Genomic DNA, 53,398 nt, shown 5'->3' with positions numbered 1-53,398 from the left:
CAGGCCGTAGATCGAGCGGATCTGCGGGCTGTTGTAGCCGCACAGGTAGTTCGACTGGCTGCCGGCGGCGTACTTCTGCGGCACCGAGGAGTTGTTCGTCTCGCCCCAGTACCGTGCGCAGCTGGCCGGGTCGCCCGCCGCGGGCGTGACGCCCGGCCGGGAGCCGTCGGCCTTGCGCGGGGTGACCTGCGCGGTGGTGATGGTCTTGCTCGAGTCGTCCAGGCCGAGCACCGCGCTCACCGCGCCGCGCACCTCGCGCGGCACCGACACCGCCGTCTCCGGCGCGGTCAGCGTGAACGACCGGCCGTTCTGGGTCGTGTGGCGGTAGGTGGCCAGCGAGGTCCCGAACGCCGTTTGCAGCTGCGCGACGTCGCCGGAGACGTCCACGAAGTGGCGGTTCGAGGCGACGCCGTCGACCTTCAGGCCCTGATCGCTCAGCCACGAGGTGACCTGGTCGACCGTCTGCTGTGTCGGGCCGAAGCGGTCGAGGAATTGCTTGCTGGACAAGAACTTGCCGCGTTGCGGCGAGTCCGGCGAGCTGACCGCCTTGGCCAGCGCCTCCGCACCCTGCGGGTCACGCAACGTCAGCGCGATCTGGACGTGCCGCTGCTGGTGCAGGTCGGCGTGCCCGGTCCGGGCCGATGGCGTCGCCCAGTTCGGCGTGTTGCCGTCGACCGTGACGCGGTCGGCGCCGGGCGAGGTGGTCGATCCCTGGGCGAACGCGGCTGGCGCGGCCGCGATCCCCGCGAGTACCGCGCACCCGGCAATCAGCCCGGCCGCACGGGATGGTCGTACTGCCATTAATGCCCCCGATTCCGTTTGCTCTACCGACACACCGAGACCCCTTGCGATGGTGGGCGCCATCGGCAATTAGGGCGGATGTGGAGAAATACGAAACCGGCATGGCAATGACGCCGGACGATTCCCCCTACGTGGCGACGAGTCCCCCTCGGTGCCCGGCCAGCTTCTCCCTTGCTGGCCTGTGAACAGCGCGTATGCGCTGACCTTGGCCTACTGTGCATCTCGATGATCGAGCCTGTCAACGGTTTCCACGCAATTATTTATGCCGGTTTTTCCGCCCTATTTTCGGGCATGAAAACCGCCCCGGTTCCAATGGGTAAACCGGGTTCGCGAAAGCGTCTATTTAAATTGTTTCGGTGACTATCGGTCCATGGTTGTCACCTTTTCCGCGACGAAAGCGCGTTGCGCGCCGCACACCGACGCGCCGACCCTGGGCACGTAGCCGGTGATCCGCACCCGCTGCTGCTCCGGGGACGTCCCGGAGCGGACCTCGCCGAGGCGCTGTTCGGTCGCCGGGCCGACGAGGGTGAACTCCTGGCCGCTGTCGGTGCGCAGCACCGCGCATCCCGGGTGCCCGGTCGTCCAGCTCGCCTGGCCCTGCACCGTGAGCACCGGGCCGTCCGCCGACGGCGCGGGCAACGGCACCGTGGCCACCGGAGAGCCCGGCGTCGTCGGTGCCGGCGCGGGCGGCGCCGGTGAGCCCGAACAGCCCGCGGCGACCGCGGCCAGCACGCCCACCGCGCCGATCAGCAGTCCCGCGCGGGCGCTCCGCTCGCCGCGCCGCACCGGGCCCGGCGAGCTGTGTTCGGGTCGTGTCCGCGAAATCATGTTTCCCCCTTTGGCTTTCCCGTCGTCGCACCGTCGCGTGTGGACGGTGCGATAACGGGGGCGGACCGTCGTGCCGGTCAGGTCGTCCTCAGCAGCGGGTGATGACCGGGTTGTCGTCCGCGCCGGCGCGGAACATGTCGATGCGCATGTAGCCGGTCCGCCCGCCCCACAAGGTCCCGTGGAACCAGATGTAGCCGCCGTTGGAGAAGTTCTCCTGGGTCCAGCAGTCGGTGGTGAAGCCGTTGCCGGCGTTCGCGCTGTCGATGACGTTGCGGCGCCCGGTCGTCGGGGCGCTGCGCAGCTGCGCACCGTTGGTGCCAACCCAGATCGTCTTGCTGGGCACGCAGTAGTCGCACGGCTGCCCCGCCGGGTGCGCCGCGGCGGTGGCGGCGGCCGGGCTGGCCAGCTCCCGGTTGTCCGGGCTGGCCTCGGCCGCGGACACGTCCAGGGCGAGCGCGCTGATCGCGAACGCCCCGGCGAGCGCGGCCCCGGCCAGGGTGCGCTTCGACGGTCCGCTGCGGGCCCTCGTCAAGATCTTCACTGGTTTCCCCTCTCGTTGCGGTGGTGCAGGATCTGGGCACACGTCACCCGTGTGCGGAATGCGGAATGCGGAAAGCGTTGGCGTGTAGTCGGTTACGCGGTTTTTCTCGGCGCAGGAGTCAATTTCGGCGTGAGCCGTTCCTGCTCGAATTCGACCCGGTCGACGACGATGAACGCGAGCGTCGCCCGGCCGACGGCCTCGTGGCCGTCGTGCACGTCGACCTCCCACTCGCTGTAGGGGTGGGCGGCCACGGTGCACCGTGCGGTGATCGTGAGTTCGGCCCCGATGGCGATCGGAGCGTGATGGTCCAGGCGCTGGCGGGCGCCGAGGCTGCACTCGGCTGGCTCGATGACGTCGCGCACGGCGTCCATGCACGGCCACTCGCACAGCTCCAGCAGCCGGGCCGAGGCCACGATGTCGGGCTTGCGCGCGAACTCCGCGCTCCGCCCGGCCAGCTGCCGCACGGAGTCCGCGGCGCTGGCCTGGTAGCGCACGGTGCGGACCGCGCCGTGCAGCCGGTCGGCGGCCGCGGCAGGGTCAGGCGACCAGCTGCGCGTCGGCGCTGGCACCGTCGGCCTCCTCGAGGTCGTGCCCGGCCGCGCGCGCGTCGACGGCGGCCCGGATGGCCGTGGTCGAGGTGAAGTAGACGCGCAGGTGGCGGGCGGTGATCCCGGCGGTGGCGGCGATCTCGTCGAAGCCGACGTTGTCGGTGCCGTGGTCGGCGAACAGGTCGGCCGCGACGGCGATGATGGTGTCTCGCATGAGGTTCACCCGCTCCGTTCACGGCCAGTCGGGCTGTCCGGCCCGGCAGATCCACCGGCCGTCGACGTTCTGCATCAACGCCGGTGCCTTGGGCACGTAGTAGGCGTTGACCTGGCGGTGCGGCCCGTCGTGCCACAGCGTCGTCTCGTCCCACGGCCCGAGGCAGGTCGTGTAGTGGTTGCCGTTGTCCCAGTCGGCGCGGATGAGGATGAAGGTGTTCGCGCAGTGCCGGTAGTGCGCGTCCATCCCCTGCGAGCTGTACCCGCACGGAAACGCGGCGGCCGACGCGGCGGCGGTCCCGGCGCCGGCGACGCCGAGCCCGGCGGCGGCCAGGCCGAGGGCGGCGGCCGCGGCCGCGGTGCGGCCGGTCCTGCTCAGCGTGCTGTTCACGGGCCCTCCACCGGACCCGGGAACGAGCAGGTGTGCCCGTCGTACTCGGCGCCGATGATCCGCCACTGGCTGTCGCCCTGGGGCAGCTCGTGCACGCCCGGCGCGACGCAGGCGTAGGTGGTCTGCCAGAAGAAGTGGTCGACCTGCACGACGACGTCGCCGTTGCCGCAGTGGTTGTACAGCGGCTGCTGGCCGTTGCTGCCCTCGTAGCCGACGTAACCGCACGGCGCGTTCGCCGCCGCGGTGTTCGCGGCCGCCGCCGAGGCCACCCCGGGAAGCAGCGCCAGCGCCAGCGCGCTGGCCGTGACTCCCGCGGCTCCCCAGAGGGTGCGGCGAAGTGGTGTTGACATGGCTCGTCCCTCCCGTAACGCACGAGCCAGCCCGTCACAACGCACGCTTGCGCCGCCGACCGTGTGGTCGGCTCCCCTGGCGAACCGGCTCAACCGGACCGACCCCCACAGCCGGTCCACGGGCCGTCAACCTGGACAAACTCCCCTGACGTCCACATCAGTTGACGGCTTCGGAAGTTGATACTAGGGCTTACCGAGACGATGTCAACTGATGTGGACGTTTTTCTGTGCGGGCGTCGCGCCCCGCGACGACGACGGCCCCGGCACCACCGCGCGGGGTGCCGGGGCCGGAGGGTCGTGTTCCGGCAAGGGTCAGGCCGGGGCGTCGGGCCCGTCGTCCTCGGCGGGGTCGAGCAGGTCGCGTACGACGCTGAAGCCGCCGCGCAGCACGGTCTCGACCTGGTAGTAGTCCTGGTCGGGGGCGAGGATGGCGAGCCAGTCGAGCAGCTCCAGCGAGGCGAGCACGTGCCACGGGCTGCGCTGCCCCGGCCGCTCGGCGCGCTGGGTGAGCAGGGCGACGACGTAGCCGACGGCGGCGGGCCAGAACCGCTCGAAGACGTCCTCGGGCACCCGCGGCCCCTCGTCGGCGTCGTCGTAGTCGTCGTCCAGCTGCTCGTCGAGCTCGGCGAGGTAGGCGGCGAAGCGCTCGCGCGCGTCCGGGTGCGCCGTGTGTACCGCGGCGAGCACGCGTTCCAGCGACGCGCCGCAGCCGAGCTCGGCCAGGGCCGGCGGGCGGCTATCGGCCGGGGGCAGCCAGATCCACGTCTGTCCGGCCGCGCTCCACGATTCGCTTGGCAGATAAGAGGTTCCGTGGCTGTGCCAGTCCTCGTGCAGCCAGTCCGCCAGCCCGGTCCCGCCGAGGCAGCACAGCAGCGCCTGGACCCCGGCCCACCCGGCCGGCGCGGCCAGGTTCGTCGAGGCCGCGCGGTCGAGGTCGAACGCCAGCTGGCCGGGTTCGGGGTCGAGCAGGTCACCGTCGAACGCGCAGCACGGACACACCGCGACCTGCGGGCGCGCCGGCCGCGCGAACCCGCCCGCGGCGTAGCGGTCGCCGCAGATCCCGCACGCGGTGTCCAGCGGGGCCTCGGCGAGATCGCGGGCGCGGGCCTGCCCGACGACACGGTCGAGTTCGGCCACGATCCGCGCCGGGGTCCAGGTGGCGGGGATCTGGTGGGCGTCGACGCCGGTGACCCGGCCCAGGGCCTCGGAATACTCGACGGTCAGCGGCGCCCACACGGTCACCGTCAGCGCCGTGGTCAGGTCGAACACGTCCGGGTCGTCCGGGTGCTCGTCCCCGGTGGACGACAGCGTCGGCTCGGCCGCGCGCCCCACCTGGATCGTGGCCGGGCCGGCGTAGACGGGCAGGGTGTGGAACTGCGGGTGGTGCTCGATCACCACCGGCCACCCGGCCGTCTCCAGCGCCGCGGCGAGCGCGTCGCGCAACGGCTCGGCCAGCACCATGCCCCCGCCGTCGGCACCACGGCCGTCGTCGAGGCCGGCGCGGCGCAGCGACGTCGCCGCGTCGAGGTAGGTGCGGCCGGTTTCGGCGGCGTGCGCACGCACGGCCTTCTTGCGGTAATGATCACGGGTCATGCCGGAACTCCTTGTGCGGCACGGCTTCCCACGCTCCGCGCCTGCTCGTTCACGGGCACGATGGACTAGCACGCTCGGCGCGATCACCAGACCTTGCCCGTCGAACTGCGGCTCCGGGATGACGGCGTGGGCGTCGGTCCGGACGACGGTGCGGGCCAGCGCCTCGGCCCCGCGCTCACCGTAGCGCGAGCGCGGGGCCACCGACCGGGTGCCGCGCGGGTCAGGCGTCGTCGCGGCGCAGCAGCAGCCGCGCGAGCTGGCCCTCGGCCAGAAGCGTGCGCAGGTGCCGGGCGAACTGCTGCACCGCCGCCAGCTGCCGCCCGGCCGGGGCCATGCTCGCCTCGAACTCGCGGTCGGCGCGCCGCCGCGCCGGCTTGGCGCCCTTGACCGCGGCCCGGTGGGCGACGGCGATCTCCCGGTCCACCCCGGCCAGCCCGGTGCACGGGCACTCCACCCCGACCAGCCGGTCCTTCTCGTCGAGCGACGCCGGCGGCACCTCGAGCACCGCGCGCGGGTCGGTGCCCTCGGCCGCGGCCGCCACGACCGCCGCGGCGACGGCCACGTACCGGGCGATCGCGTCCCGGTACAGCGGGAGCAGCTGCTCGCGGTGCTCGCCCAGCAGCTGCCGCGTCTTCACCGCGCGCCGGTGCCGTTCGCGGCGCAGCTTCACCGCGGCCGCGAACTCCGGCACCGCGCCCTTGCCCGGCGCCGCCGGGGCCTCCCCCAGCGAGTCCAGCTCGCGCAGCTGCTTGGCCAGCGCGCCCAGATCCTGCCCGATCGCGGCGACCGCCCCGGCCAGCGCGGCGAGCCGGTCGTCGACCTCGCGTGGCCAGATCGGTTCGGCCGCCGGGTCCGGATGCGGCGCGGCCACGCCGGGGTAGAGCCGGGCGTACTCCCGCCACTCCTTCACGTAATGCTGCTGCCCGGCCTCGGTGAGCGTGATGCGCGTCTTGGCGCTGGCGGAGTCGGGCGAGAACTGCACCAGGCCGGGATCGCGCTCGGCCAGGGCCCGCCAGCCGCCGCTGGGCGAGTACCGCAGCAGGCCCTGCTCGCCGGCGCGGTGGACGTCGACGAGCATCGACCACAACGTCTCGCTCAGCATCCCGCGCGGCCGGCGCCGCGCGGGCTCGGTGTCGTCGGCACCGCCGGCGCGCGCGACCGCGCGGCCCTGCTTGGTGAGCTGGATCAGCATCTGCGCGCCGATCATCAACGGCTCGCGCTTGACCTTGATCAGCCCGTGGTCGATCAGGACGGTCATGGTCGCCCCGGCGCCCTGGTCCCACACCTTGCGCTGGTTCAGGGCGGATTGCAGCTGCCCGGACGGGCCGCTGGCCAGCGGGTCGTCGACGATGCCGTAGTCCAGCCACCGCCATTGCGACGCGGGCCGGGAACGCTCGCCGCGGCTCCACGCGCCCCGCGCGCTCGCCTCGGCATCCTGGTCGGCCCGGTAGATCACGACCAGCCAGGTCTGCTGCCGCTCGTTGAGGCCCTGCCACAGCAGCTGGGCCTTCTGAACAGCGGAAGTCGCGGGCATCGGTTCCTCGTCGTGTCGCACGTCGTCGCGGAAAAGGGGGTACGGGCGCGGTCAGGCGGCCGGGCTGGCCGGTGCTCGGGACAGCACGGACGCCGACGGCGCGGCCGCCCACCGCGGGACCTCGCCGTCATGCTCGCCGTCCACCCCGTCAGCGTCGTCGAACGCATCCAGGTTGCCGGGTTCGTCGTCGGGGTAGACCCGCACCCCGGCCTGCTCCGCCGCGGCGGTCACCGCCGGGCACGGGAACACCACCGGGTTCGCCACGCTCGTGCAGGTGCAGCACACCTGCGAGCCGATCGGCAACGCGAGGTTGAAGTGACCGGTGCCGACCGGGTGGGCCTCCAGCACCGCGCCGAGCGCGGTCAGGTCCGGCAGGTCCGGCAGCACGGGCGGCTCGGTGCGCAGCGGCCCCCGCGCCGGCGCGACCAAGCCCTCCGGCGCCGCGTCGCCGGGACGCCGCAGGCCCTGCTGGAAGACGATCGTGCGGGTGCCGTCCGGGTGGGCCTCGACCCGCACCTCGTGCGCGCCGCTGACGTCGACGACCCGGTTGTCCTCCAGCCAGGCCGTCACCGCCCGCAGCACCGGCGAGGGCAGCACGAACGGCGCGAACGCCGGCGCCGACCACACCACGCGGCCCGGCTCGACCGGCACCGCCGGCTCCGGCGCGAACCCACCGGGCGACGTCGCCGGGTCGGGCGCGCGGTCGGTGGCGGCGCGGGCGTGCTGCTCGAGCAGGACGGCCAGGCCGAGGGCGTCGCAGCCCCAGGACGATTCGCTGAGCAGGTCGTCGGCGACGCGCTCGCCCAGCTCCAGCACGTCGTCGTCGAAGTGCCGGTAGGGATGCTGGTCGACCTCGTCCCAGTTCTCGACCGGGCGCATCATCAGCTCCAGCCACGCGGTCAGATCGGCGATCCGCTCGTCCAGCAGCTCGTCCTCGGTCCGCACGCTCACCAGGTCACCTCTCCCCCGTCGGCGCGCACGTGCGCGCGCAGGTCGGCGAGGAACTGCGGCAGCACGGCCAGGACGTCCTCGGAGTCGACGTCGATCGCGTAGTCCTCTCCGGCCAGCACCTCGGTCAGGTCGTAGGCCAGCATCGGCAGGTCCATCGGGCGCCTCCTTCGGCTGCGGACGTGCGGGGCGGGGAAAAGGAGAAAGCTAAGGGGAAGAGGGGGCCGGGATGGCGGGAGGGAAGCATCCCGGGCCCTCTCGGGTTCAGGGGCGGTGCGCCGCGGTGAAGTAGGCGTCCAGGACCTGGGTGACCATGCCGCGGCAGTCGTTGGCCACCTCGCGGCACCAGTTCTTGCCGCGGACCTTCGCCAGCTGTTCCGCGGCGATGTTGAGCGCGACCGGGTCGAGCGGCATCGAGCCGCTGACCGCCCACGCGGCGATCGCCGTCGCCTGCGCGGCGTCGACGTCGGGCAGGATCTCGCGGACCTTCGCCAGCGTCGCCAGACGCTGCTCGGTGGTCTCCACGGTCGTGATGCTGGCGGTCATCGGCTTGACCCTTTCGGTGCTGGTGGTTGGAGGTGGAAGGCCGCAGCGCGAGAGGAGAATCCCGCCCTGCGGCCGGGTGCCGGCGGCGTGGCCGCCGCGGCTGGAGCTTGAGGATTCAGTCGTCGTTCCCCTGCCGCTGCGGCGGCTGGAAAACCCCGTCGACGTAGTTGTCCGGGTCGTTGTGGTAGTCGCCGTCGTCGCAAATGATGCAGTTCACGTCTGCTCACCTCCCTTCACGCGCAAGGCCGGTCGTCGTGCGCGAACGGCCGCTGCTGGCGAGATGGAAGGCCGCCGCGAGAGGGGAAGGCCCGCGGCGGCCGGCACGGGAGCTACGCGCGGCGGGTGGACGGGGAAGCGACCCAGTAGAAGGTCTCGGTCTCGTGGCCCTGCAACCAGGTCATGCCCTCGGCGAGCTGCTTGTTCGCCCACGCCTGGGCGTCCTCGTGCGTCAGCTTCTCGCCGGTGTGCGCGACGAGTTCCGCGTCGACGTAGAGCGACCAGCCGGCTTTCTCGTTCCAGGCGGCGTTGTCGGTCTCGGTCCAGATCAGCTCCGTGCGGAACACGCGGCTGTCGGGGCCCATGCCCTGCACGATCGCGGCCGGGGTGGGAGTGGCGTCCTCGATCCGCTCGCGCAGGTACCGGGCGCCGTCGGCGTTGATCCGCAGCAACATCCGGGCGGTCTTGCCGTCCTCGGTGGTGACGTCGGCGACCGCGACGATGTCGCCCTCCGAGCCGTCCGCCTCGACGTTCATCTGGGTTACCTCGCCGGTGACCTTGATGTCCGCGGTCGGCTTCATGGCGTCTCCCATCACTCATCTCCGCTGTTCAGCGGGCTCGTCCGGGGATCGGCCGCGCCCTGTGACACCACCGACACTAGCAGTTCATGACATTTTGTCAAGTTCTCTCATTTTGTGACTTCAGGACTCGGCGGGAACCTAGTATGTTTTGTGTCATGAGTGAGGAACCCCAGCGGCTGCCCGACGTCGGGTCGGTCCAGGACGTGCCCGCGCCGGACGCGCGCAAGCGGATGCCGGAACTGCTCGAGGACGTCCGCGCCGGCGGGATCGTCTACCTGACCAAGTACGACCGGCGGATCGCCGCGCTCGTCCCCGCCGAGATGGCCGAGAACATCGAGCGCATCGAAGACGACTACTGGTCGCGCCGCGCGGCCCAGGCCCGCACCGACGCCGGAGACACCGTGCCCTGGGACCAGGCCGTCGCCGAACTCGAAGGTCGAGGCCGGTGACCCGGTCCGCCCTAGCGATCACCCGCACCGCGCTCGACTCGCTCGCCCAGCTGGACAAGCCCCTGCGGCGCCGCGTGCAGACCGCCGTCGACAAGCTCGGCGCCGAACCGCGGCCGGAAGAATCCACGCCCCTGGCCGTACAGCCGGCCACGCGCCGGCTGCGGGTCGGGGACGTCACCGTGGTCTACGAACTCGGCACCGGCGACCAGGTCCTCGTGCTCCTCGTCGAGCCCGGCTCCCCGTTCCCGGCCGCGGTCGTCGACGGCGATGGCGCCCCACCCGGTCCGTAGTTGTCCCACAGAACGCGGCGGTCCCCCTGAACAGGTCGTTCAGGGGGACCGCTCCTCGTCGGCATGGCCGAGCGCTCGCGCCGGCGTCAGGGAAGCCCTTCCGGGTTCGTCCCGGTCATCGCGCTCGCCGTCCGGTACCAGGCCCGAACACCCAGCTTGTCCAGCCCCACCCCGCTGTTGTCGCGGAAGGGCTTGCCGAACACCTTCTTGATCTCGAAGTGCCAGTGCTCGTTCGAGCCGAGGAACCGCGTGATGCTCTCGCAGCGGTCGGCGAGCTCGTCCGGCGACAACCGCAGCAGCCCCGGCCGATACACCTGCGGGAACCGCTCGACGATCACGCCGAAGTCGACCAGATCGCGGTCCTCGTACGGATCGGCGACCTTGGGCCTGCGCTGGCACAGCCGCCCGACGTTACGCCCAGCGCGGGCCGAATCGGCCGACCAGTCCAGCTCTCCGCCGGCCTCGAAGAAGCCGTCCAGCAGAGCCTGCGCGTGCGGCTTCAGCGTCTCCAGCAGCGCGCCCGCGGCCGCGACGTCCAGATAGGGCAACTCCGAAACGCCGGAATCGATCACCCAGCACAGCAGCTCCGGCACCGGCTCGAACCACATGTGCGGCCCGCGGAACGAGAAGCTGGTGCCGGGATGCCAGCGCTTCCACGTCTCACGCGGAACGTCGTTGACCGCCTTCCATTCAGGCAGCCACGGCTCCCGGTGCTGGGTGCCCTCGTGGAAGCTCAACTCGCCGGTCACCACGTTCAGCAGCACATGCTGGTAATGCCCCGGCGACGACCGGCCCTCGATCGGCTCGGTCGGGACCACCTCCGTCACCGGCGTGACACTCACCCGCGGCGCCACGTAGCGGGCAACGACAACCTCTGGGATCTGCCCGGAAGCGCTGATCATTTGGGGCTCTCCTCCGACGTGGCGAGTTGAAAAGGGCGCAGCGGAGTCGTCCGACTCAGCCGCAGCGGGTGATGTGGTTGGCCGTCGACGGTCGTGTCAAGGCACAACATCTCGACGCCGGCGCTCGTCAGCTCGGTGGCAACCTGGCGGCCGCGGTCGTGCAGTTGGCCGTTTGCGCCCCAACCCGCGATCGTGGGTCCGTCGTGCCGGGTGCAGATCCGAAGGAACTCTGCATTTCGTGGGCCGATCGCGTCGGTACAGCTGGCCAGCGCACGGGGATCGGTTGCCCGGTAGGCGAACAGGTTGAGCAGTAGCAGCGCACCGCACTGCTCGCGGCGGCTGAAGTCCACGCACCTGCGCAGGGTGGCGTCGTTGACGAGCGCGGTTGCTGTCGAAGGGTTAAGTAGCACCCAGACCGCTGTCGGTCCGCCGCCCCAGCGGCGGCCGAGTGCGTAGCGGTACACCCGCGCGGCATCGAACACGGCCCCGGCGGTTTCGAGCAGATCTCCGCCATGCTCCACATCGAGCTCTGCGAGCTCGGGCATGGGATGGTCGTCCCAGCACGTCATGACGGTCGCCCTTCCACCTTGTCCTGGTTCTGATTCGCCCCCGCAGCACCTCGCGGCAGGCCCTCGCCGTCAGCGACCACAATCGAGTCCCAACCTTCGTCCGGAAGAGCGGGGAAGTCGGCGACCAGCTCGGAGTGCATCGCGTCGATCACCGCATCCGGAACGCGACGGGCAAATCCGCAGGCGCCTGGAATCGCGTTCCGGGGAGCGTTCTGTTCGAGGCAAATCGCCAGCGGCGGCAGGATCACCACGGCCACTGCCACGGCATCGTGCTCGGCGGCCAGTTCGAGCAGCAGCTTGCGGGCTCCGGCCTCGCAGTTCGTGGCGTCCCACACCATCGACCGATTCGTGCTCAGGAGCGCACCGGCGAGCCCGAATGCGAGCTCAACGGCACGCGCCGTGGTTTCCGGAGCCTGGTCCGCCTCGTCGTGGTACGGCGAGACGACCTTGCGGCAGGTGTCGATGCTGACCATCGGCAAGCTCGGCACGTTCCGCAGCCGCCAGGTGCTCTTTCCGGCGCCCGCCGGTCCGACCATCGCCAGAAGGACGGGGCGGTCGGTGTCCAGCAAGCGCTCGATTCGTGAATCGCGAATCATGCTGAGACCCCCCGTTCCCGCTGTTCAGCGGTGAGGGCAGTGGGCTCGAGTGCGGCTGCCGCGGCCAGCAGAGCGTCCGCGGTCTTGCGGTGCTCGTCCGCCAGATGCTTGGCCTGCTCGGTGAGCCATCCGTGGTCTCGGCGTCGCTCGGTGGCGCGCGCCGCTGCGAAGATGGCCGTCAGGGCCTCCTGGGTCCACGACGTGCTCTGCTCGAGCGTGTAGCTCAGGTCCCAGGGCTCCAACCCGGTCGCCTCGGCCAGTGCGATCCCGATTCGGGTCTGGTCGCTGGTCGGAGAGTGCATCGCAAGCGCAGCGCGTTTTACCTGTTCAGCAGTCTCGGCAAGCATGTGTTCCCGCACCGCGGCGGCGGCGGCCTTGACCTCGTCAGCGCGGTTGCGGTCGAGCTTCTTGGCGATCTCCCACAGCACCGACCAGTCCAGGATCGGCGTGCGGGTTGCTGCCTTCGTCACGACTTTGAGCCGACGGGCCGACCGCGGGTCCGGCACCATGAGACCCCAGCCCTCGGGCAGTTCCTCGGAGCGCACGATTTCGGTGGACGGCGCGACCACCCACCACCGGTGGGTATGGCCGAACCAAGCGTCCGCCTTGCGCGCCTGGTCCAGTTCGTGCAGCCAGTCGTTGCGGCTGACCTTGATCTCGAATCCGTCCAGGCCGGCTCGGGCGCGGGTCAACCCGATCGCCAAGGCGTCGATCCGCCGGCCAGACGTACCTGGGGCGGGCACCTCAGCCAGCACGACCGCGCCCGGCAGCAGATCGTCCTCACGAACGTGGCCGCCCGGCTGGACTTTGATCGGCTTGATGTAGTGCGCGCGGATGCGCTCGAGCATGGCCGTGGCCGAAGTTTTCGCCGTGGTCATCGCACCACCACATCCTGGCGGTGGCGCAGCGCGGCGTTCCTCGGCGGGGTTGGCGATGTCGCCACTCGTGGTGCATCGTTCATAGTGAGCGTCGTCCCTTCGGATCGGATGAGGTCGCGTTCCGACGCCCTGGTGGGCACAGCGGGGCTGCACTCCCCGCCCACCAGGGCGTCTGTCTGTCAGGACTGGCTCGCGCTTTCCAGCGCGTCCAGGGTCTCCTCGTGCTCGGCGTGCTCGGACCACACGCTCGCCAGGTGCGCCACGGTCTCGGGGCAGGAATCGAGGCCCAGCAGCAGCTGGATCAGGTCTCCGTACAGAGCCGAGATCTCCGCCGCCGACGTCACCGCCGGATCAGCCAGCCGGTCGAGCAGCGCGCCGGCCACGACCTCCAGCTCGGGCCAGGCGCCGCGCGGCCTCGGCTCGCCCTCGGTCTTCGCCCGCGCGGCCTCCGCCAGGCGCAGAATCACTCGCGCGTCCTCGATGCGCTCCTCGATGCGCTCGGCGCGCTCGGTCGGGGTGAACTCCGCCAGGTCGACGGCAACCGGGTCGTTGAAGACCAGCCAGGCGACTGCCGCTTCGCCCATTGCACCCTCGGCCAGCCAGGTCAGCGCCGCGGCGTGAATCGACAGCTCCGTCGTGGCGGACATCGCCTGCATCGCCACCAGGCTCAGCGCGGAGTGCCGCTCGTAGAAGTCCAGGGCCTGTTGGGCGGTGATCTCACCTGCCCACTGCTCCGGATGAATCGTCAATCTCAATTTCCTCTACTCCCTTCGGATCGTGGCTCGCCGATGACCGGCTGCACCCGGACACCAGCCGCCTTTTTCAGCTGTTTCAGCACAAACTGCGTGCTGAAGATCAGGATTCGAGCGTCACCAGCTGGTTCACCAACACAACCGGCTCGACTCGCTCGACCAAGTCCGTGATCAAGGCGACTTGCTCAACCTCGGTCCGTTCGTCGAACGGAACCACCACGACCACCGGGCCGCCGCTGGGAAACTGACCACGGACGTTCAGCCGGAGCGTCGTGTCGCTGGCGCGGAACTTCCCGGCGACCATGTCCCACACGGTGATCAGGTCGAGCCAACGCAGTACAGTCCGCGCCTTGCTCGCCGACGTCCCGTCGAGATCGACCTTGACCACTTCGGTGCCGCGAATCGTGATCACCTCCACCGACGTGGTCGTTCCCAATCCAGCCGCGGCGATCGCCGCGGCCAGCCGGTCGACATTCATCTCGTGCAGGTCCACCTCGACCGCCTCCCTATCACCGGTTGACGCCGGTGGAGGTTTGCTCTGTCGGTGCCCGATCGCCGATCGGGCACCGACAGCTCCACCAGCGGCGTTGTACGTCTGTTCCATGTCCATCGAATGCAGGTAGCGCCTAAATCAAGATGGCGTCTTCTGTAGCGAGCTCCCAGCTGGGACCCCATACGTTGGGAACTCACGTGGCCACGGCTCCGGCCATTCAGCCGGATCGCCTCCCTTCGGGTCACGACAACCCCACTCCGCGCCGAGTACTGATCCGGCCTGCTTGAAGAACACCGGCACACCGGCGACCTCGGCCTGGGCGCGCAGCGACCGAGCCCACGAGACATCCATCCGACGTACGCTGCTCCCGGACTCGCCGCCGATGACGATCCAGTCGAGTCCGGACATGTCGATCTCGACCGGTCCGGTCAGCGGCTCACACGACAACCAGCGCACGGTGGCCGGCGACTCCAACAGCGGGGTGATCCGCAGATCGGCGGCGCGCTGGTCCTCGATCGAAACACCGAGGTGCACGTTCGGCGAAGGCCAGGACGGCAGTCCGGTGATCACGCCGCGGTCGACGAGCCGTCGAACCTGTCGCAGTTCGGCCAGCTCGGCCACCGCGGCGTGCCAGGCGCGGGCGAACTCGACCGAGTTCAGCACCGACCGCATCCTTCCGTGCCGCTTCGTGAGCAGCAAGAAGACCTGGTGCTCGGCCAACGACATCACCGCGAACACCCTCGCGATGAAAGACAGCGGCACCTCGCGATGGAACAAGTCGGAGACGCTGTTGACGAATATCCTTTGGCCGGCGGCCCAGCTGAACGGTTTCGGCAACCGGCCGGGGTGCAGCTGCACGTCGGTGGTGCCTCCGATACCCGGCTTGTCGAATCGGCGGTGCTTGGTGCGGAACGGGATCGTGCCCTCGATGTAGCAGTTCAAGCACCCGCTACTGATCTTCGAGCAGCCCGATGTCGGGTTCCACACTCGTGTGGCCCACTGGATCTTCGTGAGGGTCATCAGCCATCCCCCTCGGGGCAAGGAATCGGCGCAGCCCCGGAGTCGTACGCCGTCGCGTCGAGGTCACCGATCCGGTCGGCTTCGGCCTGGCTGACGGTGACCTCCCGCCACGGCCAGTCCTTCGGCCCGTCCCAGTCGCGGTGGTAATCCTGGAGGCGGACGCAGGTGACAAAGTGACGGCCCGGAGGCACGCCGGGCATCCCGATTTTCGCGCCCGAGTACTCGACTCCTTCGACGACCCATCTCTGGCTGTGGTCGTAGTGCCCGGTCTGGTCCCCGTTGTTCGGGTCGGGAGCGCCCGAATCAGGATCGACGGTTCCGCATGCCGCAGCCGCGGCCGCGATCGTGGTCAGGCCCACGGCGAACAACCTCCGCATGAGCGTTTCCTTCCTGGTGGAGGGCTGGTTACCTGGCTTCTCGCCGGTAGGTGCGGGCCTGCGCGAGCACGGTGCTCACGTAGTCGGGGTCGTGGTTGTAGGCGTAGATCGCCTTCTCCACTGAGCCCAGCCGCGCGGTCTCGTCGCACAGCAGGTGCGCGGCGGCCGGTATCGCCGCGGCCGGGTCGTACACGTTCGACCCGATGTCGGAGTGCCGGGTGCGCATCGTTGCCCAAGTCGCGTCGACGAACTGCATCGGCCCGCGGGCCTTCCGAGGGTTCGTACCGGAGTGCACGCCGGGCAATGTCGAGCGGCCGTGATCGGTCTCGGTGTGCCCGACACCGGCCAGTAGCGCCCAGTCGACGCTGGGGCAGGTGGCCCCGGCCTGGTGATAGAGGGCCAGGTAGTCGGAGGGGATGTCGAGGGAGACGGTCGTCTGCGTCGCGTTGCGAGGGCGGTCTGCGGTCGCAGGATCGGGATCGGTGACGAGGCAGCCGATGCCGGTGGCGAGTAGGACTGTGGCGAAGACCTTTCCTGTGAGAGACATACTGGTGGCTCCAGTTCCTTGCAAAAGGGGACGGGAAGCCAGGCCGGGTCCTGGTGGACCGCCGGATCTGTGGTGGAGAGGGCGAATCACCAGGCCCGGCCCGGTATTTTGCGAAAGGGACGGCTAGTCGACCAGGTCGTCCCAGTTTTCGATGATCAGCCAGCCGCCGAACACGGCGGCAAGAGCGATGATCGCGGCGGCCCACCACACGATGTGGTGACCTGCTAGAGCGAAACCGCCCTCGATCAGCCCGAACAGCACTACGGAGATCCCGAGCTTCACCGCGAGCAAGATCAAGTCTTCTTCCATGCTCGACTTCATCGGCTCACTCCCTTGCTGAACGCGATAGCCGCCGCGCCGAACGCCGATGCGAGCGCGCATGTGCCGGCCGTCGTGTTGCCGGTGGTGAACAGCGCGAACGCGAGCACGAGCAGTGCCAGGGCCAAGGCGGCGTTGACGCGGCGCAGGTTCATCGCCACACGCCGCCGTCCGGGAACTTGACGCCGTTCATCTCGTCTGCGGCCGGCACGATGTCGTCGGTGGCGTCGAGCAGCCGATCCACCCACGGGGCGTCCAGGGAAAACACAATGCGCCCGGACGGGCTGTCGAGGGTGACCGCCATCTGGTCGCCGAGCTGCACAACGTTGATGTCGCCCTCGCCGCCACCGGAGCGCATCAGTTCACGGGCGATCGTCCACGTGACGGTTCGGCCGTTGCGCTGGGTGAAGATCAGAGTGAACTCGAACGGGGTCGCCTGTGCCCAGGTGAAGGAGGCGTGTGCGTAGCCGACCGTGGCGCCACCGACACTGCGGTGCAGTGGCGTCATTCCGTACGCGCCATGCACTACGTAGTCGTCTTCGTTGATGGACATGTGGTCGACCAGGATCGGGCCTGGACCGTCTTCGATGTTGGAGTAGACCAAGGTCGTCATGTTGGTCTCCACCTCCGGATTCTCACCGTTTCATCTGGGTGTCGAATGGACGTTGTACCTACATCCTATCTCCGTTCAACGTAGATAGGAAGCATGGGAGAGGCCGAGCGTTCCTCTCGGGATACTCGGCCTCTCGCTACTGCTCGTCGCTGGAGGGCGTGCCCTCCTTGTCCTTGTCCGGCTCGGGGAAGATGCCGAACTCGATCAACTTCTGTCGATAGAACTCCGTCATCTCCGGGTCGGCCTTCTCCTTCGCCAACCGACCCGACAGGTTCTGTCGCGCCGCTTCCTGGAGGTTGACGTGCAGCGTCCTGCGCCCCAGCCGCCACGACGCTTCCGGCTTCACGACTGCGAGTGCGGCAGCGGCCTCGTCCAGGTCGTAAAGGTGCTCAACCTGGAGTTGTACGCGCAGGCGATCACCTCGCATCCGGGCGACGAAGGGAATGTGCTTCGTCACTCTGTCCTCCTCCGGCGTCGATCCAATGTGCATGTAACGTCCGTTGAACGCAGCATATGTGATGTGACGGAAGGGCGCTACAGCCAGGCGCCGGCGACGTTGATCACGAACCGGCCACTCACTTCAGCACACCGATGACCGGGCGGCCGATCCGGTTACCCATGCTTGTGTCCAGACAGTTCTGACAGTTGACCTTGCGGAACCACGGCCAGGTGACGTGCTTCTTCGGCAGGATCATGCCGCACACCGTGGTGACCTCCGACCGGTACCACTTGGTCTGCCCGTCGTGCACGAGCGTCTTCCTCTTCACGGGATATCCCTCCAGTTCAGAACCGTGTTTCGTGGGTTGCTTCGTCGGCCTGCCGGGATGCTCGGTTCCTGGACGTGCGGCTGCGGTGCCGTACACTCACACCCGGAACCTCTCCATTCATCTGGGTGTCGTTCCCTAGCCCCGCTCCGGGTCGTCCAACTGCGGAGCGGGGCTTTTCGCGGCTGGATATCGCAGGCCAGAGCTGCCGGGGGCTGTCGTCATGATCAGCCGCGGTGTAGGACCGCAGTCTCGTCCCGGAAGATCATGATCGTCGGGATCGAAGCCGAAGATGTCCTGGAAGACTCGGCTCGCACCTCCGTGCTCGCGCCGGCGTCGTTAAACACCAGCAATTCAGGGGCGAGAGGCGGCGCATATGGCATCTGGAACTCGAGGCCCTCGGTGTCGACTTCAGAGATCTTTTCGGAAATCATCGACCTTTCCCTTCGATTTCGAGCGATACAAAGACTTCTTTGCAGGGGGCTGACTTGGTGAAGTCACTTGAATTTCGGCCGACTCACGTACGACTTTGCTGGCGTCAGTGCCGTCGTTTTCCCCTCTGGCAAGGCTTCATTTTCTGTTTGGCCGTGAGATGCCACCCGGTGCACTTTCGGCACGAATACACGTCGATCGGACCGTAGAGCCGCCCGGAGTAACTGCGGCCGTACATCTCGTCAAGCCGGGCACGCGCGGCTGCCTCGGTGGGGAAGCGAGGTTTTCCGGTCGAGCACTCCGGCTTCCGAGATGCCGGCGGCCGGCGGTCGGCCCCACGGGCTTGTGGTGGGGTGGCACTGGTGAACAAGGCGTCGCCCTGGCGGGCCCGGATTGTGGTGAGCAGTCGTTCGAGTTCCTGCTCGTTCACGTCGCTCACCTTCTTCCTTCTATCTACGTTGCATCTACATGCTATGTGCGTTGAACGTAGCAAGGCAAGGGATCTTTTCGGTCCTGGCAAGCGCGCCTCTCGCCTGAGCCGGAATGGGTGAACGGCCCGAGTTGTCGAGGAACTCGGGCCGTTCGCGGCATTCGGACTAGCTGTTGCTCTGTCCGGTGCGGGCCTGCTGCTCGTCGGCCAGGGCCTTCTGCTTGACCGGCGTGTCCGCGAGGTTCTTGATCGTCGACAGGTCGTCGATGTGACCGAGCGCCTCTCGTGCCTGGCCGTAGGCCACGTCGTCGCTGACCTGCTCTCCGAACTGGTTCGCCATCTCGGCTCCATTCACGGGGGTTCACTGCGAAGTGCGTTGCATGTACATGCTACGTGCGTTCAACGCAGCAAGCAAGAGCTCGCTCGACATCTGCGAACACTCGTCTACTTCCTCAAGAATCGCTGGCCGTAGTGCACTGCCCCGCGAAGACCTGCGGTCGGCCAGCGCCAACAGCAAGGCTCAGCGTGAGGGTTGGACGGCCCGGCCAGACTGTCCGGCCTCGACAACCGGCTGGCCGGGCCTACTCCCCCGTGAAAAGGAGCAGAACCAATCCTACGCAGGTAGAAGATGTCCGAGCAGGAGAAGTCGGACCGACGATTTCGGAGCGAGGTCAGACCTTGAACCGCTTGCGCAGCGGCTTCGGTCCACCCTTTTTGATCCACGTCTGCACGTCGTCGTGGACGGTGGTGAACCACACGGTGAACACCACGGCGGCGATGGGCACGATCAGCAACGACGGCCACCAGCCCCACCACGCAGAGTCGAGCCACCAGTGCAGCAGGCCGGTGAGCACGAACCAAATCCCGCCGGCCATTACCGCGCCCATCAAGATGCCCTTGATGTACACGCCGGGGGCCTGCAAAAGACGGGTAGAGCGGTCCGGTGCGTCCGGCAGCTCGAAGTTCGGCTCCGGCACCCGCATACGCGGCGCGGGCACCAGGTCGTCGTCCTCGTCGAACGCACTGGGCGTGTACGAGGTCGGCCGCGGCACTGCGGTCGCAGGCGGCACGGTCGTGACGGCCTCGGGGCCGGCGAGCGCGGCAGCCACCCCAGCGTCGAAGTGGCCCTTGGTGGTGTCGTACCAGGTCATCGCCTCAGTGACCTCGCGCTCTGAGTGAGCGTGTCCGCGAACCATCTCCTCGAACCCAGCCCGAGAGCGGACGGTGAAGTCGCGGGCGCCGGCGTCGAGCTGGTCCAGCGTGGCCAGCAGCCACGGCGGCATCCCCTCATGCTGGCTGCTCATCGTGTGACCTCGCATTTCTTCGTGTCGATACCGGTCATTGTCTCATCACCCACCGACAACATCCACATCGGTGAACAGCGAAAACGCCCCAGAACCCGAAGGTCCTAGGGCGTCCCTCACCGGCACGGTGGCCTGTTAGCGGCGAGGTCCGGGCGGGTCGTCCCATTCGATGCCGACGACATCGCTCTCGTCGCACGGGTCCAGGTAGGTGCTGTTGGACAGCGGGACCGGCTTGGCCCAGCCGAAATGATCGACCAGCCAGTACGCGACTGGAACGCGAAGCTCCTCTCCCACGTCAGCGCGGACACGAAGGTAGACGCCGGGGTTGGCCGGAACCACGTGGTCGTGCTCGCGTTCGGTCACCGATGCGACCACGCCGAGATCGCTGGCGCGAACGAGAGCGCCGTGCTCGCCGAGGATCAACGGCTCACCATCCTGGGACCAGGCGACCACCGGGTGCGGCTGGCGGTTGTGATCGAAATGCACGACGTACCGGTCCTCGCGGACAGCGGGCTGAGCATCGGACATGCGGCTTTCCCTCCTGGTCAGGCGAAGACGCCCTGGATGAAAGTGACGATGGAGTTCGCGCCGTCCTTCAACCAGCCGAGGCCGTGGTGCACGCCGCCGGCTGCGCCGTGCGGGTTCGACACGACCAGCCAGATCACCAGTGCCACGGCCGCGATGATGCCGATCTTCTTCCAGTTCACGGGTTATGCCTCCGTTCGGGTTTCGGTCTCGGATTCGACGTTCGAGTAGGCGCTCAGGGCCGCCAGGACGCCGGTCAGCTCGTCGGGTTTGACGAGCACGTCGCGAGCCTGCGACCCCTGTTGTGGCCCGACTACGCCACGGCTCTCGAGCAGGTCCATCAACCGACCAGCCTTGGCGAAGCCGACGCGCAGTTTCCGTTGCAGCATCGAGGTAGAGCCGAACTGCGACGCGACCACGAGTTCCGCGGCCTGGAGCAGCAGGTCGAGGTCGTCACCGATCTCCGGGGTGGCCTTCTTCGACTCGGCGGCGTTCACGACGACGCTGTCGATGGGATCGCTCTGCGCCTGGTCCTTGGCAAAGTTGACGACCGCGGTGATCTCCTCGTCGGAGACGTAGGCGCCCTGGATTCGGACCGACTTCGACGAGCCCATCGGCACGTACAAGCCGTCGCCCATGCCGATCAGCTTTTCCGCACCGGGCTGGTCGAGAATGACCCGCGAGTCGGTCAGCGACGAGGTGGCGAACGCCAGCCGCGACGGCACGTTCGTCTTGATCAGTCCGGTCACGACGTCGACGGACGGCCGCTGCGTCGCCAGCACCAGGTGGATGCCGGCGGCACGCGCCTTCTGGGTGATGCGGACGATCGCGTCCTCGACGTCGCGCGGGGCGGTCATCATCAGGTCGGCCAGCTCGTCGACGATCGCCACGATGTACGGGTACGGCCGATATTCACGTTCGCTGCCCGACTTCGCAGTGATCTTCCCGGAGCGGACCTTGGCGTTGAAGTCGTCGATGTGGCGCACCCGGTTGGCCTGCATGTCCTGATACCGCTGCTCCATCTCCTCCACCAGCCAGGCCAGCGCGGCGGCGGCCTTCTTCGGCTGCGTGATGATGGGCGTGATCAGGTGCGGGATGCCCTCGTACGGGGTCAGCTCGACCATCTTCGGGTCGATCAGGATCATCCGGCACTCGTCCGGCGTCGCCCGCATCAGCAGCGACACCAGCATCGAGTTCACGAAGCTGGACTTCCCGGAACCGGTGGACCCGGCCACCAGCAGGTGCGGCATCTTCGTGAGGTTCGCGGTGACGAACTCGCCCTCGATGTCCTTGCCGAGTCCGATCATCATCGGGTGGTCGTCCTTCAGCGCCGTTGTCGAGACGAGGGTGTCGCCGAGGTGGACGGTCTGCCGGTCCACGTTGGGAACCTCGATGCCGACCGCGGACTTGCCGGGGATCGGCGCCAGCAACCGCACGTTGTCCGTGGCGACCGCGTAGGCGATGTTCTTGGCCAGCGCGGTGACCTTCTCGACCTTCACGCCCGCACCGAGGCTCACCTCGTGCCGCGTGACGGTTGGGCCGCACGTGAAGCCGGTGACCTTGGCGTCCACCTTGAACTGCTCGAACACGGCGTTAATGGCCTTGGCCTGCTGGTTCACGCCCTTCCGGTCGATTTCGGCCTGGTCGCCTCGCGTGAGTGTGTCCGCAGGGGGCAGCCTGTAGCCGCCTGCCGAATCGCGGCAGACCGCAGGCCGCACCGACTGGAGAGTGTCGAGGTCGAGTGCCGTGTCGTCGACCGGCGTTGGGTCGTCGACGTTCTCGGCCGCGGTGTTCGACGAGGTGTTCGGCGCCCTGCGCTGACGCGTGGTGGGCCTCGGCGCGGCCGGCTGCACGCCTGCATCGGCGTGGTCGTCATCGTCATCGGCGTCGGGCGCGCTGTTGAACACTTCCCGCAGGGCCGCCCCGACCTTGGCAAGCGGCACGTCACTGACCAGGATGGCCCCGAAAACGAAGCCCGCGACCAGAAGGGGCGTGGTGAGCCACACGGTGATCGACTGAGCAATCAGGCCACCGGTGAGGAAGCCGAGAGCGCCGCCGGCGGACCCGAACACGTCGAACAGGCCAGGAATTGTCGCCAGCAGCAGCAGGGTGCCGGCGATGAGGCGAGGGCGGCGTTCCACCCGCGTGGTCGTGAGCATGAGCGTGATCGCCGCCGCGGCGAGGGCCACCGGGACCCCGAGGCCGGGCAGGCCCAGCATCGTGTGAACGCCGTCACTGACCCGCTGACCCACCCAACCGCCGATGTGGAACCAGGTCGTGCCCGCCACCACAACGGCAGCCACGATCAGCCCGAGGGCTGCGCAGTCGCGCTGGTGCGGAACGTCGAGTTCCCGGGTACTCCCGACTGCCCGGGTGACCTTCCCTGTTGTCCGAGCGGTCGACTTCCACGCCGCGGCAACAGACGTAGTGCGATTTCCGCGTTTCGAGCGGCCGCTCCCCCGGCGTGCTGCCGGCTTCCGCGTCGCCGTCCGCGTCCTCGAGGGCTGGCGTTTACGGGTGGTCACTGCTCCCCGCCTTTCGGAGCGTGGTGCGCGAGGTACCAACGGGCGCCACGGCCGGAGCCGGCCAGCACGGCCTTCTTGCGGTTGGCCAGGTCGCGCAGGCGGGCGCGGACGGTCTCAGCGGACGTCTTCTTGCCGGTCTTCTCCAGTGCGGCGACGATCGCGCTGACGGGCGCGCCCTGGGAGCCGTGCTTGCCCATGATCTCCAGGGCGGCCTGGATGATCGGGTCCTCGTCCGGGAACGCCTGGGGCTCGTCGGCACGACCGGCGCCGTCGGCAAGGCCGAGGGCCGGGTCGATGGTGGCGATAGCCGCGTCGAGCTGGTCCAGCTCGGCGGTTGCCCCGGCGAGTTGCTGGTCCAGGTTGGCACGCATCATCTCGCCGCGCTGTTCCCTCGCCGTGTCGGATTCGCCGGTCGGGATGCCCATCTCCAGCAGCACGCTGGCGGCGTCAAGTTCTGCGATGTTCATCTGGGTGTCGTCCTCGTCGTTCATGACGGCGTCGCCGTCCTCGGTGATTGCGGTGATGCCGGGGACCGCGAGGCGGCCGTCCAGCATCGCGTCCAGCCAGGCGATGTTGGTGCGGACCTGGCTGATCACGGCGTCCTGGTCGTCTTCGGACACCGGAGGCTCCACGGTGACGCGCGGAGTCACGACTTCCTGCGGGGTGAGCAGCGGGTTCTCCGGCAGGTTCATGGCGCGATTGGCGTACGCCTCGCCAGCGGCCTGGGCGGACACCGCGTCCAGCTTCGGCCGGAACGGTGCGTACAGCGCGGCGATCGCGGGGATGTCGCCCAGCGCCTCGAAGGTGCCTTCGTCGGCTTCGTCATCGCCTTCGCGGACGAGCCAGCCTCGGCGATGGGTCATCTCGCCGGTCTCAGCGTCCTGGTCGATGCCTTCACCGGGCAGCATCGCGGTGACGTCGTTCTGCACCAACTCGGCGTTGTTCAGAACGTAGGCGGCCTCGCTTGTTTGCAGCACCTTCAGCAGCGTGCGGCTGTCGCATTGGGTGATGACCGAGTGGAAGCCGTTGCCGTAGTCGGTCTGCACGCCACGCTGCCCCCACAGCTCCAGGCGGACACCCTGAGCTCGCGCCTGTCGCGCGATACCGCCGAGGAACTTGTTCATCCGCTCGCTGCCCATCGCTTCCCACAGGGCGGGCAGCTCGTCGATGATGAGAACGATCGTCGGGGCGGTCTTCGGAGACACGACGGCGCCGGTGCGGTAAGCAGGGTGGCGGCCGCGGGCGTTGATGATGTTGACGATCGCCTTCAGCATCGCGTTCGCGTCGGGGATCTCGGTGGCGAGCCAGTCGATGCAGCTGCCCCAGGCTGCAAAGTGCTTGCCGCGCTTCGCGCTGACGTCGATGGCCCAGACGATCGCGTCGCGGCACGGCAGCAGCGACGCGATTTCCGAGTTGATGTCGGAAGTCTTGCCGGAGCCGCTCTTGCCGACGCCGAACTTGTGGAACGGGCCGTAGCCCTTCTTGAAGATGGTCTCGGTCGCGTAGGACTGGTCGGCCTTGAAGCCCTTGATGATCGGGTCGCGGACGGTGGCCAGGCCGGGCATGAGGCGGCGCAGGTGCCGAGGGATGACGATCGGGGCGGTTTCACCGCCGGACTGGTGGTGTTCGATCGCGCAGTGCACCAGCTCGGTCAACTCCGGCAGGTGCTGGACGATCGGATGCAGCAGGCTGGTGTTCAAATCCCACTGCTTACGCCAGATCACGTCGAGGTAGACGTGGTTCACGTCGTCCTCGACACCGTGCGCGGTCACCGCGCCCTTACGTGTGCGGCCAGGCAGGTGCTTGGCGATCATCGCCGGTGCGGAGAGGACGAACGCGTCGGCCGTGGTGTCGGCCTCGGAAAGGTCGATGTGGTAGCGGAAACCGATCTGGTTGTCGTTCGCGTCGGTGATCGGCTCGCGGTAGAACATGCGCGCACCGGGCCAGCCCGCGCGGGCGAGGATGCCGTCCCTCTCGTTGGCGTCTTCCGCGACGGCGTTCCACTCGGTCGCCGTAGCGCGCTCGGACGCGGCCGGCTTTCGGACGCCACGACGCTCAGCCCAGGTCAGGTGCGAGGCGATGAACCCGACCAACCCGGCGACGTCGACCATCGGGGTGAACCCAATGATCCCAGCCAGGGCGGACCATGCGGCAGCGGTGAGGCCGTGGATGGCGATGTGCTTGCGCTCGTTGTCCGACAGACGTCCAAGCCACGCGTTGACCGCAGTGAGGGCGGCGGCAGAGAGTCCGAACGCTGCGCCGACGGTTGGGGAAATCTCGTGCAGGAGCACTCCAGTGGTCACCGCCGACCCGTTGATCATCAGAGGGCGCAGCTGGTGGGAGTTCCGTGATGCTAGCGCATGCGACTGGGCCTTGATCTTGTCGCGGCGTGCCTTTTTCTTGGCTGCCTTGGACTTGGCCTTGGCGTCGGCCTTGGCCTGTGCCTTCGGGCTCTTGACCTTCGTCGCGTCCGCCATCGGAGTCGTTCTCGCTCTCTGATCAACACGATCGTTCGTAGGGAGGTTGGTCAGGGACAACACCCGGCCACCACGCGAGGGGATTCGGGGGTGGCCGGGATTGACCTCGACCAGCTCGGGCTAGTGCTGGCCGAAGAAGGTGGACTCGTCGCGCATCGTTCGGCCACGAGCACCGTTGACCTCGAAACGGTCCTGGTAGAGGACCCAGAAGTCCTTTGTGGCTCCGGCAAACAACTGCATCGCGGAGCCGATTACCGGACCGGCGAGGTAGATCTTCTGAAGCGAGCGCGGGTCCATGCCGTACTGGATGTCCATGCGGTGCGCGAGAAGGGTGACCGACTCAGCCCCGGTGCGCAGGGAGTGAGCGGTGGCGGCGAGCTGCTGCATCCAGTCCTGGTAGGACTCGGGGTGGTAGTCCGCGAGCAGGGCGAAACCCCTGTTGAGCTCGGCGGCCGGGTTGTTCGACATGTTTCCTCCTGTGGTGCTGATCGAGGTCGTCTTCGGGGCGGTGCTGGGCTTCGCGGGGGCGCCGCTGCTCGAGGTTTTGGCGGTGTCGATGCGTTCGGCCTTGGCCTGCGTAGGCTGCCTCCCGCTGTCGGTGCGGTGAACCCGCTTGTTCTCCGGCGGGAGCACGTAGTCCCACTCCATGCGCTGCCCGACCCAGCCGGGCACGAACCCGTCGGGTCGAAGCGGCTTGTGGTTTTCCAGCTCCCGTCGCTTCTGCTTGTCTTCCGCGGACTCGCGCTGCGGCTTTGGCGGCTCGATTACGTCGGGCTTGCCCTGCTGCCACACACCAGGCGTGGCCTCGGGGAGCCCGGCCTTGCGGGCTTCCTTGTCCGGGTCACCGGTCGGCGTCCGGCCGAGGTCGACATCGCCGAGCCCGGCGAGTTTGGCCTGCGCCCGGCGAACCGCGGCGTCCTCGTGGGCCGAAGGTTCCACCCGCACGCCCGAGGCTGGCTTCGGTGCGCTGCCGGGCCGGTCGAGAGTGCCGACACCACCTCGGCTGGCTGAGGCGCCGCCGTTGTTGCGGTCGGATGGGGCGGCATCGGCGAGGTTGGCCGCCGCCCGGCGGATTGCCTCGTCCTCTGCCCGACGCCCCGCCGAACTGGAGCGCCCGGTGAACACGCCGAGCTGGCGGGTCGGATGCACCCGGCCCGTGCGTGGCGCGACAGCCGCCGCCGCACGCGCGGCTACCGGCGTGATCCGGCTCCAGTCCCGCTGAATCGAGCGGGTGTGCAATTCGGACAGCCGCGTGGCTGCCGCGTATCGCATCCGGCGGACACGAACCCGGTTGCGGGCCTGCATCCGCACGATCCGGCGGGCGGTCGCATCGCTGTAGACCATCCCGCGGGTGTGCAGGTAGCGCCCGGCGTGCCCCGCTACGCGATTGACGTGCGGCCGGGCGGCACGGTAGCCGCGGTAGGAGTGGCGCACCGTCCATCGGGTCGTCAGATACGCCCCGGCGACGGCGACTGCGGCGGTGCCAACCGCAGCACGGCCGACGACCTGGAGGCCGCGGCCGGCAACACGGACGTGGCGAGTCTTGCCGGTGCGGGTCACGGGGGTGCGCTTCTTGTACACGAGGCGGCGGGCCTGGCGGCCACGGTGGGTCATGTCGCGGGCGTACTCGCCGACCTCACGCTCGAACCGGTTGTACCAGTGGCCTGGGTCGCCGTGGCGATCCGCGCGCCGACCACCCAGATGCCCCGCCGGGCGGGCAGGTCGGGTAGGTGCGGCAGCGCGGCTCCGCCTGCGGCTGCTGGTCGTCGGCATCGGCTAGCCCACCACCATCGAGATCCCGGCGATAACGATCACCGCGAACAGCACACCGAGCAGCACCCGGCCGAAACGGCGCGGGTCGTTCAGAGCGACCGCGGATTGCGCGGCCAGCCAGGACACGAAGTTGAGAGCGACGGTGGCCGGAGTGGAGATGGTGGCCCAACCGCTGTAGAGGACCTTCCCCACGACGAATCGACTGTTCTTCGCCCGCTGGGTGTGCACGGTGACCGTCTCGGTCGTCGAGCCGGGCGCGGCGGTGTTCTTGGGGTCGATCAGCAGGGCCGACAGTTTCGCGGCGATGAAGGACACCACGTTCAGGGCGACGCCGATGGTCGCGGCGGTTCCGGCATAGCCGTGATAGAAGAACCGGCCGATCGGGACATCAATGGCCTGGCAGCGCTCGCGGTGCTCGGTGAACAGAACCCCGAGGTCTGCGGGCTTGACCGCGGCGAAGTCACCCGGCGTCCAGGTCGCCGCGGCGAGCAGGATCGCCTTCTTGACGTCGGCCTTCTCCGCGGGCTGGTTTTGCTGGGGCTTCTTCTCTCCCCTCTTGGCCTTTTTCCCTTCGACCGAGTTCCAGCCGGCGGCCTCGGGGTCGTCGATCGGCGTAGCCCGGTCGACGTTCGCGGCGGGGTTCCCCGTAGCGGGAGCCGCAGCCTGCACAGGAACCTGGGTGGTCGTGGCTTCCCAGTTCCCCGTCGAGGCGAGCAGCGCGAAGTCCGCCGTGGTGAACTCCGCATCGGTTTCCGTCTCGGTGCCGGCCTGGCTGGCGTCGATTGGTGTGGACATCGCGGTCGTTCTCCTTCCCGTACCATCGGAAGCGCGGATCTTCGTGTCGATAGCGGTTTCCGCGCTGCCCCAGCCCTTCGCGGGCTGGGGCACTTTTTGTGCTGTTCAGTTGGGGTGTGGGGGCTTCCGTGCTCCCGGTGATGTCCACCAGATCGGGGCTGGTGGACATCACCGCGTCCACGGACTCCTCGCTGTTCAGTTCTGGGTGGTGGCCCGGCCAGGGGCAGAGGGTGCTGGTAGGGGGCGTGCCCCTGGCCGGATCACCGATCGGGGGCCGGCTAGTCGAGTTCGCCGGTGCGGTTGAACTTCAGCCAGTCACGGGTGACCTGCGCGTCGGGCATCCCGGCCGACCCGAAGCGGTTCGCGAGAACCTTGCGGATCGAGCCGGCGCCTGCGGTGGCCTCGTTCTCGGGGATCTTCAGCGCGCCGGTCAGCTCGGCCTCCTCGACCGCGCGCACCTGGCGGGCGAGCTTCGCCTGTTCCCCGGAGAGCTGCCCCGCCGGCGCGGACAGCTCGGCGTCGGTCTTCGCAGTGAGGATGCGCTCGTTGAATTCCGCTGCGAGGACGGGCAGCAGCCACAGCGACAGCACGACCGCGACCGGGACCCACAGCCAGATCAGGCCGGACAGCTCGCTAAGGATCAGATGCGGTGCGACGTTGATGAAGACGCTGATCCCGAGCAGCAGCACCTTGATGCCGGCGAACTTCTCTTTGCGCATCTCGGCGAACGCCTGGCGCATCGCGCTCGCAGAACCGCCAGGTTTCCCGGCCTGGAAGATCAGAATGGCCACGAGCGGCGCGGTGGCCAGGGACTCCAGCAGGAACAGCACCCACCAGACCGGATTGGTCCAGGCAAGGTGCATGACCCGCGACCAGGCATCCTGAGCCTGAACGGTGCCGATGATCACGCCCGCGACCGCCGGAGCCGCGGCGAGGACCAGCGAAAGCCTGCGGGACCGGTACTGCGCACCCAGGAACGCGGTCGCACTGGTCAGGGCGCGCAGCTTGTCCTTGGCCTTGATCGCGTCGAGCACGTCACGTTGCTTGGCCTTCGCGACCTCCTGGTCGGTCGCGAGCTCGCGTTCAGCCTGCTCGATCTCGAAGGCGTTGCGCTTGGCCTGAACAGCGCGCATGTCGGTGCGGTGCTTCTCGGCCAGGTCGCAGTCGGCGTCCAGTTCTTTGCGGGTCTTCCAGGCGCGGATGACCTCGGCGTCCTGGATCTGCACCGCCTCGGTGGCGCGCTGCTCGAGGTGCTTCAGCTCGGCCGCGGACGGCATCGACGCGAAACGGCCCTCGAGCGCCGGAGCCGCTGGAGCCTGCTGCGGATTGGCGGCGTAGAGCTGGGTGGTCATCTGCGGAGGCACGAACGCCGCGGACGGCGTGTGCCCGTTGGTCGCGGGCTGCTCCGTAGTCGTCATCGCGAAACTCCTGTTCACGGGGGGTGTTTTGCCGATGGACTAGGCGCCGGTGGCGAGGTGGCCGATGGCGTCCCAGTGCTCGGCGATCTCGGCGCGGAGGGCGCGGCGCCGGGAGGGACGGATCGTGTGCGCGAGCTTCCGTTCGGCGGTGTCGCTCATCTGCTTGTGGAAAGTCGCGAACTCAGCCAGCAGCTTCGGGACCTCGTGGTCCAGCGCAGCCAGGTCGCGGCTGGAGGGCTCCTTCGGTCGCCAGTCCTGGCGGGCCTGCTCGGCCATCGACAGCAGTTCCGTCACGGTCGGCTCCACCCGCGAGCCGCGAGCCGCGGACGGATACCAACTGCGGGAGTGGGCCTCGGTGCTGGTCATCGCCTACACCTTCCTTTCCCTTGTTCATCGGTTGCGATAGTTCAAGATCGCTAACGGTTTCACTTAATAAACATGCCGGGCATGGTGCTTGTCAAGACAGTTCGCTAAGTTTCTCTTGGGAAACCGTGAAAGAGGGAGCGAGCGTTGAGCCCGACGAAGACGAAGTACGTCGCCGACCGGCTGCGGCGGCAGATCCACGACGGCGGATGGAAGCCGGGTGACAGGTTGCCGACCCACGCTGAACTGGCAGAACGGTTCGGCACGTCTCCGGTGACCATCGGAGCCGCGGTGAAGCAACTCGTTGCCGAGCGGCTGCTGATGACCTCGACCAGCAGCGGCACGATCGTGCGCTCCAGGGAAGTGCTCGACCACGTGGTCACCGACTTCATCCGCGCCGACCGGCCGGCCAGCTCGGTGTCCGACGTGTTCGTGGAGACGGTGCGCGCGGCCGGTCGGGAGCCATCGAAGGAATTCTCGATGCGGATGGAGCACGCCAGCGCCGAGGTCGCGCGGTGGCTGGGGATCGAGCCGGAGTCGTGGGTGGTCGTGCGGACGCTTCGACAGTTCGTCGATGGCCAGCCCTGGTCCTGGGAAGAGTCCTGGTATCCGCAACCCCTCGCTGAACAGGCGGGTCTCGACGCGCCGAACGACATCCCGGAGGGCACGACCCGCCGGTTGGCCGACCGCGGCTTCGGTGAGCTTGCCTGGTGGGACGCCAACCACGCGCGGCCGGCGAACCCCGACGAGGCCGCGATGCTCGTCGTGCCGACCGGAACCTGGATCACCGACTACATCCGGATCGGCGCGAACCGGAACCAGATCACCCGCGTGACGCGCAAGCGCACCGAGGCAGATCAGAACCGGGTCATTCACGAGATCGGTGACGACCAGGCCCTCGCGCTCATCCGCGCGGCCTTGAACAGCGGAAACGATCGCGAGGAGACGAAGTGAACGGCAGTTCCCAGGTCGAGATCCGCCGCGCGAGCGTCGCGGACGTGTCGATGATCGCGCAGTGGCGACGCGAGGCTGCCGACTGGCTCGCCTCGATCGGCAGCGACCAGTGGTCCGAGAAGGGGCTCTCGGCGGAGCGGTTCGTGGCACGCGTTACCTCCTCGGTTCACGCCGGCGAAACGTGGGTCGCAGAAGTCGACGGGCGCCCAGCCGCGACGCTTGCGGTCGACGAGCACACCGATCCGGGGTTGTGGACGCCCGCTGAACAGGCGGAATCCGTGATCGTCCACCGGATGATCACCGACCGGAACCGGCAGCACCGCGGTCTCGGAGCTCTCCTGCTCGATCACGCCGAGACGATCGCCCGCCAGCGCGGCAAGACGTACGTGCGACTCGATGCGTGGACGTCGAACGGGCGGCTGCACGACTACTACCGGGCGGTCGGGTTCCGGTTCGTCCGAATCGCCGACCCGCAGCGTCCTTCCGCCGCGCTGTTCGAGCGGCCAGTATCGAACTCGGGCGTCGATCAGCAAGCTGTCTGATGGAGTTGTCAAGGACCTATTGCGGTCAAGTTTTGGCTGTTCAGAGAAGGTGCGGTAGATGACAGCACGGACACGGGGGTGACATCGGCGATGTCACTAGCGGCCAACCACGACGACGGGGCACGCTCAAATGAGGTGCTGCGAGCCTGCCGTGAAGAGCGCGGCTGGTCGCTGTACCGGGCGGCCTTCGAGCTGCATCGGATCGCCCAGGAGGCCGAACTTCCCATGACCGCAACCGTCGAGAGCGTGCGGCGGGCGCTGATGCGCCACGAGGACGGCAAGTCCTCGCCCAAGCGCCCCGACGACCCGTACGCCCAGCTCTACTCCCTCGCCTACCGCCGGCGACCGGAAGAGCTGTTCGGCAACCTCCGCCCCCCGGCTTCCAAGGACGGGGCGTTCCTCGTGCACGCCCACCAGTTCGTGCCCGTCTACGTCGGCGCCGCAGTCACCGAGCTGGCCACCACGCTGTCGGCCGCGCCGGTCACCGTCGGCTGGGCCCAGGCGCAGCGGGTCGACCTTGTACTCGACGACGACGGCAACCCACCGGTGCGCGGCGTGCTGTACCTGTTCACCTGGGGAGTGGCGGTGTGGCATGTGCTCACCCCCCACCGCGCCGAGATGATCGCTGATGTGTCCGTGTGGCGACGCGAGACGCACCGCTCGACGCGGCACCGGCTCGCCGCGTACCTGGCCGGCCTGCTCGATCGCGGCCGGATGCACGCCCGGTACGTGTTGACCGCGTTCTGGCTCGTCGAACCTGCCTGGACCGGACGCGACCTGCTCACAGCGATGCGGCTGCTGACCTCGCCGCGCGCCTTGCTCGGCAACGCCGACGGCGACCACCATCACGCGAGGCGGATTGAACAACGCCTGTTCAGCGAAGGATTCGCGCCCGAGGACCACGTGCCGATCGGCGTCGACGGGGTGTCGCTCGGTTGGGCATCCTGGGCCGGCGTGGCCTACCACCCGGTCGCGCCGGCCGCCGCCCTGACCGAAGACGACCTCGCCACCGTGGAACTTCTCGCCCAAGGTTTGTGGTGCCTGTGCGAGGAGCTGGACCAGCAGGTCCGCGACGGAGAAGATCCGAAGCTGCCTGCCGACCACGACTGGCGGTGGCTCCGCGGACGTCGTGCGGCGATCGTGCGCGGCGACGCGAACGAGCCCGCGCAGCTGCGCGCCCTGCGAGCAGCGATCGTGACGACCAGCGAACTGGACCAGAAACTCAACGAGACCGTTCAACTACTCCGAGAGGAAACGCCGTGAACAGCGGAAACAGCAGTGTCCTGATCGTCGTCGACATGCAGAACGGGTTTGTCAGCTCACGAGCTCGACCAATCGTTCCTCATGTCGTCGATCTCGTGCATCGCTGGGAAGAACTCGGCCGCGACGTCGTCTTCACGCGTTTCCTGAACCAGCCCGGCAGCCAGTTCACCCGGCTGATCCACTGGGAGCGGTTCATGCCCGGTGAAGAGGAGACCGAGATCATCCCCGAGCTGGCCGAGTCGGCCGCTCGGTGGTCGCCGCTGATCGACAAGCCGGCGCAGTACTCGCCGTTCACACCGGAGTTCACGCGGATGGTGCACCGCAACCGATGGGACGACATGGTGATCTGCGGCATCGCCACCGAGTCGTGCGTGATGAAGACGGCATGCGACGCGTTCGAGCTGGGCTACACGCCCTGGGTCGTCACTGACGCCTGCACCTCCCACGGCGACCCGAAGCGGCACGAGGCCGGGCTGCTCACCATGAAGTACTTCATCGGCCGGGACCAGCTCGTCACCGCCGACGATGTGCTGAACGGCGCTGCCAAAGCCGCCTGAACAGGAGAAACAGTGACGCAGGATCGGCCGGTCGCGGTACTCGACATCGACGGCACCGTCGCGGACGTGACATGGCGGCTGTCGCTGCTCGGCGACCAGCCCGCCACGGCCTCACGCCAGGCGTGGGCCGCATTCTTCGACGCGGCCGGCGCAGACCGGCCGATCCCCGCCGGCGTCGCCTTGGCCCGGAATCTTGCCGTGGACCACGACATCCTGTGGCTCACGGCCCGCACGGACCGCATCCGCCCGCTGACGGCCTCCTGGCTGCGTCGGCACAGCATCCCGGACGGCGAGCTCGTGATGCGCCCGAACGACGACCTCCGACCCTCGCCGGTGTGGAAGCTCGAGCAGCTCGACCGCATCGCCGAGACGCGCTCGATCGCCGTGGTCGTCGACGACGATCGCCGAGTCCTCGACCTGGCCTCTGAACAGGGCTTTCCTACTCAGCTCGCCCCAGCCACCCCGTCGTGCCGGTGACCGCGGTCACCGTTTCAGCTCGCGAACTTTACAACATCGCAGGCGCGCCACGCGCGCACGCGCCTGGCGCGCGCACGCGTGACATGCACGCGCGAAGCGACCTCCCGAACTCCGATCACGCTGGCACTGGTCAGCCCTGAACAGCCTGAAAGGCCAGGTGAAACCCATCCCGATGCCCGAGAGGAACGTTCAGGAAGCGCCCTTCGCCGTGTCAGCACACAAGATCCGACACGCCACAAACCGATCATGCAATCCGGCACCAAGTGTTGTACGGTTCCGAGTCATGGACGTCAGAAGTGTTCCGGTGATGAGCTTCCGCGCGAAGCAGGCCGAGTACTTCGCCGCGGTTAAGGCCGGCGCTCACATCGCGCTGACCCGCTACGTCACGACCGTCGGCGTCGTCATGCCGCCCGAGGACTACCGCCGCGCGATGTTCGCGCTCAGGGCGGTCGCCGGGTTCGGCGAGCACGCAGAGCAGCAACAGCGCCTCGGAAACCGAGACGTTCAGAAGGTGTCCTCCGCAGTGTTCCGCCGTGACCAGGCGGACTACCTCACCGTGCTGGAGAAGGGCGAGGCCCACTTCGCGGTGACCCGCTACCAGGACACGCTCGGCGTCGTCATCCCCTACGCCGACTACGACTACGTAATGTTCGCCGTTCGCGTCATGGACGGCCTGGCCAAACTCGCCGAGTCCGACGGCCCCAACGACCTGCAAGCCTTCGCCGCCCTGGTGGACGAGGAGATGTCCCACCGCGAGGGCCGGGACGGGCAGCAGGAACTCCTCCTCTTCAAGGAGGTGGCGCAAGCCTCGTAAACACTTCGGGGCGGCCCCCGAAGGGGGCCGCCCCGCAAAGTCCGAAGGCGCATCTCACGCCCGGGTCCTGACTGAGTCACCCAAACTTCTTCAACTCGGGCACCCCACCTGGTCTCACCAGCCAGAGCGCCCTACTCGGACGACAACTGAACACCTCAGCATGAAAGTCAGGGCACCACCCCTGACTCACCGCCGAGGGCGAATTCCGGTGCTTCCAACACCGGCCTTCGCCGTTACCCCGAACGTTGCGTGTTCGGAGAAAGAAGCCCCACGTCGTGCCTACAACACGGCGCTCCTGGTGTTGCATCATACCTACCGCCAGGAGCGCGGTCTACTCATGCGCGCCGGGACACACCCGCCGCGAGCCCACTTCTTCGCTGTTCACAGCGCCCCCGCCGTTCGATGATCCCCTCCGGGAAGCGCGTTCGCGCCGCTCACCGGGCCGAACATCACCGGCGGTGGCGCGATGACCACCGCAGAGCTACTACGAGAGCCAGTTTCCACTGTTCAGCGCCCCGACTGCATCGCGTGCAGCCGACCCTTCGGACGCCTTCGAGCACCCCTCGTGGCAGGCGACGGACTCTTCGACTGCGTCGAGCTGATCGTCTGCGACCAGTGCTGGCACCTGGCCGGCGGCACCGCGGCCGTGCACGCCAAGCTCGCGGCCAACGAAAGCGGACAACTCGAGCCCGTCCTGGTCTTCGACCCAGCCATCGAGGCCGTCCTGGCGGCCGCCGACGAGTACGACCAGCTGCACCCCATCGACCGGCTGCTCGTCGAATCCGGAGTCCGGTGGGCAATGCTGCGGCACATCGCGGTCCCCGCACGGATGCGCCTGGCGGGCGAGATCCTTCGACGCACCGCGCCGGACTGCACGCGCGTGGCCGACTCGGCCGATGTGTGGCTCGGCGCCGTCGAAGACCGCATCCGGCAGCAGACAGGGCCGGGGCTGGAGTTCCGCTACAACGCGAAGCGGCGACGCTGGTGGCGGATCTGCAACGTGCTCCGCTGCTGTTCAGACCAGGGACGCCGACCGCTGACCTGGGTCACCCAGGAGGAGATTGCGGCCGCCGTCGGCTGCTCGGACCGGACGGTCCGCCGCTGCGTGGCCTGGCTCCAGCGAGAGGCGCTGCTGTGGGAGATCCTGCCCGGCTGCCAGCTTCCCCGGAAGGAGGCCCCGGACGGCGAGACCCCCGCTGAACGCGAAGACCGGGAACGCAGGATCGCGGAGGCCATCGCGGCCGAAGACGCGGCGATCGCCCGCGCTCACGCCGAACTCGACGCTGTCCGGGCCGGCCTCCGTGGCCGCCGGGCAGCTGCGGCCGCCCGGCAGACCCTCGATCTCGAGCTGGACTGCGAGGCCGAGCTCCAGGACCAGGCCGACGCGCCAACCCTCGTGCAGCTCGCGCCCGTCTACGAGCTGCGAGTCCCGCTCGACGTCCAGGAGCTGGAGGAGTCCAGCGCCCTCGTCGACGCGTGCGTCAGCGCAGGCGACCAGCTGCTCCGCGAGCACACCGACGAGCGTGTCCACCCGGCCAACGTGCTCCTGTACGGCACGGTCACCGTCGTCTACGCCAGCGGAGCCCACACCGTCCACGAGCCGGTCGACCTCGTCTCCTGGGCGCCCAGCTCGAACCCGATCTGCCCGGACTGCGGGCCGGTCGCCGGATACCTCCGGTTCAGTCCCCTGGGCGTTGACCTGCACAAACATCAAAATGTCCACCCCCCGCAGGTGTGTAACCAAGATCAAGTGAAGTCCAGTTCCGTACAACCTGTGGATAACCGACCGGCTTCGCCGGGCAGAGACAAGAGGGAGGTTCCCTCGGCCGAAAACGGCCCTGAGTCGGTCGCTGACGACCGAACTCGTCGCCGCGAGGGTGATCGGGAGCGCGCGCCCCAGTCCGAGGCTGTACGAGCAGCTGAGTGGCTTCTGCGGTCACGTCTTGATCCACGGGTCTGCGACGAGGTGTCAGTGCGGTGGCTGGCAGCCCAGATTCGGGCATCCCACCTGCTCGATCGCCACGACTGGAGCTGGGAAGACCTGGCCGACCAGCTGCACGGCTACCCCGAGTTCACCCAGCTCCCCCGCTACATCCGCAGCGCCCGCGGGTGGATTCGGGCGCGGTTCAAGAGGGCCGAGCCGACGTTGTCCCCGTTCAAGCAGCGGGTCATCCGCGACGTCGAGCGCAACAGCCCGATCCTGCGGCAGCAGCAACGGGCGGCGTTTGAGCAGACCCGCCGCGAGGAGATCGCAGCACGTCGGGCCGCAATCGACGCCTGCGAGCTGTGCGACGAGCTCGGTTGGCTGCACGTGCCTGCGGACACGCCGACCGCACGCTGCAACCACGACCTGGAAACCGGCGGATGGTGACCAATCCCCCTAGATCTGCCGACCGACCACCAGGGGGCTCCCTGTCGGGCTCGCCTTCGCTCGGTGATGCCGGCTACTGAGCAGCCTGCCGACCCAAGATGCCCAGGTCAGAGGGTTCTTTAAGCCCGTCTTCTAATTTGCTACCCCAGGGGGGTTGACTTACTACCCCTAGGGGTGTCATTCTGGTTTCAGCACGGAGCACCGCCCCTACCACCCGCGGAGGACACCATGAGCACCAGCAAGCTGCCGGGCGTCGGAGAAATCGCCGGAATCGACGACATCGCCCCCGAGGGCACCGTGATCACCGAGAAGCACGTACTCGACTACCGCGCAAGCGTCGAGCAGGCGCACCGCAACCTCGGACTCCCGACCGACAACCTCTGGGGCGACCAGAACAAGTGACCACCGAGCCGGGAGCCGTGACCAACGGCCCCCGGCTCCTCCCCCGTCAGCACTCGGAGAAAGGCGGGCTACCCGTGTCCGATCCCACGGCGCAACCGTCGAACAGCGCCCCGGTCGATCTCCCGACGACCCGAGACGAACTGTTCGCCTGGATCGACGCCATACCGCCGATCCCGCGCGCCAAGCTGCTCGGCCTGCTCGTCGACGCCCAGAACGCCAAGGCGCTTGCCGCCAAGCGTCGCGCCGCAGTAGCCGAAGCGGCGGCCGGCTACGGCAACGCCGGTGCCGTCGCCGAAGAACTCGACGTCAGCGTCAAGGCGGTCTACAAGGCTGCCTCTGAACACCGCCGAGCGACTCGAACCGCTGACGATCAGTAATCGCACAGCGCGCACACGCGGGAAAATGCAAACCCAGGCCCACGTAACGCGCAGGCCCGCGCACGCGCGCGTCATGCGCGCGCGCACCCGCGCGGGCGCGCGGTATAAGGTATGTTTTTACCAGATCGCACGCCTCAAACGCCAATCTGGCGTTTGACCAGCCGAATCGCCAAGCGTCGATCTTGGCGATTCGGCTGAGCGATCTTGGCGTTCAACTTGGCGTTCATGGTCACCGTGGGTGATGTTCCTTCAGTGAAGGTCTCTACTTGTTAGCTGCGTTCAACGCACATAGGATGTACCTGCAATGCACGTTCGAGGCAGGCTAAGGAGGCCGAGATGATCTGCTGGGAACTCGTTCTGGACACCGCGATCGAGGGTGAGATCTGCCTACGAACCCCCTCGACGGCCGCGGCGGTTTCCACTCCCGACGACCGGTCCCCCGACGTCGACCGGACGCTCGTCCTCCAGGCCGACGAAGTGCTGACCCACGGGGTTCAGCAGCCACGCAGGTAACCGCCGGCCACACCTGGACCACCAGGTCCGGCGCGGCGGGCCGCACAGCCCCTACCACAGTTCGTGCGACCCGCCAGACCCCTACCAGCAAGGAAGGGAAGACCCAGTGTCTCACGCGCACCCTCTGGGGACGTTGGCCGATCAAGGCCCCTCCCTGGCCATGTACGTCCTGGCCCAAATCGCCATCCAGAACGGCTTCCGCCTGCTCCGTATCGGGCAATTCGAGGGCGCAGCCGAGGACTTCGACACCGCAGCCAAAGCCGCCTCGCTGTTCGCCCACGGCGCTGACGAAGCCGGCGACGCCGAACGAGCGCACCGCTGGCAGCTCGTCGCTCAGGGACGCCACCGCTTCGCCGACGAGGCCCGCAAGGCGGCCGCCTTCGAGGCCCGCATCATCGCCGGAGCCACGGCATGAACAGCGCCAACGCCACAGTCCTCCCGGAGTTCCCGGACGATGCCCTGCGCCTGGCCGAGCTGCACCACCTCTCCCCCGCCATCGCCGACGTCGTGCTCACGGTGGCGAACGAGGCCATCACCACCAAGTACGCGAAGAACCTCGAAGACCTCGCCTTCGAGATCGAGGGCGAACTCGACGAGCCTGACCGGCCCAACTCCGGCCCGATCGCCGAGGACGCCATGCACCTCCTCGGCTACTCCTACGACCACTAAAACCCCCCGTGAACAGGGCAAACGCCCGGAATTGGAGCACCGTCATGGCCGAGAGCGCCACCGTCGCCAATGGCATCCAGGTCAACGTCGCGCAGGTTGAGCAGGCGGCGAAGGCCCTGGCCAACGCCGACAGCAAGAACTGGGAGAGCGCCGACGTCCGCAACCGCTACAGCGGGCTCGCGCTGGCCACCGTCCGCGCCTACCTGACCCCCATCGACCCGGTGGCCGAACTGCTGGAGCAGCGATGAAGCGCATGTCCCGCGCCGACCGGGAACGCTGGTACGCCGCCCGAGACCTCCGCGATCTTGGGCAGCTGACCGCGTTGTGGCTCGAAGGGACCATCAAGTCCCAGCCCGGCTACGAGCCCGGATACGGCCCCGACGAGGAAACCGAAGAACTGATCCCCGTCCTCGCGCGCGCCAACCGCGCCGGCTACGTCACCGACGGCAGCCAGCCCGGACAGGCCGACACCATCGGATTCGACGGCGCCACCTGGACCCAGCGGGCCGCGGTCGAAGGCTGGATCGCCCCCGACCGCGCCCCCGAGCTGGTCGCCGCTGCGCGTCGTGCCGGGCTGATCGTCATCACGCACACGGTCCTGAACAGCAGGTTCTCCCGCCGCTGCCGCGAGTTCGTCGACGTCACGCTCCGCGCGAACCAGGTGTACACCGGCTTCGGGAACCAGCGTCGCGCCGGTGAAATCCGCTTCCAGTACGAAGAATGCCACCGCGACGCGATCAACGCGGTGATCAACTCCTGGCAGGTCACCATCGCCGCGGCCGACTACGGCCCAGACCACACCGTCTGGGAGGTCGTCAATCACTGGGCGGTCAATAACGGCGGCTGCCTGATCGAGGTCATCTCGTGAACGCCCGCGTCTTGGCCGCCCGGATCGCATTCGGCCTGTTCAGCGCCGCATTCGTGCTCGCCGGTGCCGGAACCCTATTCCTCGTCACCCACGAAGGACCCGACTGGGCCGTCCTCGCCGCCACGGTCGTGACCGTCGCGGCCGAGCACGCGCAGCACCGCGTCGCCGACATCGCCTTGGCACCGGACGAACAGGACGACCACGACGACTTCGACCACGACCAGGACCACGACAACCACGACGACGGCGACCTGATCCCCGCCGCGAACGACGCCTGATGAATCGGAGGAAACCCACTGTGAACAGCGCAAACACCCGATCAGCGCGGTATGCGGCACTGGCCGCAGCAGCCATCGCTGCCGCCTCGCTGACCGCGTGCAAACCAGGGCAAAGCGGGGCGAATGAGACTCCGGCTCCCGCGCCTGCCGCCGTGACGTCACAAGCCGCGGCGGCAGGCCACCCGACGGCTGCTCGACAGCAGCTCGCCGCGCTCCGCGTTGCCGTGCCGGGCTCGATGACCGGCTACTCGCGGACGAAGTTCGGGCACGGCTGGGCCAGCCACGGAAACTCGTGCGACACCCGCGAGATCGTGCTCCAGCGGCAAGGCCGCGACGTCCGCACCGACCCGAAGACCTGCAAGGCCACCGCCGGCACGTGGGTGTCGCTCTACGACGGCGTGACCGTCCACGACCCGTCCAAGCTCGACATCGACCACATGGTGCCCGAAGCCGAAGCGTGGCGCACCGGCGCCGCCTCCTGGCCCCAGGACCAGCGCGAGCGGTTCGCCAACGACTGGCAGACCGAGCTGGTCGCCGTCACCGCCCACAGCAATCGCAGCAAGGGCGACGGCCCGCCGCCGGAGTACCTGCCGGTCCCGGCCGAGCGCTGCGACTACGCCGTCCGCTGGGTCGCCGTGAAGACCGAGTGGAAGTTGACCATCTCGAACTCGGAGAAGACCGCCCTCGGCCAGATGCTCAACACCTGCCGATAGGGCCCCGCTGAACAGCAGAGACACCAGCGAGTAGCGCCCCGTCGCGGCCAGCCGGCAAGCGTCGCCGCGACGGGGCCACTCCCCCTACCAGGAAGGAGCGTGCCCAGCATGGCCGAGTCGATCGACCGAAGCCAGTGCCCTGGCACGCGGCACGGAAACCGCTCCGCCGCCCAGCACTACGGCTGCATCTGCCCCGATGCCCTCGAGATGAACCGCAGGTACGCACGCTGGCAGTTCGCCGGCAAAGCTCACCTGTCCACCGACGTCAACCACCGCGTCGACGCGACCGGGACTCGGCGGCGCATCCAATCCCTGTACGCCATCGGCTGGCGCGAGTGCGACCTCGCTCCGCGGCTCGGCTACAACAACGCCAGGCGCACGATCCCGTTCATGCACAACACCGACACCCGCCTGCGGGTGTTCAAGTCCAACGCAGACAAGGTGTTGGCCCTGTTCACCGAGTTGCGCGACATCGCTGGCCCCTCGAAGCAACAGCGTGCCCGCGCGAAACGGTTCGGCTGGTTCACCCCCGACCAGTGGGACACCGCTGACATCGACGACCCCGCTTCCACGCCGCTGGTGAACCGGCCGGTCCGGATCGTCGACAACAACGCCGCCGACCCGTGGAAGGGCGCCGTCTGCCGGACCGGCCGCTACGACCCGGAACTTTGGTGGGCCGGTACTCATCGCGACTCCGCCCAGGCCGCGCGGATCTGCGGCACCTGCCCGATCCAGCGGGCTTGCCTGCATCACGCGCTCATCGAACCCGAGCGGTACGGCGTCTGGGGCGGCTTGTCCGAGACCAAACGCTCCGACGTACGCCGCGAACTCGTGGCCGCGCTCGACGGCCGCCCGATGGACGACTCGCCCGAACTGCTCGCGGTTCTCGACAACTACGCGCCCGTGAACAGCGAGAACGGCCAGAACGTCCAGAGCACCGACGAGGTGAGCTGCGCATGATGGGCCGAAGCCACGCCACCTCCGGCGCGCTCACCGGCATCCTGACCGCGCCGCTGCTCGGGCTGACCACGCTGTCGCAGGTCACCCCCTTCGCGCTCGTCGTCGCCGGCTTCGCGCTCCTGCCCGACCTCGACCACCCCTCCTCCACCGTCAGCCGCTCGATCGGCCCCGTCACCGAAATCGTTTCCGCCCTGCTCAGAGGCGCATCCCGCCTGCTCTACGCGATCACCAAGGGACCGCGCGACGAGGACTGCGCCGGCACTCACCGGCACTTGACACACACCGTGCTGTTCGCCCTCGGCCTCGGCATCGCCGCCGGTCTGATCGGCGAAGCCCACCCCTGGGCAGTGCTCGGTGTGGCGGCCTTCGGCGTGTTCCTCGGCTCGCTCGCGCTCGGCGGCTGGATGATCGCCGCTGGCGCCGTCACCGGCGCATTGTGGCTGTTCAGCGTGCACGGAGACCTCGCCGCCGCCGAAGCGGGCCTCGCCGGAGTCACGTGGAAGATCGGCATCGCCGTCGGACTCGGCTGCTTCGTTCATTGCGTCGGCGACAGCCTCACCCAAATGGGCTGCCCGTGGGCCTTTCCAACACCGATCGCCGGCGAAACCTGGTACGAGATCAAGCTCCTCCCTCCGGGATTCCGCCTCCACACCGACGGCCTCGTCGAGAACCTGATCATCCTGCCCGGCATGGCCGCCCTCACCGGCTGGATTGTCTGGGAACGCTACCTATCTCCCCTGTTCAACGGGGGCGTGACCGCATGAGCTACAGCCTCGAACACCTCGCTACCCCCGACACGACCGGTTTGGACCAGTACGACTGCTGGCAACGCGCTGAGGAAGCCCAGGAACTCGTCGTCGCGATGCGGGAGCAAGCCGCCGTGTACCGCGATTCTCGAGCGCCTGGGTTGCACACCACGATCATGAAGCTCGGCGAGTTCGCCGCCCAGGTCCAGGAACGTGCTCACCGGTACCGACAAGCAGCTGAGGCCCTGAACAGCGGAAGCGCGTCCAGTCTTGACGGTGAACTGTGATCGGAAGCACGGGAGTTCACACGGCCCTACCTGGGAACCAGGACGATTCCGCACCGGCCTGGCCCGTCCTGCGACTGGTGCTGGAGCAGGTATTCCCGGCCGGGCACGAGGTCGTCGACGAGCGGCCCGTCAACAACGAGGAACGTCGTACGCTCGTAGTCGTGGTGCGGATCGTTGCGCATGCCGACGCCGTAGGGGTCGATTCGCCAGTGTCCGTCCTGGTACCAGAGCGCGTGCGGATGCTCGAACGGTGCCATCTGGAAGGCACCCTGGAATCCCCCGAAGAGCTGTGGCCGCTGGACCACGATCTCGGGGACCACATCCCAGTGGTCCGGCGGAGCGGGGTTTCCTGCCGGGTCACCCGGCTCGTCGGGGACGGTCGGATAGCGTTTCTCGCTGTTCAGGAGCATGATCACGTCCCGGCTCCGGAGTTTCTTGAAGGTGTATAACGCCCTACACGGCAAGGCTTTTCACGACCGAGGCCGGGCGAACCCTTCGAGCTCGCCCGGCCCCCTTCTAAATCAGAGCAACGACGGGGTCACTACCTCTTCGCCCGACCGAGCAACACCGGGACACCGAAGAAGGAGCCCAGAGCCAGGCGGACCAGCACGGACAACTTGAGCTTGTGCTTCTTGGCGACCTTCTTGAGGTCGGGAAGGAAGTCGGGCCGCACCTGGTACTGCACGCGAGAGCTGTTCGGCTTCGGCTTCGCCTGCCGGCCCGGCTTACTCTTCTCCAGGACCTCGAGCCCGGCGAAGAGCCCGGACTCGTGGACCGGGCCGCGGGCCTCCGCGATGAGCTGGGGTAGGCGCTCAGCGCAGTCCCTGACCGCGGTGAGGACGATCAGCTCAGCTGTGCGGCCGGTCGTCTGCATGTTCTGGAACTTCGTCGCGAGGACGTCCGGGACGTAGGTCTGGAGGGTCACCTTCCCCCCGGCAAACTCCTCGTGCTCGTCGTCCAGGTCGTCGTCATCCTGGTCCGCGTCGTCCTCGAGGCCAGACAGATCACCGGCCGGCATGCTGGTCTGCTCGGCCCCGGATTCGCTCGTTCTCGCGGGGAGAGGACCCGCTGGCGGCTCCGTGATCGTGTCTCCGGCCCTGTCGGCAGCGATCCGCGCCGCAGGTTCGCGAGCTCCGAAGGAATCAGGCTGTTTTTCCTGTTCAGGGCTACCGCCCGGGGTCTCCTCCTGCGGCACCGTTGCAGTCGAGGGCTTCGACTCGGTCTTCCCGGCTGGCTCTTCTGGTGCTTCCCCGGGGGCTGATGCGTCTGCCGGTGCGACGGCGGCAACGGGCTCGACGATCGGCGAAACTGGCGCCGGCTCGGCAACTTCGGCCTGTTCCGGCTGCCGCTCTCGCGGCGTACTGGTCACCGGGGGCGTTGACTCGATCGCCGGAGCGGCGGACCGCGCCGCCTGCTGGGCGGGAACCTGACGTTCTTCCGCGGACTCGTCCGCTGCTGGCTTTTCGCTGTTCGCTGATGCGCCCGGACCAGCCAGAGCGGCGGGGACGGTGCCGGGTTTGCCCTGCTTGCTCTCGGCGGCGGCCAACCTCCTGGCGCGGGCGTTGCGACGGCCGCCGCCCAGGCCGGACACGTCCGGTGCCTTGGGCCTCGCGGGGCCGGTGTCGGTCGCTGTGTCGGTGGTTTCTGTCATGCCGGCAGCACCTCCTCCGCCTCCTCGGCGTCCTCAGCCTCGATTTCGGTGATGGCGGTGACGACCTCTTCGACGAGGTCGAGGTAGTCCTCGCCGACCTGCTCGGCGCGCTCGGTCGGCAGCACGTTGCCCCTGCTCCCCCGGCGCTTCTCCCACCACTTCACGCCGTCGGTGGCCTCGGCGATCTCGAACGACAGCTGGCCCCGGCCGCGGCACGCCTTCGCCACGGTCTCGGCATCCCGGATGACGGACCTGAACACCGGTGCGTCGACTTTGGCCTCGGCCAGGATCTTCTCGACTTCGGTGCGCGCCTCGACCCAGGCACCGACGGGTCGCTTCTCTTTGGTCTTCTTGTCGGTGTAGTACTTGTGGGCGAACCCGAACAGCACCACGCCCAGCAGCATCAGGTCCGGGTTGTACAGGCGGGCTTCGGTGAATCGGCTGCTGACGCCCTGCATGCCCTTGATGGAGCCGGCGTCCGCCACAGACACGGGAACCAAGGCGTAGCGGGCGGCAGCGAGGGCGAGGATCTGCGGTTCCTTGCTTGATGGCGGGCAGTCGATGACCACCCAGCTGTATCCGTGCTGGACGACGAGCCTGGCGATCAGGACCGCGAGGCCGAGCCAGGCGGCCGGGCCGCGCTGTTGCTGAACAGCCATGAGCGACGCCGGCAGGTTCGACAGCTCCTCGCCGGCGGGCAGCATGTCCAGGCACCGTCGTCCGCGTACGTCGCGGATGATGACCGGCTCATGCCCGCCCAAGATGGCTTCTCGGAGGGCGTAGCCGTTGTCGTTGAGTTCGTGGTTGCCGGTGCCCAGGTCCTCGTGGGCGTTGCCCTGCAAGTCCATCTCGATGAGCAGCACCCTGCCGTGGGGTTGGCCTTCGTCGGCCTTGGCCGCCTCGTTCTCGGCCAACAGGCCAGCAGTGTGCGTCGCGAGCGAGGTCTTGCCTTGCCCGCCCTTCCCCTGGAACACGGCGATGACGCGCTCCAGGATCGGCCGGATCATGTCGATGAACGCCTCGAGCTCGGCCTGCGGTGTACTGGTGCTGAAACTTCTCAACGTGAGCTGGCTGAGCGCGGGCAGCTCGGTAGCAACCACGATGGGCTCCCCTCCTGTTCTTCACGGCGGACTTCCGGTGCGCCGTCGGGCGAATCAGGTGGCGTTCCGCCTGTTCGCGTGTGCGCGAGGCTGAGGGTACCGCTGCGGCCCGCATCGTCCGGTGGTCCATGTCGCGGTGCGTGTCGGTAGCTCGCACTTCGGCCGTGTCATGGGCGGTACGCGCTGTTCAGAGCCTGTCTGTGGGTGCGATTGGCCGCTGGTACTGAAGTGCTCGCGTCATCGCGATCGGTCGGTAGCACGTGGGCATGTACGTACCTGCGAGTCGGGGACAGCTCGTCAGTCGAACTGCGCGCGAGTTCTGCCGCTCGACGCTACGCCCAGCTTGATGGTTTACCGCATGATAGGTCGGGGGTACGGCGTTAGTGCCGGTTGTGAGCGTGGCTCCGCGTTTAGTCGTCATAACGTTCGTGAGCGAGACGCAACATTGCGATTTACGAGCGACTGTCATTCTGAATGTCAGTGAGGTTGCGTGAAGGCTTGTCAGTTGGTTTGCTGCTACGGCTGAAATCAAAGCCGTTGTTACGGTACTTAGATAGTGCTTATTGTTGGGCATTGTTGTGTGCTTTGTAGCGAATGTATAGACAGCAAAATATCCAGTCGCAATACATGATGTTGCAGGGATCTGACACACATGCGATGTCATGGCCTGGCAATAACGCCAGATATCGGCCGAGACCACGGCAGGACGACAAGCCTTATCTAAAGATGCGTATACGACCGTAGTCATCAACTGATCATTAAGCGAAGTGAGCCACTGACCTTGCAACTGGAGATAGGCTGACACGCAGACGACCTACCGACTATCCGTGAGGCGATGCCACCAACTGAGTAAGAGACTAGTTTGATCGCTCTGCCAGCAAGTATAGTAACTTGTGCATGTGTCTGGCGGTGGCCATCTGCTCGCGATGCCTGCCGATCGCTGATCCTGAACCCAACTGAAAGCATGTGACAATCTTGGCACCAAGCGCTCTGATCTACAACGTGTAGTCCACGGGTCGGGTCGCTGCCCGAAGACGTTTCACCGTAGGGAACACGTCAATCTCTTCGAGGAGTGATCTCACGTCCGCGTGGTTCTCCCCGTCTGACTGGTCGAGCATGTCTTGGATCTCGTCAGCAGCGTAGGCGAAAGTCACTAGGGAGTTGGCGTTGAATTCGTCGGCCTTGTGCTCGCTGGCGAGCAGGTCGAGCCAGTCGCGCTCGTCTTCTGGTATTTCGAGCTGATCGGCAGCAGTGAGTAATGCCGATGCAGTGCGGCGGAGACATTCAAGGTTGGCCGCTACCCAGTCGTGTTCTGCGCTCAATTGCGATGTTCCTGCGTTGCGCATGTCTCGCGCCTGCTTCTCGTCGGGGCGGCCACGAGTGGTGAGACTGGTGAGCCGGTCGACGCGATCCTGAACGCCTTGTCCACGAGTGATCGCGTAGCTCGCGCCGATCTGGCGGCGCAGCACGTCCTTGGTCTGACCGAGGCGCAGGCCGAACCGGAGGGCGGCGAGCTCCGCATTGCGGTCCAGCCACCACAGGGCGTTGAGCAGGCGGAGCGCGTCAAGGTGGTCGAACGCGCGCACCGCACGGTTCGTGGCCGGTGATCGGCGCAGGAAAGCCAGGACGTCTGCTGGCTCCGCGGCTTCCGGGGCGGGGATCTGGTCCAGCCGCGGGTCGTCCATGCGATCACGGCGCCGGGCGATCGCGCGGACGACCGCCGCCACGTCGACCGGTGGCGGAGCGGATTGCCAGTGCGCGTGACAGCCGGTCCCCGAGAACCGGCATCGAAGGGCGTCGCCCGCGAGCAGGACGCGGTGGACCGTGTGGGTGCTGGTCAGCTCGGCGACCTGCCGGGATGTGCGGAGTTCGGCGATGGCCAGCCCGAGAACCGCCGGTGTCGACGGCGTGATCGCGTTGTCCGCGAGGTCGGCGACGAGCTCGTCCAGCCATCGGCGGGTCGTGGCGCCGTGCCGCTCGGCTGCGGCCACCAGGCCGTGCGTGATCTCGGTCAGTTCGACGTGGTGCTCGGCAAGCCATGCCCACCGCGGGTCGGCCGGATCGGCGACGCGGTCCCGGCGCGCGGGGCGGGAGAGGTCCAGCGCCGGCTCGTCGTAGCGCAGCAGGTCGGTCAGCGTGCCCAGCCGCCAGCGGGCTGGCTGGTGTGGGTCGCCGCGCCCGGAGCGCCGGCGTCGGGCGGGCCGCGGGTCGCCTTCCTCCCGGTTGTGGCTGTCGCGGCCGATGCCGAGCGCGTCGCCGAGCTGGTCGTAGAACAGCCCGTCGCCAAGCCCGCCGCGCAGGTGGTGCCGTTCGGTGCGCCAGCGGTCCCAGGCGCTGGCGATGACGAGCAGTTGCGCGTCCAGCGCGTCAGCGCGACTGATCCACAAGGGTACGTCTGGGATCGGGTGTTTTCGCAGGTAGGAGAGGGTTTCCCGAGGGTCCGCGCGAGCTGCCGAGGGCAGGTCGTCCGGATCGCAACACCCGGCATTCTGGTGCCTTTGGGTGATACGACCGATACACCCGACAAGTTCTGTTCGGGTGATTCTGACGGGGGGCAGCATGTGGACCACTATTTCACTGCCACCTACGGAGGCCCCGGAGGCGAACACCCGCAGAAGGGGTGATTCGACGGATACGAGCACCGGAGAGTAGCCGCTGACCTGGGACTTTACAGTCCCCCACCGACCCTGCGCCACCTCGGTCCCCGCCCAAACACCCCGCTGGAGGGCTCTGGACGCGTACCCACGGGGTTTCGGGCCGGAACCGACGTCGATCCGGGTGTCCGGCCCGGCCGCGGAGACGGCCGAAGCGGCGCTGGGGACCGTCGGCGCGGCCGGACACGATCAGGCCGCCTGAACAGGGGGTTCGTGGATGAAGGCGGTGGTGCTGTAGGCGAGGGAGGCGTTGAGGGACTGGTCGGTGTGCAGGTAGGTGCGGGTGGTGCGCGGGTCGGCGTGGTCGAGGAAGTCCTGGACCTCGGCGAGCGTCTTCGTCTTCCCGAGCAGCGTCGCGGCGGTGTGGCGCAGCGAGTGGGGCGTGAGCTTGCCGGCCTTGTCGTGGGGGACGCCCGCGGCGACGGCGATGGTGCGGATCATGTCGGCCATCGCGTCCGAGCGCAGGCCGCGGCCGCCGGGCCGGCCTTGGTAGGGCGTGGTGACGAAGGCCAGGCCGTCGAGCTGGTCGACCGGAACGTCGAGGCGTTCGGCGACGAGGCCGAGGTAGTAGTCGACGGCGGCGGCCGCGTAGGGGACCAGGGGCTTGAGCCGCTCGGTGGTTTCCCCGCCGTCGCCCTTGCCGTGGAAGCGCAGCACGCGGTGGCCGTCTTCGACCAGGCGGACGTCGGCGACGGTGGCCAGCTGCACCGCCCCGGAGCGGACGGCGGTGGTGTAGAGAGTGCGCAGCACCCCGACGTCCCGGGCGGCGATCTCCAGCGCGAGCCCGCCGAGCGGCTTCGCCTCCTCCAGGCGCCGGTCGGCTTCGGCCATGACCGCGTTGAGCTCGTCCTCGTCCAGGTAGGGCGTCTTGGACTTCGCGCGCTGCCGCTTCGGCCGCTTGACCCGCGCGGTGGGGTCGCGGACGTCGATGTCGTTGTCGAGCAGGTAGCCGTACCAGGAGCCGACCGCGGCCAGCCGCGCGTTGACCGTCTGCGGGTTCTTGCTGTTCAGGTGGGTGGCCAGCCAGTCGTCGACGTCGGCGCGGCGGGCCGCGAGCGGGTCGACGCGGCTGCGCAGGCAGTAGTCCAACCACTGCGCGAGCCCGGTCTCGTAGGAGCGGCGGGTGTGCTCGGATTCCGCGCCGGCGACCTGCTCGGCCCACAGCTTGGTCAGGCCGTGCAGGTGATAGCGCTCGCCCGGCGCCGGCGGCGGCAGCACCAGGCGGGCCGCGCCAGCGAGAGTGACCTCGCCCGGCTTCGCGACCTCGAGGCTGGTGCTTTGCCGCAGCTCGACCTCGGCGTTCATCGCGGCTGACCTGCCTGCCCCACGCGCAGGCCCTCGAGGGCGTGCGCCCGGCCCAGGCAGTACGTGCCCGAGGCGACGAACCCGGCCACCAGGCACATGCCCGCGGCCGTGGCGATGGTGGCGACCCGGCCGGCGGGCAGCACGAACGCGCCGACGAACCCGGCGACCGCGAAGATGGCGGCCAGCGTGAAGGACCGGCGAGCCGAGCTCCGCCACCGCCGCGCCGTGTCCGCGAGCGGGATCATCGCCGTCACCGGGGAACCTCCTGCCCTGCGTTACCGCTGTTCACCGCGCTGTCGTGCACCACACCATGCTGCGGGAGCGCGGTCGCGGGGGAAGCGCTCGTCGGTCGGATGTGCATGATCAGCTTCTCCATCGTTGTGGAACTCGTGGTGCCGGTCGTCGGCTACGTCGGCAGGCCGAAGAAGACCCGGACTGCCCGCGCGGCGAGCCAGCCGCCGGTGACGACGACCAGCGGCACGGCGAGCAGCAGCACCGGGGCGGGCCAGCCGGCCAGCAGCGCCACGGCCAGCAGCGCCACCGCGGCGGCGACGGCCACGCCGGGCAGCAGGCGGGGGTCGCGGTGGGCGTGGCCGCAGGTGGCCACCGGCCGGGGCAGGTGCCGCAAGCCCGCGTCGACGAGCTCGCCCGCGCGTGCGCGCAGCTGGGAGAGGTCGCCGCGGGCGGAGGTGGAGGCGTAGTAGTTCACCCTGCCGCGCAGCCGGGACGCGCCGGACTCCCGGTAGACCAGCTCCCAGCGGTCGCGGTCACCGCTGAGGGACCGCACGAGCAGTTCCCGCCACCGCCGGCCCGGCGTCCCGCCGTGCCCGTGCGGGAAGATCCAGCACAGCTCGCGGTCACCCTGATCGCTCACGGCGCAGCCGGTGTAGCGGGCGCCGAGGGTGTCCAGCCAGGCACCGAGCTGGCTGTCGGCGGCCCGTGCCCACGGGTTGAGCCGGAAACGGTGCTCGCGCTCGCCGTCGACGTCGCCGCGGCGGCGGGTGTTGTCGCTGTTCATGGCGTGTGCGGGCTCGGGTCGGCGGCCAGCGCGGTGAACTGCGCGGCCTGATCGGCGTGCCCGAGCCGGGTCAGTTCGTGGGCGACCCAGCGGGCGCGGGCCGCGCGCCGGGCCGGCGGGCCGCTGGTGAGCCGGACCGTGATCGCGACGTCGCCGAGCGAACGGGCGACGTTGTCCCGGTCGCCCATGCCCAGGCAGAACAGGCGGGCCAGGTCGTAGGCGGTGAGCTCGCGGGTGTGCAGGTTCGGGTCGGCCGGGCCGTCGCGGTCCACGGTGGTGATGGCCGCCAGCGCCGCGGACCGCAGCTGGTGCAAGACCTGCTCGTCGGCCCCGGGGCGTGGGGTCCGGTCGGCGGGAATCTTCATCGGCTGGTGGCTCCTCTCCGAGATGGTGCTGTTCAGGCCGGGTGCGGAGCGGGGACCAGGCGCAGCTGCGCACCCGCGCGGACCAGCTGCTCGGCGTCGTGTTCGTGGGCGATGCCGTTGGCCGCGAACACCGCGGGAGACCACTGGATCTCCCCGGCGCCGGCGGGGTTCGCCCGCAGGGCCCCCATCCCCAGGTCCCAGCGCTGTCGGTCGGACAGCGCCTCCCACCGGCGTTCCAGCTCGACCTCGGCCGCCACGTCGCTCGCCGCGGCCAGGTCCGCGTTCTTCGGCCAGACGCCAGCGGACACGACGAGGTGCTGGTTGGGGAAGTCGTTGTAGAAGCTGGTCACCACCGGCTCGGTGGCCGACTCCCGCAGCAGCGCGATCACCGCGTCCCAGCGCGGCGTGTCCCGGGCGATGCCGGCCTCGACCGCGTCGGCGTACCGGTCGGCCAGCCACGCCCGGTCCGGGCCGTCGACCCAGCCGTGCGCCTCGCACCCGAAGTGCAGCCACACCGGCGCCTGAAGCGCGGGGACCGCGGCCACCGCGGTGTTGGCCATCAGCCCGACCAGGCTGATCTGCTCGACCTCACCGCCGGGGCCGACCTGCTCGAGGACTTCCTCGCCCCCGAACACGAAGCCCAGCAGGCGGAGCTTGTCGGGGTCGAACCCCGGCACCGGCGCGGCGCCGGTCAGGCGCAGCGCTTGGCGCAGCCCAGCCATGCTGGGCCGGCGCAGCACCTCCCGGAAGGTGTCGCGGACCAGGCCGTCGATGCGGGCCCGTTCGCCGCCGTCGAGCGCCAGGGGCTGCGGGCGGTCGACGGTGTGGAAGTAGATGCCGCTCATCAGGCACGTCCTTCCGGGCCGGGGGAGCGGTGCCGGCCCTGGCCATCCTCGCCCTCGGCCGCGCCGGCGAGGCGGCGGATCTCGGCGCGCCGGCGCAGCCGCCGGTCCGCGGCCCACAGCGCCGCGACCGCGACGACGGCGCAGGCCAGGCCCGCCCACAGCTGATGCGCACCGGTCAGCAGCACGATCGCCGCGCCGCCGGCGACGGCGAGCAGGACGATCAGCAGCACGGTCACCGGCGTACTCGGCGCCGGACCGGCGGGCACCGCGACGTCGCCGTGCGCCCCAGCACCAGGTTCGATCTGCTCCATCGCGTCCCCCTCGCCGTCCAGCCGCTCGGCCGCCACCCCGGCGTCGGCCTGTTCGTGCTGTTCAGCGCCACTGTAGGTCGACGTCGGCTGCGGCTGCTCGGACTTGCTGCCCGGGGCGCCGGAGGAGCGGCGCAGGGCGGCCTCGTCGATGTGGATCGCGGACTTACTGTCGGGATCGAGGATCTTCTGCTGGCGGCCCACGCGGAACTCCAGCCGGCTCGACTCCGCCGAAGCCGACGCGGTGGCGGCGCGCCGGATCTGCTCGAGCTCGGCGGCCAGCTCGTCGCGGAGCTCGGTGTCGCCCCAGCCCCACTCGCGCGCCAGGCTGACCAGCCGCGGGTTGGTCCAGGCCGTGCGCAGCTCGTCGTCGGCGGGCGCGAAGTCGATCACCCCCAGCATCATGTCGCGCATCTCGCGCAGGTCGTCCTCGCTCGGCTCGGTCATCGTGACGTCCCGTCGGCGTCGGCCGCGGTGACGGCGCGGCGGGCGAGCTCGTTGAACGCGGCCGCGGCGTCGTCGCTGCCGCGGAAGTGCTCGCCGGTGTGGTCGGTGAGCCGGTAGCCGCGGATCGAGGTGCACCAGGTCAGCCGCAGCACGCCGGCCTCGGCGACGACGATCGTGTCCTGCCGGTCGGCCAGGCCCCGGTGCACCAGCAGCTCGGCCCGGTCAGCGGTCAGCTCGACCGGCAGGTCGTGGCGCGGCCGGGCCCGCAGCAGCCCGGCCGCGGCCAGGGCCCGCACCGCGCGGCGGGCGGCGTGCTCGTCCAGGCCGTGGTAGCGGCCGTAGCCGAAGTCGATGTCGCGGGTGCGCAGCACGTGCTCGGCCATCGCGGACACGTCCTCGTGCAGCTCCTGGCCGTCCACCGCCTGGTCCTCGGCGGCCGGGGCGCTCACGCCGCGCTCCCGGCGTCGACCTTGCGGAACCCGGTGGCGGTGCGTTCGACGGTCTGCCCGAGCACGATCACCACGCGACCGTCGGGGACGTCGACGAGCAGGACGTCGCTGCCCGGGTCGGCCGGCGGGTGCCCGCCGCACCAGGCGGCCAGGACCTCACGGTTGTCCAGCTTCAGGGTCATCCGGTCCGGCGCGCCGGCCTCGACGGCCAGCTCGTGCAGCGCCAGCTGCTCCAGCACGCCGGTGTCGGGCAGCTCCGGGTACTCGGTCTCGGCGTAGACCGCCGCCGGGAACGTCACCGCGAACTCGGCGACCATGTCGCCGTCGGCATACACGGCCAGCTGTCCCCACTGCTCGGGCTGGGCCAGCCCGAGGTGATCCAGCTCGTAGGTGACGCCCTCGTGGTCGAACCGGGCGATGGTCTCGGTCGGGGTGGTGCTCATCCCAGTCAACTCCCTTGAGTCTCCGTGGTCGGTCAGGATGGTGCGGTCGGGTTCGTGCTGTTCAGGACGGGTTCCGGGGCGTGCGCCAGCCGCGCTGACCCGGCAGCTGCGGCGGGTCGAGGTCGCGCAGCGCGGGCACGCCCCGCACCCACCTCGTCGTCGCGGCCGCGAGCGTCCGGTGGAACTCCGCCAGGTCGGCGGCCGCGGATTCGGGCACCCCGGCGGCGGCTGACATCGCGGAGCTGATCTGGCGCCGCGGTCGCGGACCGGTCAGGTCGTAGCGCGTGAGGGCGAAGTGTTCGTCGGACCAGCCGGTCTCGGC

73 protein-coding genes (1 of these 73 cut by a window edge) are annotated in these 53,398 nt (G+C 68.7%); 21 read left to right on the top strand and 52 right to left on the bottom strand.

The features are described from left to right. The 13 genes from ACWEN0_RS45245 to ACWEN0_RS45185 form a co-directional block, all read right to left on the bottom strand. Window positions 1–801, bottom strand: partial view of a S53 family peptidase gene (locus tag ACWEN0_RS45245; protein WP_451987510.1) — the beginning only. It extends 1,161 nt beyond the left edge of the window; only the first 801 of its 1,962 coding nucleotides appear in the window; the start codon lies at window positions 799–801; its stop codon lies off the left edge, out of view. A 360-nt stretch (window positions 802–1,161) separates the two neighbouring features. Beyond that, on the bottom strand, window positions 1,162–1,629 hold the full coding sequence (locus ACWEN0_RS45240) for a hypothetical protein (protein WP_451987508.1): 468 nt from the start codon (window positions 1,627–1,629) through the stop codon (window positions 1,162–1,164). A gap of 88 nt (window positions 1,630–1,717) precedes the next feature. After that, on the bottom strand, window positions 1,718–2,170 hold the full coding sequence (locus ACWEN0_RS45235; protein ID WP_451987506.1) for a hypothetical protein: 453 nt from the start codon (window positions 2,168–2,170) through the stop codon (window positions 1,718–1,720). A gap of 92 nt (window positions 2,171–2,262) precedes the next feature. Continuing rightward, window positions 2,263–2,739 carry a thioesterase, FlK family gene (locus ACWEN0_RS45230; RefSeq protein WP_451987504.1) on the bottom strand — a complete coding sequence of 159 codons (477 nt, stop codon included), beginning with the start codon at window positions 2,737–2,739 and terminating at the stop codon, window positions 2,263–2,265. Then, on the bottom strand, window positions 2,708–2,932 hold the full coding sequence (locus ACWEN0_RS45225) for a helix-turn-helix domain-containing protein (RefSeq protein ID WP_451987502.1): 225 nt from the start codon (window positions 2,930–2,932) through the stop codon (window positions 2,708–2,710). Before ACWEN0_RS45225 ends, ACWEN0_RS45230 begins: the two co-directional genes overlap by 32 nt. Window positions 2,933–2,950: 18 nt before the next feature. After that, window positions 2,951–3,322: a DUF6355 family natural product biosynthesis protein gene (locus ACWEN0_RS45220; RefSeq protein ID WP_451987500.1), complete on the bottom strand. Its 372-nt coding sequence runs from the start codon at window positions 3,320–3,322 to the stop codon at window positions 2,951–2,953. Further along, window positions 3,319–3,672, bottom strand: a complete 354-nt coding sequence (locus ACWEN0_RS45215) for a DUF6355 family natural product biosynthesis protein (protein ID WP_451987498.1) — start codon at window positions 3,670–3,672, stop codon at window positions 3,319–3,321. Before ACWEN0_RS45215 ends, ACWEN0_RS45220 begins: the two co-directional genes overlap by 4 nt. A 312-nt stretch (window positions 3,673–3,984) precedes the next feature. Next, on the bottom strand, window positions 3,985–5,265 hold the full coding sequence (locus ACWEN0_RS45210) for a hypothetical protein (RefSeq protein WP_451987496.1): 1,281 nt from the start codon (window positions 5,263–5,265) through the stop codon (window positions 3,985–3,987). A gap of 220 nt (window positions 5,266–5,485) precedes the next feature. Beyond that, window positions 5,486–6,799, bottom strand: coding sequence for a hypothetical protein (locus ACWEN0_RS45205; protein WP_451987494.1), 1,314 nt, complete (start codon window positions 6,797–6,799; stop codon window positions 5,486–5,488). Window positions 6,800–6,850: 51 nt separating this feature from the next. Continuing rightward, window positions 6,851–7,750 (bottom strand): hypothetical protein, encoded by a 900-nt coding sequence (locus tag ACWEN0_RS45200; protein WP_451987492.1) that lies wholly within the window; start codon window positions 7,748–7,750, stop codon window positions 6,851–6,853. Next, complete coding sequence (locus ACWEN0_RS45195; protein ID WP_451987490.1) at window positions 7,747–7,905, bottom strand: hypothetical protein; 159 nt, start codon at window positions 7,903–7,905, stop codon at window positions 7,747–7,749. Before ACWEN0_RS45195 ends, ACWEN0_RS45200 begins: the two co-directional genes overlap by 4 nt. Before the next feature lie 106 nt (window positions 7,906–8,011). Further along, complete coding sequence (locus ACWEN0_RS45190; RefSeq protein WP_451987488.1) at window positions 8,012–8,293, bottom strand: hypothetical protein; 282 nt, start codon at window positions 8,291–8,293, stop codon at window positions 8,012–8,014. A gap of 329 nt (window positions 8,294–8,622) precedes the next feature. Next, the gene (locus ACWEN0_RS45185; RefSeq protein ID WP_451987486.1) at window positions 8,623–9,090 is read right to left on the bottom strand and encodes a hypothetical protein; all 468 of its coding nucleotides are present in this window, start codon (window positions 9,088–9,090) and stop codon (window positions 8,623–8,625) included. A 155-nt stretch (window positions 9,091–9,245) separates the two neighbouring features. On the opposite strand from ACWEN0_RS45185, the gene ACWEN0_RS45180 reads away from it, so the two are divergent. Next, on the top strand, window positions 9,246–9,539 hold the full coding sequence (locus ACWEN0_RS45180) for a type II toxin-antitoxin system prevent-host-death family antitoxin (protein ID WP_451987484.1): 294 nt from the start codon (window positions 9,246–9,248) through the stop codon (window positions 9,537–9,539). Next, window positions 9,536–9,829, top strand: a complete 294-nt coding sequence (locus tag ACWEN0_RS45175; protein ID WP_451987482.1) for a type II toxin-antitoxin system RelE family toxin — start codon at window positions 9,536–9,538, stop codon at window positions 9,827–9,829. Before ACWEN0_RS45180 ends, ACWEN0_RS45175 begins: the two co-directional genes overlap by 4 nt. Before the next feature lie 86 nt (window positions 9,830–9,915). Here ACWEN0_RS45175 and ACWEN0_RS45170 read toward each other — a convergent pair whose 3' ends face one another. The 26 genes from ACWEN0_RS45170 to ACWEN0_RS45045 form a co-directional block, all read right to left on the bottom strand. Beyond that, window positions 9,916–10,731, bottom strand: coding sequence for a hypothetical protein (locus ACWEN0_RS45170; RefSeq protein ID WP_451987480.1), 816 nt, complete (start codon window positions 10,729–10,731; stop codon window positions 9,916–9,918). Then, on the bottom strand, window positions 10,728–11,276 hold the full coding sequence (locus tag ACWEN0_RS45165; protein ID WP_451987478.1) for a DUF1643 domain-containing protein: 549 nt from the start codon (window positions 11,274–11,276) through the stop codon (window positions 10,728–10,730). The genes ACWEN0_RS45170 and ACWEN0_RS45165 overlap by 4 nt, the downstream gene beginning before the upstream one ends. Before the next feature lie 20 nt (window positions 11,277–11,296). Further along, window positions 11,297–11,896 carry an AAA family ATPase gene (locus ACWEN0_RS45160; protein ID WP_451987476.1) on the bottom strand — a complete coding sequence of 200 codons (600 nt, stop codon included), beginning with the start codon at window positions 11,894–11,896 and terminating at the stop codon, window positions 11,297–11,299. Beyond that, complete coding sequence (locus tag ACWEN0_RS45155) at window positions 11,893–12,774, bottom strand: hypothetical protein (RefSeq protein ID WP_451987474.1); 882 nt, start codon at window positions 12,772–12,774, stop codon at window positions 11,893–11,895. Before ACWEN0_RS45155 ends, ACWEN0_RS45160 begins: the two co-directional genes overlap by 4 nt. Window positions 12,775–12,953: 179 nt before the next feature. After that, window positions 12,954–13,523, bottom strand: coding sequence for a hypothetical protein (locus ACWEN0_RS45150; RefSeq protein WP_451987472.1), 570 nt, complete (start codon window positions 13,521–13,523; stop codon window positions 12,954–12,956). Window positions 13,524–13,629: 106 nt separating this feature from the next. After that, the gene (locus ACWEN0_RS45145) at window positions 13,630–14,019 is read right to left on the bottom strand and encodes a hypothetical protein (RefSeq protein WP_451987470.1); all 390 of its coding nucleotides are present in this window, start codon (window positions 14,017–14,019) and stop codon (window positions 13,630–13,632) included. Window positions 14,020–14,157: 138 nt separating this feature from the next. Next, entirely contained in the window at window positions 14,158–15,039 is an 882-nt protein-coding gene (locus ACWEN0_RS45140; protein WP_451987468.1) for a DUF5131 family protein, read from the bottom strand. After that, the gene (locus ACWEN0_RS45135) at window positions 15,039–15,398 is read right to left on the bottom strand and encodes a hypothetical protein (RefSeq protein ID WP_451987466.1); all 360 of its coding nucleotides are present in this window, start codon (window positions 15,396–15,398) and stop codon (window positions 15,039–15,041) included. Before ACWEN0_RS45135 ends, ACWEN0_RS45140 begins: the two co-directional genes overlap by 1 nt. A gap of 46 nt (window positions 15,399–15,444) precedes the next feature. Then, window positions 15,445–15,963: a transglycosylase SLT domain-containing protein gene (locus ACWEN0_RS45130; protein WP_451987464.1), complete on the bottom strand. Its 519-nt coding sequence runs from the start codon at window positions 15,961–15,963 to the stop codon at window positions 15,445–15,447. A 123-nt stretch (window positions 15,964–16,086) separates the two neighbouring features. Further along, on the bottom strand, window positions 16,087–16,284 hold the full coding sequence (locus tag ACWEN0_RS45125) for a hypothetical protein (protein ID WP_451987462.1): 198 nt from the start codon (window positions 16,282–16,284) through the stop codon (window positions 16,087–16,089). After that, window positions 16,281–16,436 (bottom strand): hypothetical protein, encoded by a 156-nt coding sequence (locus tag ACWEN0_RS45120; RefSeq protein ID WP_451987460.1) that lies wholly within the window; start codon window positions 16,434–16,436, stop codon window positions 16,281–16,283. The genes ACWEN0_RS45125 and ACWEN0_RS45120 overlap by 4 nt, the downstream gene beginning before the upstream one ends. Continuing rightward, window positions 16,433–16,894 carry an SsgA family sporulation/cell division regulator gene (locus ACWEN0_RS45115; RefSeq protein WP_451987458.1) on the bottom strand — a complete coding sequence of 154 codons (462 nt, stop codon included), beginning with the start codon at window positions 16,892–16,894 and terminating at the stop codon, window positions 16,433–16,435. The genes ACWEN0_RS45120 and ACWEN0_RS45115 overlap by 4 nt, the downstream gene beginning before the upstream one ends. 136 nt (window positions 16,895–17,030) lie before the next feature. Next, on the bottom strand, window positions 17,031–17,351 hold the full coding sequence (locus ACWEN0_RS45110) for a hypothetical protein (protein WP_451987456.1): 321 nt from the start codon (window positions 17,349–17,351) through the stop codon (window positions 17,031–17,033). Window positions 17,352–17,469: 118 nt separating this feature from the next. Next, a complete protein-coding gene (locus ACWEN0_RS45105; RefSeq protein WP_451987454.1) occupies window positions 17,470–17,661 on the bottom strand; it encodes a hypothetical protein in 192 nt (63 codons plus the stop codon). Between the two features lie 224 nt (window positions 17,662–17,885). Then, window positions 17,886–18,092 carry a hypothetical protein gene (locus tag ACWEN0_RS45100; RefSeq protein ID WP_451987452.1) on the bottom strand — a complete coding sequence of 69 codons (207 nt, stop codon included), beginning with the start codon at window positions 18,090–18,092 and terminating at the stop codon, window positions 17,886–17,888. A gap of 104 nt (window positions 18,093–18,196) precedes the next feature. Further along, complete coding sequence (locus ACWEN0_RS45095) at window positions 18,197–18,520, bottom strand: hypothetical protein (RefSeq protein ID WP_451987450.1); 324 nt, start codon at window positions 18,518–18,520, stop codon at window positions 18,197–18,199. A 166-nt stretch (window positions 18,521–18,686) separates the two neighbouring features. Beyond that, a complete protein-coding gene (locus ACWEN0_RS45090) occupies window positions 18,687–18,860 on the bottom strand; it encodes a hypothetical protein (RefSeq protein ID WP_451987448.1) in 174 nt (57 codons plus the stop codon). 331 nt (window positions 18,861–19,191) lie between these two features. After that, window positions 19,192–19,824, bottom strand: coding sequence for a hypothetical protein (locus ACWEN0_RS45085; protein WP_451987446.1), 633 nt, complete (start codon window positions 19,822–19,824; stop codon window positions 19,192–19,194). Between the two features lie 135 nt (window positions 19,825–19,959). After that, window positions 19,960–20,352, bottom strand: a complete 393-nt coding sequence (locus tag ACWEN0_RS45080) for a hypothetical protein (protein WP_451987444.1) — start codon at window positions 20,350–20,352, stop codon at window positions 19,960–19,962. A gap of 17 nt (window positions 20,353–20,369) precedes the next feature. Further along, window positions 20,370–20,531 carry a hypothetical protein gene (locus ACWEN0_RS45075; RefSeq protein WP_451987442.1) on the bottom strand — a complete coding sequence of 54 codons (162 nt, stop codon included), beginning with the start codon at window positions 20,529–20,531 and terminating at the stop codon, window positions 20,370–20,372. 3 nt (window positions 20,532–20,534) lie between these two features. Further along, on the bottom strand, window positions 20,535–22,913 hold the full coding sequence (locus ACWEN0_RS45070; RefSeq protein ID WP_451987440.1) for a DNA translocase FtsK: 2,379 nt from the start codon (window positions 22,911–22,913) through the stop codon (window positions 20,535–20,537). Beyond that, window positions 22,871–25,351 carry a hypothetical protein gene (locus ACWEN0_RS45065; protein ID WP_451987438.1) on the bottom strand — a complete coding sequence of 827 codons (2,481 nt, stop codon included), beginning with the start codon at window positions 25,349–25,351 and terminating at the stop codon, window positions 22,871–22,873. Before ACWEN0_RS45065 ends, ACWEN0_RS45070 begins: the two co-directional genes overlap by 43 nt. Window positions 25,352–25,471: 120 nt before the next feature. Beyond that, window positions 25,472–26,965, bottom strand: coding sequence for a hypothetical protein (locus ACWEN0_RS45060; RefSeq protein ID WP_451987436.1), 1,494 nt, complete (start codon window positions 26,963–26,965; stop codon window positions 25,472–25,474). Window positions 26,966–27,127: 162 nt separating this feature from the next. Continuing rightward, entirely contained in the window at window positions 27,128–28,012 is an 885-nt protein-coding gene (locus tag ACWEN0_RS45055; RefSeq protein WP_451987434.1) for a hypothetical protein, read from the bottom strand. 185 nt (window positions 28,013–28,197) lie between these two features. Beyond that, window positions 28,198–29,271, bottom strand: a complete 1,074-nt coding sequence (locus ACWEN0_RS45050) for a hypothetical protein (protein ID WP_451987432.1) — start codon at window positions 29,269–29,271, stop codon at window positions 28,198–28,200. A 105-nt stretch (window positions 29,272–29,376) separates the two neighbouring features. After that, window positions 29,377–29,703: a hypothetical protein gene (locus tag ACWEN0_RS45045; RefSeq protein WP_451987430.1), complete on the bottom strand. Its 327-nt coding sequence runs from the start codon at window positions 29,701–29,703 to the stop codon at window positions 29,377–29,379. A gap of 144 nt (window positions 29,704–29,847) precedes the next feature. Between ACWEN0_RS45045 and ACWEN0_RS45040 the strand changes: the two genes are divergently transcribed. The 19 genes from ACWEN0_RS45040 to ACWEN0_RS44950 all read left to right on the top strand — a co-directional run bounded on the left by ACWEN0_RS45040 (window position 29,848) and on the right by ACWEN0_RS44950 (window position 42,491). Further along, complete coding sequence (locus ACWEN0_RS45040; RefSeq protein ID WP_451987428.1) at window positions 29,848–30,654, top strand: GntR family transcriptional regulator; 807 nt, start codon at window positions 29,848–29,850, stop codon at window positions 30,652–30,654. Further along, entirely contained in the window at window positions 30,651–31,196 is a 546-nt protein-coding gene (locus tag ACWEN0_RS45035; protein WP_451987426.1) for a GNAT family N-acetyltransferase, read from the top strand. Before ACWEN0_RS45040 ends, ACWEN0_RS45035 begins: the two co-directional genes overlap by 4 nt. A 78-nt stretch (window positions 31,197–31,274) precedes the next feature. Then, the gene (locus ACWEN0_RS45030; RefSeq protein WP_451987424.1) at window positions 31,275–32,459 is read left to right on the top strand and encodes a hypothetical protein; all 1,185 of its coding nucleotides are present in this window, start codon (window positions 31,275–31,277) and stop codon (window positions 32,457–32,459) included. Then, complete coding sequence (locus tag ACWEN0_RS45025; protein ID WP_451987422.1) at window positions 32,456–33,016, top strand: isochorismatase family cysteine hydrolase; 561 nt, start codon at window positions 32,456–32,458, stop codon at window positions 33,014–33,016. The genes ACWEN0_RS45030 and ACWEN0_RS45025 overlap by 4 nt, the downstream gene beginning before the upstream one ends. A 12-nt stretch (window positions 33,017–33,028) precedes the next feature. After that, window positions 33,029–33,493, top strand: coding sequence for a phosphatase domain-containing protein (locus ACWEN0_RS45020; protein ID WP_451987420.1), 465 nt, complete (start codon window positions 33,029–33,031; stop codon window positions 33,491–33,493). Between the two features lie 283 nt (window positions 33,494–33,776). Beyond that, window positions 33,777–34,307, top strand: a complete 531-nt coding sequence (locus ACWEN0_RS45015) for a hypothetical protein (RefSeq protein WP_451987418.1) — start codon at window positions 33,777–33,779, stop codon at window positions 34,305–34,307. Between the two features lie 565 nt (window positions 34,308–34,872). Continuing rightward, window positions 34,873–36,678, top strand: coding sequence for a hypothetical protein (locus tag ACWEN0_RS45010; protein WP_451987416.1), 1,806 nt, complete (start codon window positions 34,873–34,875; stop codon window positions 36,676–36,678). Window positions 36,679–36,906: 228 nt separating this feature from the next. Then, window positions 36,907–37,080: a hypothetical protein gene (locus ACWEN0_RS45005; protein ID WP_451987414.1), complete on the top strand. Its 174-nt coding sequence runs from the start codon at window positions 36,907–36,909 to the stop codon at window positions 37,078–37,080. Between the two features lie 74 nt (window positions 37,081–37,154). Next, window positions 37,155–37,457, top strand: coding sequence for a hypothetical protein (locus ACWEN0_RS45000; protein WP_451987412.1), 303 nt, complete (start codon window positions 37,155–37,157; stop codon window positions 37,455–37,457). A 336-nt stretch (window positions 37,458–37,793) separates the two neighbouring features. Beyond that, window positions 37,794–37,970, top strand: coding sequence for a hypothetical protein (locus ACWEN0_RS44995; RefSeq protein WP_451987410.1), 177 nt, complete (start codon window positions 37,794–37,796; stop codon window positions 37,968–37,970). A 160-nt stretch (window positions 37,971–38,130) separates the two neighbouring features. Continuing rightward, window positions 38,131–38,385: a hypothetical protein gene (locus tag ACWEN0_RS44990; protein ID WP_451987408.1), complete on the top strand. Its 255-nt coding sequence runs from the start codon at window positions 38,131–38,133 to the stop codon at window positions 38,383–38,385. Then, the gene (locus tag ACWEN0_RS44985) at window positions 38,382–38,639 is read left to right on the top strand and encodes a hypothetical protein (RefSeq protein WP_451987406.1); all 258 of its coding nucleotides are present in this window, start codon (window positions 38,382–38,384) and stop codon (window positions 38,637–38,639) included. Before ACWEN0_RS44990 ends, ACWEN0_RS44985 begins: the two co-directional genes overlap by 4 nt. Window positions 38,640–38,683: 44 nt before the next feature. After that, a complete protein-coding gene (locus ACWEN0_RS44980; RefSeq protein ID WP_451987405.1) occupies window positions 38,684–38,887 on the top strand; it encodes a hypothetical protein in 204 nt (67 codons plus the stop codon). Further along, window positions 38,884–39,507, top strand: a complete 624-nt coding sequence (locus ACWEN0_RS44975; protein WP_451987403.1) for a DUF6919 domain-containing protein — start codon at window positions 38,884–38,886, stop codon at window positions 39,505–39,507. The genes ACWEN0_RS44980 and ACWEN0_RS44975 overlap by 4 nt, the downstream gene beginning before the upstream one ends. After that, window positions 39,504–39,785, top strand: a complete 282-nt coding sequence (locus ACWEN0_RS44970) for a hypothetical protein (RefSeq protein WP_451987401.1) — start codon at window positions 39,504–39,506, stop codon at window positions 39,783–39,785. The genes ACWEN0_RS44975 and ACWEN0_RS44970 overlap by 4 nt, the downstream gene beginning before the upstream one ends. Window positions 39,786–39,937: 152 nt before the next feature. Beyond that, window positions 39,938–40,498 carry an HNH endonuclease family protein gene (locus ACWEN0_RS44965; RefSeq protein ID WP_451987399.1) on the top strand — a complete coding sequence of 187 codons (561 nt, stop codon included), beginning with the start codon at window positions 39,938–39,940 and terminating at the stop codon, window positions 40,496–40,498. A 108-nt stretch (window positions 40,499–40,606) separates the two neighbouring features. Continuing rightward, the gene (locus ACWEN0_RS44960; RefSeq protein ID WP_451987397.1) at window positions 40,607–41,458 is read left to right on the top strand and encodes a WhiB family transcriptional regulator; all 852 of its coding nucleotides are present in this window, start codon (window positions 40,607–40,609) and stop codon (window positions 41,456–41,458) included. Then, window positions 41,455–42,222, top strand: coding sequence for a metal-dependent hydrolase (locus tag ACWEN0_RS44955; protein ID WP_451987395.1), 768 nt, complete (start codon window positions 41,455–41,457; stop codon window positions 42,220–42,222). Before ACWEN0_RS44960 ends, ACWEN0_RS44955 begins: the two co-directional genes overlap by 4 nt. After that, window positions 42,219–42,491, top strand: a complete 273-nt coding sequence (locus tag ACWEN0_RS44950; protein WP_451987393.1) for a hypothetical protein — start codon at window positions 42,219–42,221, stop codon at window positions 42,489–42,491. The genes ACWEN0_RS44955 and ACWEN0_RS44950 overlap by 4 nt, the downstream gene beginning before the upstream one ends. 26 nt (window positions 42,492–42,517) lie before the next feature. Here the strand turns inward: ACWEN0_RS44950 and ACWEN0_RS44945 are convergent, their stop codons facing one another. The 13 genes from ACWEN0_RS44945 to ACWEN0_RS44885 form a co-directional block, all read right to left on the bottom strand. Then, entirely contained in the window at window positions 42,518–42,907 is a 390-nt protein-coding gene (locus ACWEN0_RS44945; RefSeq protein ID WP_451987391.1) for a hypothetical protein, read from the bottom strand. 125 nt (window positions 42,908–43,032) lie between these two features. Beyond that, entirely contained in the window at window positions 43,033–44,142 is a 1,110-nt protein-coding gene (locus tag ACWEN0_RS44940) for a hypothetical protein (RefSeq protein WP_451987389.1), read from the bottom strand. Next, complete coding sequence (locus ACWEN0_RS44935; protein ID WP_451987387.1) at window positions 44,139–45,242, bottom strand: ParA family protein; 1,104 nt, start codon at window positions 45,240–45,242, stop codon at window positions 44,139–44,141. The genes ACWEN0_RS44940 and ACWEN0_RS44935 overlap by 4 nt, the downstream gene beginning before the upstream one ends. A 995-nt stretch (window positions 45,243–46,237) precedes the next feature. After that, a complete protein-coding gene (locus tag ACWEN0_RS44930) occupies window positions 46,238–47,803 on the bottom strand; it encodes a hypothetical protein (protein ID WP_451987385.1) in 1,566 nt (521 codons plus the stop codon). Window positions 47,804–48,085: 282 nt separating this feature from the next. Then, window positions 48,086–49,201, bottom strand: coding sequence for a tyrosine-type recombinase/integrase (locus tag ACWEN0_RS44925; protein ID WP_451987383.1), 1,116 nt, complete (start codon window positions 49,199–49,201; stop codon window positions 48,086–48,088). Next, window positions 49,198–49,455, bottom strand: a complete 258-nt coding sequence (locus ACWEN0_RS44920) for a hypothetical protein (protein WP_451987381.1) — start codon at window positions 49,453–49,455, stop codon at window positions 49,198–49,200. Before ACWEN0_RS44920 ends, ACWEN0_RS44925 begins: the two co-directional genes overlap by 4 nt. A gap of 152 nt (window positions 49,456–49,607) precedes the next feature. Further along, complete coding sequence (locus ACWEN0_RS44915) at window positions 49,608–50,219, bottom strand: hypothetical protein (RefSeq protein ID WP_451987379.1); 612 nt, start codon at window positions 50,217–50,219, stop codon at window positions 49,608–49,610. Continuing rightward, window positions 50,216–50,584: a hypothetical protein gene (locus ACWEN0_RS44910; protein WP_451987377.1), complete on the bottom strand. Its 369-nt coding sequence runs from the start codon at window positions 50,582–50,584 to the stop codon at window positions 50,216–50,218. Before ACWEN0_RS44910 ends, ACWEN0_RS44915 begins: the two co-directional genes overlap by 4 nt. A 32-nt stretch (window positions 50,585–50,616) precedes the next feature. After that, window positions 50,617–51,429, bottom strand: coding sequence for a hypothetical protein (locus tag ACWEN0_RS44905; protein ID WP_451987375.1), 813 nt, complete (start codon window positions 51,427–51,429; stop codon window positions 50,617–50,619). Next, window positions 51,429–52,184 (bottom strand): hypothetical protein, encoded by a 756-nt coding sequence (locus ACWEN0_RS44900; RefSeq protein WP_451987373.1) that lies wholly within the window; start codon window positions 52,182–52,184, stop codon window positions 51,429–51,431. Before ACWEN0_RS44900 ends, ACWEN0_RS44905 begins: the two co-directional genes overlap by 1 nt. Beyond that, window positions 52,181–52,633: a hypothetical protein gene (locus ACWEN0_RS44895; protein ID WP_451987371.1), complete on the bottom strand. Its 453-nt coding sequence runs from the start codon at window positions 52,631–52,633 to the stop codon at window positions 52,181–52,183. Before ACWEN0_RS44895 ends, ACWEN0_RS44900 begins: the two co-directional genes overlap by 4 nt. Further along, window positions 52,630–53,076 carry a hypothetical protein gene (locus ACWEN0_RS44890; protein WP_451987369.1) on the bottom strand — a complete coding sequence of 149 codons (447 nt, stop codon included), beginning with the start codon at window positions 53,074–53,076 and terminating at the stop codon, window positions 52,630–52,632. Before ACWEN0_RS44890 ends, ACWEN0_RS44895 begins: the two co-directional genes overlap by 4 nt. 61 nt (window positions 53,077–53,137) lie before the next feature. Beyond that, window positions 53,138–53,398 (bottom strand): hypothetical protein (locus ACWEN0_RS44885; RefSeq protein ID WP_451987367.1); only part of this gene is annotated, 261 nt, incomplete at its 5' end.

It is taken from the genome of Amycolatopsis sp. NPDC004378 (genome assembly GCF_053602455.1).
This window is presented reverse-complemented; position numbering and strand designations above follow the sequence as displayed.

Coding starts and splice junctions, on each gene's coding strand:
- ACWEN0_RS45240 (WP_451987508.1), bottom strand. CDS start 1,629: ATGATTTCGCGGACACGACCCGAACACAGCTCGCCGGGCCCGGTGCGG.
- ACWEN0_RS45225 (WP_451987502.1), bottom strand. CDS start 2,932: ATGCGAGACACCATCATCGCCGTCGCGGCCGACCTGTTCGCCGACCAC.
- ACWEN0_RS45215 (WP_451987498.1), bottom strand. CDS start 3,672: ATGTCAACACCACTTCGCCGCACCCTCTGGGGAGCCGCGGGAGTCACG.
- ACWEN0_RS45210 (WP_451987496.1), bottom strand. CDS start 5,265: ATGACCCGTGATCATTACCGCAAGAAGGCCGTGCGTGCGCACGCCGCC.
- ACWEN0_RS45205 (WP_451987494.1), bottom strand. CDS start 6,799: ATGCCCGCGACTTCCGCTGTTCAGAAGGCCCAGCTGCTGTGGCAGGGC.
- ACWEN0_RS45195 (WP_451987490.1), bottom strand. CDS start 7,905: ATGGACCTGCCGATGCTGGCCTACGACCTGACCGAGGTGCTGGCCGGA.
- ACWEN0_RS45190 (WP_451987488.1), bottom strand. CDS start 8,293: ATGACCGCCAGCATCACGACCGTGGAGACCACCGAGCAGCGTCTGGCG.
- ACWEN0_RS45185 (WP_451987486.1), bottom strand. CDS start 9,090: ATGAAGCCGACCGCGGACATCAAGGTCACCGGCGAGGTAACCCAGATG.
- ACWEN0_RS45180 (WP_451987484.1), top strand. CDS start 9,246: ATGAGTGAGGAACCCCAGCGGCTGCCCGACGTCGGGTCGGTCCAGGAC.
- ACWEN0_RS45170 (WP_451987480.1), bottom strand. CDS start 10,731: ATGATCAGCGCTTCCGGGCAGATCCCAGAGGTTGTCGTTGCCCGCTAC.
- ACWEN0_RS45165 (WP_451987478.1), bottom strand. CDS start 11,276: ATGCCCGAGCTCGCAGAGCTCGATGTGGAGCATGGCGGAGATCTGCTC.
- ACWEN0_RS45160 (WP_451987476.1), bottom strand. CDS start 11,896: ATGATTCGCGATTCACGAATCGAGCGCTTGCTGGACACCGACCGCCCC.
- ACWEN0_RS45155 (WP_451987474.1), bottom strand. CDS start 12,774: ATGACCACGGCGAAAACTTCGGCCACGGCCATGCTCGAGCGCATCCGC.
- ACWEN0_RS45140 (WP_451987468.1), bottom strand. CDS start 15,039: ATGACCCTCACGAAGATCCAGTGGGCCACACGAGTGTGGAACCCGACA.
- ACWEN0_RS45130 (WP_451987464.1), bottom strand. CDS start 15,963: ATGTCTCTCACAGGAAAGGTCTTCGCCACAGTCCTACTCGCCACCGGC.
- ACWEN0_RS45125 (WP_451987462.1), bottom strand. CDS start 16,284: ATGAAGTCGAGCATGGAAGAAGACTTGATCTTGCTCGCGGTGAAGCTC.
- ACWEN0_RS45120 (WP_451987460.1), bottom strand. CDS start 16,436: ATGAACCTGCGCCGCGTCAACGCCGCCTTGGCCCTGGCACTGCTCGTG.
- ACWEN0_RS45115 (WP_451987458.1), bottom strand. CDS start 16,894: ATGACGACCTTGGTCTACTCCAACATCGAAGACGGTCCAGGCCCGATC.
- ACWEN0_RS45100 (WP_451987452.1), bottom strand. CDS start 18,092: ATGATTTCCGAAAAGATCTCTGAAGTCGACACCGAGGGCCTCGAGTTC.
- ACWEN0_RS45090 (WP_451987448.1), bottom strand. CDS start 18,860: ATGGCGAACCAGTTCGGAGAGCAGGTCAGCGACGACGTGGCCTACGGC.
- ACWEN0_RS45085 (WP_451987446.1), bottom strand. CDS start 19,824: ATGAGCAGCCAGCATGAGGGGATGCCGCCGTGGCTGCTGGCCACGCTG.
- ACWEN0_RS45080 (WP_451987444.1), bottom strand. CDS start 20,352: ATGTCCGATGCTCAGCCCGCTGTCCGCGAGGACCGGTACGTCGTGCAT.
- ACWEN0_RS45065 (WP_451987438.1), bottom strand. CDS start 25,351: ATGGCGGACGCGACGAAGGTCAAGAGCCCGAAGGCACAGGCCAAGGCC.
- ACWEN0_RS45060 (WP_451987436.1), bottom strand. CDS start 26,965: ATGACCCACCGTGGCCGCCAGGCCCGCCGCCTCGTGTACAAGAAGCGC.
- ACWEN0_RS45050 (WP_451987432.1), bottom strand. CDS start 29,271: ATGACCACCCAGCTCTACGCCGCCAATCCGCAGCAGGCTCCAGCGGCT.
- ACWEN0_RS45045 (WP_451987430.1), bottom strand. CDS start 29,703: ATGACCAGCACCGAGGCCCACTCCCGCAGTTGGTATCCGTCCGCGGCT.
- ACWEN0_RS45015 (WP_451987418.1), top strand. CDS start 33,777: ATGGACGTCAGAAGTGTTCCGGTGATGAGCTTCCGCGCGAAGCAGGCC.
- ACWEN0_RS45005 (WP_451987414.1), top strand. CDS start 36,907: ATGAGCACCAGCAAGCTGCCGGGCGTCGGAGAAATCGCCGGAATCGAC.
- ACWEN0_RS44995 (WP_451987410.1), top strand. CDS start 37,794: ATGATCTGCTGGGAACTCGTTCTGGACACCGCGATCGAGGGTGAGATC.
- ACWEN0_RS44990 (WP_451987408.1), top strand. CDS start 38,131: ATGTACGTCCTGGCCCAAATCGCCATCCAGAACGGCTTCCGCCTGCTC.
- ACWEN0_RS44985 (WP_451987406.1), top strand. CDS start 38,382: ATGAACAGCGCCAACGCCACAGTCCTCCCGGAGTTCCCGGACGATGCC.
- ACWEN0_RS44980 (WP_451987405.1), top strand. CDS start 38,684: ATGGCCGAGAGCGCCACCGTCGCCAATGGCATCCAGGTCAACGTCGCG.
- ACWEN0_RS44975 (WP_451987403.1), top strand. CDS start 38,884: ATGAAGCGCATGTCCCGCGCCGACCGGGAACGCTGGTACGCCGCCCGA.
- ACWEN0_RS44960 (WP_451987397.1), top strand. CDS start 40,607: ATGGCCGAGTCGATCGACCGAAGCCAGTGCCCTGGCACGCGGCACGGA.
- ACWEN0_RS44955 (WP_451987395.1), top strand. CDS start 41,455: ATGATGGGCCGAAGCCACGCCACCTCCGGCGCGCTCACCGGCATCCTG.
- ACWEN0_RS44950 (WP_451987393.1), top strand. CDS start 42,219: ATGAGCTACAGCCTCGAACACCTCGCTACCCCCGACACGACCGGTTTG.
- ACWEN0_RS44940 (WP_451987389.1), bottom strand. CDS start 44,142: ATGACAGAAACCACCGACACAGCGACCGACACCGGCCCCGCGAGGCCC.
- ACWEN0_RS44930 (WP_451987385.1), bottom strand. CDS start 47,803: ATGCTGCCCCCCGTCAGAATCACCCGAACAGAACTTGTCGGGTGTATC.
- ACWEN0_RS44925 (WP_451987383.1), bottom strand. CDS start 49,201: ATGAACGCCGAGGTCGAGCTGCGGCAAAGCACCAGCCTCGAGGTCGCG.
- ACWEN0_RS44915 (WP_451987379.1), bottom strand. CDS start 50,219: ATGAACAGCGACAACACCCGCCGCCGCGGCGACGTCGACGGCGAGCGC.
- ACWEN0_RS44910 (WP_451987377.1), bottom strand. CDS start 50,584: ATGAAGATTCCCGCCGACCGGACCCCACGCCCCGGGGCCGACGAGCAG.
- ACWEN0_RS44905 (WP_451987375.1), bottom strand. CDS start 51,429: ATGAGCGGCATCTACTTCCACACCGTCGACCGCCCGCAGCCCCTGGCG.
- ACWEN0_RS44900 (WP_451987373.1), bottom strand. CDS start 52,184: ATGACCGAGCCGAGCGAGGACGACCTGCGCGAGATGCGCGACATGATG.
- ACWEN0_RS44890 (WP_451987369.1), bottom strand. CDS start 53,076: ATGAGCACCACCCCGACCGAGACCATCGCCCGGTTCGACCACGAGGGC.